Here is a 55,827-nt window from a genome sequence, read left to right as displayed (position 1 = left end):
TGCGTAGCTTGCCTACTTCCTTGCGTGCTTCCTCGGTATTGCGGCAAATATGCGTACCTACCTCAACCACAGCCTGGTGCATTTCGGCCTTTACCTGGTCTTCATGGATCTTTTGGGCACTATCCACAATTTTCTGGTCGTGCGATTGCAGTTCCCTGGTTACAGGGTCAATCACCATAAACTCTTCTTCAACACCTAAGGTAAACTTGTTCATAATTGGTTAGGGGTTTGGGGTTGTTCTTCAAAAATATGTCATTTCGAACGAGGTACGAGGAGAAATCCTGTCAAAGATACAGGTGGTGAACTTTGCATCACAAACAAGATTTCTCGTCGCTACGCTTCCCTCAAAATGACAATCATTATATTATTTCTTTGCGGCTTTTTTAGGTGCTGCTTCTTTCTTTGCGGCCGGTTCCTTTTTTGGTGCGGCCGCTTTCTTTTTCGGTTTCGCTTCATCGGTAATGGCGTGGTCAACCGCGCCTACCGATACATCATCGGCTTTGGCTGCTTTTGCTGCCGCAATAAGTGGCTTGCCGTTTGCGCCTGTTTTAACATACTCACCCCAGGTAAGGTTGTCGCGATCGTCTCTTTGGGCTTTGGCGCGTTCAATTGCATAATTTGCAGCGGTTTCTACCACCCATTCAAAGTTGTCTTGGCCTACGCTGGTAACTTCGGCATCAGGGGCAGGGTTGCAGAAATCAATAGCGTAAGGGATGCCATCCCGAACGGCAAATTCAACCGTATTAAAATCGTAACCTAAATATTGGTTCAATTGCAAAACGTATTTGGTAATAGTATCCAGCATTTGTTTAGATGCCGGTGCCTTGCCATGTTCGTAGCGCAGGTGGTGCGGGTTACGCGGCTCGTACTGCATAATGCGCACATGTTTGCCGCCAATGCAGTAACAGCGGAAGTAATCATCAAAAATGATCTCTTCCTGCAGCAGCATTACCAGTTGCTTGGTTTCGGCAAATTTTGCCCAAAGGTCTTCCTTATCGCTAATTTTATACACATCGCGCCATCCGCCGCCGTCAAAGGGTTTCATGTACGCCGGGAAGCCAACGTAATCAAATATGGCGTCCCAATCCAGCGGGAAAGCCAGGTTGCGGAACGATCTGTCGGTAGTACTGTCCGGATGATCTTTTGAAGGTAACAAAACTGTTTTTGGTACCGGTACGCCCAGCTTAACTGCTAACGCGTTGTTAAAGAATTTCTCGTCGGCGCTCCACCAGAAGGGGTTATTAATAACCGCCGTACCGGTGATGGCCGCATTTTTTAAAGATGCGCGGTAAAACGGAACATCCTGAGAGATCCTGTCGACAATTACCGAGTAGCCTAACGGCTCGCCCTGCATCATCTTGTCTATGCGTACAAATTCCGCGCTGATGTTTTTCTCGCCCTTCTCGTTAATCCTGTCTACAAATGCCTGTGGGAAGGAATTTTCCTGCCCGAATAAGATGCCTATTTTTTTCATGGTAGTATATATTTGGTGGCCTGGCTGTGTTGCCTTTGGCCGGTTAATGTCTTTGTTTGGTGGCCTGTTTTCGGTGGTCTGGATTGTGTTGCCTGTTGCCCGTTCCATCCCTGAAACCCCACTCCTCGCACCCCGCGCCTGAATCCTCATCCCTGAAACCCGGCTCCCTACTTTATCGTACTCAAATAATGCGGGAACATTTCACGCCAAATCGGCCAGTCGTGACTGGCGTAGGGGCGGATGTCCAGCCAGTGGTTAATGCCCTTTGCGTTAAGGATGTTTGACATATTGATGTTATAATCCTTGCACATATCATGTTCTGATGTGCCCAGGATAATGTTCATGCGCCACAGCCACTCGTTATTGCTGCCGGGTACAAAATCAACCGGGTTATTGTAATATATGTTATCATCATGGTGGCCGTCGCTAAACATCTTAATATCGAACGCGCCGCCCATGGTAAAAAGGTGCGCCACCAGCTCGGGGTGTTTAAAGGCGAAATTGGCTGCATGGTAACCGCCAAAACTGCAACCTGCCATGGCTACGCGGCCTACGCCGGTTTCGTGTTGCGCCCAGGGGACTAATTCATCCGTCAGCATTTTATCGTACCAGGTATAGTTATGGGCACGTTCTGCCGGGTGGATGCCCTTATCATACCAGCTGCGGTCGTCAATCGTATCGGGGCAATAGATCTTCACCAGGCCCTCGTCAATGAACCAACGGGCGGTGTCTATCAGCCCAAAATCTTTATTTTGATGAAAGCGACCACGTGTCGTTGGAAAAAGGATCACGGGGTAACCACGGTCGCCAAAAACCAGCATTTCCAGGTCGGTATTTAAATTGGGCGAGTGCCACCGGTGATATTGCTCAGTCAAATTGTTGTGTTTAAGAGGTTAAGATAACTGCTTTGTATGTAAATGTCAACACTGTGCCAAATAATTCTGTTTTAGTTAATTTAATAAAAGCATAGCCGTACTTTTGTTCCCTTAATAATTTTTATACTTGCCATGTACTACAGTACAGATACTGAAATGAAGATAGCAGAACAGGAAATAACTATAACATCAGCCCACTTACAGCGCGACGTTACCTGCACCCTGCTGATGCCCGAAGAGGGCGCGTTTGCCGAACCCCTGAACCTGCTTTTACTGAATGACGGCCAGGAATTGGAAAACCTGAAGCTAATAAATACCCTTGAAAACCTTTACGACCGCAATTGTATTAAGCCGCTGCTGGTAGTTGCCATACACGCCGGCGAGGAGCGCCTGCAGGAATATGGTATCGCTAACAAGCCTGATTTTAAGAAACGCGGCGCAAAGGCCGACTTGTACACCAAATTTATTACTGCCGAATTACTGCCGTTTATTACCGAACATACGGGAATAGAGCATTTTGAAAGTACCGCATTCGCGGGATTTTCGCTGGGTGGCTTAACCGCTATGGATATTGCCTGGAATAACCCGGATTTATTTGACAGGGTAGGCGCGTTCTCGGCCTCGTTTTGGTGGAGGAGTAAAGACCTTACCAAAGGCTACACTGCAGACGACCGCCTGATGCACAGTGTGATCAAAAAAACTGCGGGCAAACCCGATCTGAAATTTTGGCTGCAAACCGGTACCAAAGATGAAACTGCCGACCGCAACAAGAACGGTATCATTGATTCTATTGATGACACTATCGACGTGATAAAAGAGCTGCTGGCCAAAGGTTACGAACGCCCTGCCGACATTCAATACCTGGAAATTTTGGGCGGTACCCATGATCCCGAGACCTGGGGCAAAGCCATGCCTAAGTTTTTGCAGTGGGCGTTTGGGAAGTAGGCTTTTGTAGCGGTATTGTGGTTTGAGGATTCTGGTTTGCGGAGCGGAGTTTGTTCTTATTAACCGAGCGGAATTGGCCGCACCTCCCCATAACCTACTATGTCTTTGCGGGGAGCGGTAGCGACGTGGCGATCTCATCTATGTAATCACCCCTTACGTATAGCAGAATCTCCATCCTCATCCTGTAAATTCTTTAAATCCGTTAATTCAGGTTCAGACAACTTGCTACAGCTGCCGCAGCTATTTCCGTTTGAGAGGGGCAGGGGGTGTTTAACTCCTGTCCGTTTGTACCTTGTCCGAACATGCCGAACGAAGTGAACAAACAATTTATAAAAATATTTTGCTTTATTGAACAATGTTCATTTATTTTGTTGTAAGTAAACAAATGACCACTGCCAACCGTAAAATAAAAGAAAAAGAAGAGCTGAAGACGCTGATACTAAACAGCGCCCGTAAACTTTTTGTGGAGAAGGGTGTCGCGCAGACGACTATCCGCAGTATCGCGCAGGAAATTGACTACAGTGTGGGCACGGTTTACGTTTATTTTAAAGATAAGAACGCCATCCTGAACGAATTGCACATACAGGGATTTGCACAGCTGGGCCTGAAGTTTGATGTGCTGCGCCATGTGGAAGACCCACTGGAAAGGCTTATCGCTATGGGGCGATTATATATCGAATTTGCTATGGCAAACCCGGATATGTACGAACTGATGTTTACCCTAAAGGCCCCGATGGAAGTGCTTAACAGCGCGAATGACGAAGAGTGGAAGGAGGGGATAAGTGCCTTTACTTTTTTGAAGGCAACCGTACAGCAATGCATAGACCAGCATCATTTTAAGGGGCATCTGCCCGAGCCGCTTACCTTTATGATATGGGGTGTGGTGCACGGCATGTGCAGCCTGCACATCAGCAACCGTATAGAAGGTGTGCGCCTTAACAACGCGGCCCAGGTGGTACCGGCGGGTTTCGAAGAATTTGTAAAGATGATAAAACTGTTATAACCTTTTTTTGCCCTTTTAATGAACATTGTTCAAATAATAAACATAGATCAATAAATTAATAAAAACATGATAAATTATTTTATTACCACCCTTAAAATGCGCAACGAGCCTTTATTTTATTTTGGGCTGATGTGCCTGCTTACCGCCGCTGTACTTATCGTTATAGCGCGGGGCAGCCAGTTACAGGTAACGGGCTCCAACGCCTGGTACAAACCCATTAAGTTTGCCCTGTCTATAAGCGTTTTCTGCTTTACCATGGGCTGGTTTTGCTGGTACCTGCAAATGCCCCGGCAGGTTAGCATTTACAGCTGGGCTACCATAATTTTTTTGGCTTTTGAATTAGTGTATATAACCTACCAGGCAGCAAGGGGGCAGCAGTCGCACTTTAACCGCAGTACGCCGTTGTATTCTGTGCTTTATACGGGTATGGCCTTTGCTGCTACTGCAGTTACCCTGCATACGGCTTACATCGGGATTTTATTTTGCAGCCGGAGTTTCCCGCAGTTGCCCGATTATTACTTGTTCAGCATCCGTTTAAGCATTTTTTTGTTTGTGATATTTGCTTTTGAAGGCGCCCTGATGGGCGGCATGAACGCCCATACCATTGGTGGCCCCGACGGCAGCCGCGGCATCCCCTTCCTGAACTGGAGCCGCCAGTTTGGCGACGCCCGAATTGCTCACTTTATTGGTATGCACGCCCTTCAGGTATTGCCGCTGCTGGCCTATTACGTTTTAAAGGATGTTAGGCTCACATTGTTCTCTGCGGTTATTTATACGGCAATGGCTGTAATTGTATTGGCGCAGGCATTGAGCAGGATGCCGTTGGTGAGGGGGTGAAGATGTGGTGACTAGTTTTCTAACAGTGAGATATACCAGTATTAAGATCTTTTAAGAATGCTGTAGGTAAAAAGCAATTACAATAATTCGATTTGTCCAACATTAACATCTTTAACTTACGAACGTGTAATAATTTAATATTGGAATGTCCATTATAATCCAATTTGTTGTTTAAGGGTTTTATAAAGATTTGATTGTCCCCCAGACCCTGGAATAAATCTGGTTCTATTGAAATCTTCATCTCTTAAAGTGGCTAAGTTAAAATAAGTAGTATAACTTCTTGCCTCTATAACAGCGCCAATTGGACCAATTTTTAAATATAAATCATGAAATAGGTTCATTAAGGCAATGAAGCCTGTTGATTTATTTAATATCATTTCTGGTTCAACAACATTCCATGCCGTAGGCCAGCGTTTTTGTACAGCTTCAAAGTATTCTAATATAATTTTTGCTATGGTACTGTCTTGCTTATCAATAAATAAGTTCCTTAAAGGTCGAGTTTGCAAATCTTTATCATCAAATTTAGCTGGTACCTTTCCTCTTTTATAAATGTCACGATCCGTCATTGGATCTTTTGATAATAATTTAATTAACGCATCGGCAAATGTAGCCTGTGTTATTGTTTCCTTTTCCTTATCATTTGCGGTTCCTAAAATTTTTATTTTATTATTAAATGGACTTCCAACTTTTTGATTTAATGCTCTAACGATATTGTGAGCCGTTTTTTGAGGGCTTCGATGTGTAGCAAATTCAAAGAGATCGGCCACTAAAGACTTGTTAACAGCTGTTTGTGTTTTATTGATAGTGGCGAAAACTATCGCCTGGTCCTCCAATTCCATTCCTACGAAGATGGTTACGTTGATTTGAAAAGTTTGGCCGCCTTGACTATAATTTTCTAACCCAGCAATTCTATGTTGACCATCCAAAACTTTGGCAATATTATCCTTAAACGGAAGTCTCATTAAACCCGTTTTTGAGTCATAGCCAATTATGTCTTGCGCATTGATATGTAGAATCACGCTTGTTGGAAATGTTGCATCAACCATATTTACATATTTACCGATCTCTTTAGCACGGTTGGTTGAAAGCTCTCTTTGGATACCTGTGTAAACTTCAACTTCACGCATCTCATTTCCAGTTTCTAACCTTCTTATGTCAGCATAAGAAATTGTAATTAGATCTTCATGGTTCATTACCCCAACATAAAATTCGCCAATAGGTTGAATGCATTTTAAACATGTAAAAACTATTTCCTGTTCCATATTAAATATCATTGACAATGTTATCTACATCCTGCTTACTGATTTTTTCAACATCAACTTGGGGATAAGTTTTTAAGAAGTCGATAAATACGCTTCTATAACTTGCAAGAACAGCTATAAAAAAAATTATCAGGGAATAAATTCGTATAAAAGGCAAATCAATACCGGCATTTAATTTCAATAATTGAACACAATATATAATAGCATATGATGTTGAACAGATTATTAATAACCATATACATAATGCGCTTAAGATTTTATCATGCATTTTTTTAATTGATGCTGTATTTTCTCCAAACAGAAACAGCGCGCCTGTGTATAATCCAGACGCAAAAATCAAAAATTCACCTTCGTCTAAAAAAGACTCTATTTTGTCATACTTTTTTAAAAAAAGTATTGGGATAAGGGAAAGTATAAAAGGGAGAACAACTCCCAATACGTTATAAGAAAAAGCTTTGATCGTCTTTCCTAGATGCTTTCGTTTGTGAAAAGTCATTACTTTAATAGTTTTTTATGATTAATTCTTCAACGACTTTTCTTTCAGATTTACAATTGACATATCTATAAGTGCTTATTTTACTTATGTTCCAGCTTTTATATAAATTTTGAATAGAGTTTATGTTTGCATTTGAGATCATAACTTTAGCACCTCGGTCACTCAGCAATTTCGCATAGGATGCTAATTCTTGTTGCTTAGTAGAAGAAAATTTGTCTATTGTGTAATGTTGAAAAAAAGATGTATCGTTTAATGGGGGATAAGGCGGATCAAGGTAAATAAAATCGTTGTAGTTGATTTTGTCAATAATGTCCTCATACATGCAATTGTGCATGTCACAATTAAGTAGTTTTCGCTGTACTTTCTTAAGATAAGGTAGATCTGGTATAGCTGGGTTTATTTTCCCAAATGGTACATTATATTCCCCTTTTTTGTTAACCCTAAAAATTCCATTAAAAGATGTGTGTACTAAAAAAATGAATGTTGCGGCTTGCTCAGAAGTGAAAATTTCCCTTTCTCTATTAAACTTAGATCGCAGTAAATAATAGTGTTCTTTAGAAATATTTTTTTTGAAAAAGCTAAGGTGGTCGAATATTTCTTCAGGGGAAGTCTTAATTCTTTCATAGGCGTTAATCAAATGTGGATTTATATCGGAAATTACACTTGATCTAAAATTGTTAAAAAAAAATAAAGAGCCTGCGCCAACAAATGGCTCGAAATATTTACCAAATCCATTCTTGGGCAAGTTTTCAGATAAAACTTTAACTAAGTTTTGCTTTCCACCAGCCCACCTAATAAATGGTTTTAAAGGTTCGAAGTTCTCTGTGACTTTTTCTATACTGTTATCCGTAACCTTGTGTAAGTTGAGCATATTATTAAGGAGTTGCAATTCTACGCATTTTGTTTCACGCTAACTATTACGAGGTCATTCATGCTATCTTTAAATCTAAAAAATATTTTACAATTTACAATACGTATTTCTACGCAATCTTAAATTAATTGCAGATTAAATAGTTGCTTCAAATTTTTGATTTATAGCAAATGTTAAATTTATTTAAAGTTAAAAGTATTTAAGTCACATTTTTTAATTAGCGTAATTCCTGTTCTTTGCGTTAGGGATTGCAGCGGATACCGGCTTTGCGCCTAAGGCCTGCAGGCGCATGAGCGGAAAGCCCGGGCCGCAGGTAACGCCACACAACTTTCCTTGCATTTTAAGAATTCATCCCTCCGTTGCTTGCAATCACACGGGTTATCAGTCCCTTTGTTACTCACCATTTCCGGATATGCAAAAGCTGCTATAAATTGCCAATTGTAACAACGCGTAGTCAGCAGCGTCTTACCGGTACAATTCAATTACCATCATGAAAAAATTTCAACTGTCAGCAGTTTGTGTGTTAGTCACCATCATCTTCTTTTCGGGGAGGGTTTCGGCACAAAGTAAGGACGCGTATACCTATCAGATAAGCGATCAGAAGCTGTACAACACCATCCTGCATATGGATAGCGTTTATTTTACAGCTTATAACACCTGCGATATGGCAACCCAGGCGGCGGTATATGCAGATAGTATTGAATTTTACCATGATAAGGGCGGCCTCATGACCTCTAAACAAGCCCTGCTGGATGCGCTCAAAAATAACATTTGCGGCAAGGTAACGCGTGTGCTGGTAAAGGGCAGTGTAGAAGTTTACCCTATTGCAGGCTTTGGCGCGGTAGAGATAGGGCTGCACCAGTTTATTAACCATGCCGAGAGCGAAACGCCATCCAAGCCCGATAAATTTATTGTGATATGGCGCCTGCGCAATGCCAAGTGGCAAATAACAAGGGTGGTAAGTTTGCATTAATAAAGGTTTCCTAAGTTGTTAGTACCAACATACGGACGGACAAAGAACACTAATAAGCTTTTAGAGCCTGATGAACGGGACGATGACCGCTAAAACCGGCATAGCGTAACGCACGGGTGGCACCACAATTGAAGAAGCACTAACTTACAAAGGGCGGAACCAAGCCGGCAGTTTCTTTTGGTTACTTTTTCTTTGCTGCCAAAGAAAAGTAACATCCACAAACGCTTAATTGCTCACTGCCATTCCTAACGGAGCACCAAAAGCAATAATCTTTATCACCAACCTTGTCTGTACTCAAAACCTATCACCATGTTATCCAACAATTAACTCTCCATCAAACAATTGTAAAACGCACGGCAGGTTTCTTTATACCATTTATAAACCGTATCTTTGCGCCAAATTTAGAGGCCGCATTTTATGCAAAAAATAAGAAATATAGCGATCATCGCACACGTTGACCACGGTAAAACCACATTGGTTGACAAAATTTTACACAGTTGCGCTATCTTTCGTGATGGCCAGGAAACTGGTGAACTAATATTAGATAACAACGACCTGGAGCGCGAGCGTGGTATTACCATCGTATCAAAAAACGTTTCGGTTATGTACAAAGATGTTAAGATCAACATCATTGATACCCCGGGTCACGCCGATTTTGGCGGCGAGGTTGAGCGTGTATTGAAAATGGCTGATGGTGTATTGTTATTGTGTGATGCTTTTGAAGGCGCTATGCCTCAAACCCGCTTTGTAACCCAAAAGGCTTTGGCGTTAGGCTTAAAACCTATTGTGGTTGTAAACAAGGTAGATAAAGAAAACTGCCGCCCTGAAGAGGTTTACGAGCAGATTTTTGAATTGTTCTTTAACCTTGAAGCTACCGAAGATCAATTGGATTTCCCGGTTATCTACGGATCAAGCAAACAAGGTTGGATGAGTACTGATTACAAACAACCTACAGAAGATATTTTCCCGTTGATGGATGCTATTTTAGCAAACATACAACCGCCACCAATAAGTGAAGGTACTTTGCAAATGCAGATCACCTCGTTAGATTACTCGTCTTTCGTAGGCCGTATCGCAATTGGCCGCGTGGCTCGTGGTACTATCAAAGAGAACCAGCCGGTATCTTTGGTAAAACGCGATGGCACTATCCAAAAATCACGTATTAAAGAGCTTTACACTTTCGAAGGTTTGGGTAAAGTAAAAGCAACATCTGTTAGCGCAGGTGATATTTGTGCTGTTGTAGGTATAGATGGTTTTGACATTGGCGATACCATTGCCGATTTCGATAAACCGGAGCAACTGGAGGTTATTCATATCGATGAGCCTACCATGAATATGTTGTTCACCATCAACACATCACCTTTCTTTGGTAAAGAGGGTAAGTTTGTAACCTCTCGTCACCTACGTGACCGTTTGTACAAAGAGATGGAGAAAAACCTGGCACTAAAGGTTGTTGAAACCGAGTCGCCGGATTCTTACCTGGTTTACGGTCGTGGTATCCTCCATTTATCGGTATTGATCGAGACCATGCGTCGCGAAGGTTACGAGTTACAGGTAGGCCAGCCGCAGGTTATCGTTAAAGAAATTGACGGTGTTAAATGTGAGCCGGTTGAAACCCTTATTGTTGATGTACCGGGTGATGTTGCAGGTAAAGTTATTGAGCTGGTAACACAGCGTAAAGGCGACCTGTTGGTAATGGAGCCAAAAGGCGATTTACAGAACCTAGAGTTTGATATCCCAGCACGTGGTATCATTGGTCTACGTAATAACGTATTAACTGCAACAGGTGGCGAGGCTATTATGGCCCACCGCTTTAAGGCATACGAGCCTTGGAAAGGTCAGATCCCCGGCAGGTTAAATGGTGTATTGGTTTCTATGGATACCGGTAAGACAACTGCTTTCGCTATTGATAAATTACAAGATCGTGGCAGGTTCCACATCGATCCGGGAGTTGATGTTTACGAAGGTCAGGTATTAGGCGAGCACATCCGCGATAATGATTTGGTTATTAACTTAACCAAAGGCAAGCAGTTAACCAACATGCGTGCATCTGGTAGCGATACCAACGTACGTATTGCGCCGGCTATCAAATTCTCTTTAGAGGAGTCTATGGAGTATATCCAGGCTGATGAGTACATTGAGGTTACGCCTCAAAGCATCCGTTTACGTAAGATCTATCTGAACGAAAACGAGCGCCGCATTAACGCTAAAAAATTCCAGAGTCAGTAAGCTATCCTTATTTGCTTTGATAAACATTAAAAAGGCTGTCATTAATTTGGCAGCCTTTTTTTGTGCCTTAAGTAGCAAACAGGAAAAAGCAACCTGTTCAACAAAACTGTCATTTCGAACGAGCGATAGCGAGGAGAAATCTTCTGCGATAAGTAACTATTGAACAGTTCTTCGTTAGGGATGGTTTAACGGTATCGTCGTCAGTGGATGTTCATTTCTTTTCTCTCAAAAGAAACGAACCAAAGAAAAGTCGCGGCTTGGTTCCGCCCTGTCAATGTCTGTGGGCCATCAGAGCCTATGCCACCCGTGCGTTACCTATCCCGCAGAGGAGCGGTTTCGTTCTGCTACTACGTTTGCGATGCTGATTTTCGGCGTACGACCTCTCGCTCCCTACTTCCCAACCCGCTCTTCTCTCACATCTTAATTCTACTATCTTTGCGCTACAATCATGCGTATTCCCAGCATTCCAGGTTTTGATCAGCAAGCTTTAGAAAAGTATTTTAAAAATACGGGGATGACCTTTATAGGCAAGGTAGGTAGCCTGCTTATAAAAATGCTGGTAGGCATTGCCGTTGCACGTTACCTCAGTAAAGATAAGCTGGGTATTATTACCGGTGGCATTACTTACATCTATCTGTTCTCGGCTTTGGCTACACTTGGGCTGGATCAGTTTGTAGTAAAAGAGCTGCACCAGTTTCCGAGGCATCGGGATCGTATTTTGGGTACTGCCTTTTGGATGAAGGTGATGGCAGGGCTTGCCGTTATTCCGCTGATCTGGCTTTGTTATCAGGTTTACCCCGCCAAGGGCACGCCTTACAATTACGTTTTCATCTTTTCTATCATCGGCATTGTACAGGCTTTTAATGTTATTGATTCGTACTTTCAGTCAGAGGTACAGTCAAGGTACATTATGCAAGTGCAGGTTACGGGCAACTTGTTATCTGCTGCAATTAAGCTGGTGCTTATTTATTTAAAGATGCCACTTATTGCCTTCGTTTATGCCTACGCTTTAGATTTTGTGCTGATAGCCATTGGCTATTATTTTACCTATCAGCGTAAGGGGCGCAATATTTTTAAATGGGGATACAACGGACAGCTGGCAGGTAAACTGCTGCAAAATTCATGGCCGCTCATTATCTCCGGCGTTATGGTATCGCTGTATATGAAAATAGATCAGTTGATGATCCAGAACATAGCGGGTACCAAAGAAGCAGGGGCTTACGCTACGGTGGCATCGCTTAGCGAAGCCTGGAACTTTATACCAACGGTAATTGTAACCACGCTGTTCCCCGCAATTCTTAATGCCCGGCGGGATGATCTGGAGCGGTACAAAAAACGCATCCAAAATCTTTACGACTTAATGGTATACCTAAGCCTGCCTGCCGCGCTTATAATTACCTTTGCATCGCCGTTGATATATAAACTCTACACGCCCGAGTATGCCTATGCTGCGCCGGTACTGTCTGTGCATATCTGGTCGGGTGTGTTTGTGTTTTTAGGGGCGGCAAATAGCCAATACCTTATCGCCGAAGGTTACACCAAACTTACTTTTATACGCACAGGTTTCGGGGCAATAGTAAACATCATACTAAATCTTATACTTATCCCTAAAATGGGTATGATGGGTGCAGCCATTGCTACACTGGTGGCTTATGCCGGCTCGGCATTTTTTGTGCTTTTTATTCCAAAAGTTAACCGGCAGGGCGTGATGATGTTTAAATCATTATTTTTAATTTCACTGTTTCAAAAAATTACAAAGCGTTGAGCACATTTTCATCACTTATGGAGGTAATATCCAACCCGTCGCATTTGCGGTCGTTGCTGTCGTTCAATAAAAAGGGCTACCTGGATGATGTCGGCTGGTTCAAAGCGTTCGATAGCAAGTCGCCGGTAGACCGCGATGGCAATCCCATCCCCTGGGTTACCTACTCGTTCATCGATTTTATTATAAGCCGTTTAGGTAAGCAACATACCGTGTTTGAGTTTGGATCAGGTAACTCTACCTATTTTTACGCTAAATATGCAGGGGTAGTGGTATCGGTAGAGCATGATAAGGAGTGGTTTGACAAAATTGAGAAATCTGACCGCAAACCGGATAATTCGGAGCTGATATTTACCGAACTGGTGCGTGGCGGCGATTACTGCCAGATGCCCATTAAGTTAGAAGAGAAATTCGACATCATTATTGTTGATGGCCGCGACAGGGTAAACTGCTGTAAGCAAGCCGTAGAAGCATTGACTGATAGCGGAGTTGTAGTGCTGGATGATTCGGAAAGGGAAGTGTATAAGGAAGGGGTTGATTTTTTGGTAGCAAAGGGCTTTAAGCACTTGCCATTCAGCGGGATATCGCCAGGTTTATTTTACCGCAAATCTACCTCAGTTTTTTACCGATCAAATAATTGCCTGGGTATTTAATATGGCGGCAGATAAGCTAAGCGGCAATGTAAAAACCGCCTATGATGAATTTTACCAGAAACATGACGAGGCCTGGCGCATGCTGGGTGCCAAATATAAAGCGCAGCACATTGTTGACGTTTGTAAAGGGCAAACTTTTGCCAAAGTGCTTGAAGTAGGCGCCGGCGATGGCAGTATACTGAAATATTTATCGGACTGGAATTTTGCACCTGAATATTATGCGGTAGAGATAAGCGATAGCGGGGTTAAGCACATCCGGTCAAGGCAGATTAAGGGGCTGGTATCCGTACAAGAGTTTGATGGATATAAACTTCCCTTTGAGGATAATAGCTTCGACCTGATCATCCTATCGCACGTGTTAGAGCATGTGGAGCACGAGCGCATGCTGCTGCGCGAGTTAAAGCGCGTAAGCCGTAGTTTTGTTATAGAAGTACCCATCGACTACAAGCATGGGGTAGACAAGCGAATAAAGCACTTCCTGGCTTATGGGCACATCAATGTTTATACCCCTACATCTTTAAGATATTTGTTGCAAACGGAGGGTTTCGAGGTAGTGGCAGACCTTACATCGATGATAGAGCCCGAGGTTACACTGTTTAATACCTATGTAAACCAAAAGAAACCTAAAGGAATAGTAACAGGAATGAAAATAGCGATGGAGTATTTTGCCAAAACAGCCGTTGCTAAGTTAGGCGGGCATAAATGGCACGAGAAATTGGCCAATGCTTATACCGTACTGTGCAATAAAAATGATAAACAGGCTGATATATTTTAACGCTAAAATTTAATTAATCGACAAGGCGTAATAAGGCGTAGTTACTTGGTGCCTCTTGTCTGTGTATTACTAACTCGAATCATTAACTCAATCGATCATTAGTTGGCCCACCTGGCACCCATAGCATTATTTGTTTACAACCGGCCCGATCATACGCGCCGTACCATTAGCTATTTGCAAAAAAACGAGCTTGCATCAGATTCGCGCTTGTTCATTTTTTCCGACGGAGAGCGAACGGAAAAAGACAGGGCTGCTGTAACCGAGGTAAGGGAACTGACCGAGGCGATAGAAGGGTTTAAATTCGTAAAGGTGATTAAGCGCGATAAAAACCTGGGGCTGGCAAACTCGATCATTAGCGGCGTTACCGAACTGGTAAACGAGTACGGCAAGGTTATCGTTTTTGAGGACGATCTGCTGTCATCACCCTATTCCTTACGTTTTTTTAACGATGCGCTAATGCGGTACGCCGATGATGAACAGGTGATGCACATTGGTGCTTATATGTTTGACCTTGCGGATAAAACATTGCCCGAAACCTTCTTTTTTCGTGCCGCATTTAGCTGGGGTTGGGCAACATGGGCACGATCATGGAAGCATTTTGAACCAGATATCGATCAGTTGATGTCGCAGTTTGATGATACCAAGATCAAACAATTCTCGATAGAGGGCACCATGAATTTCTGGAAACAGATGCAGGGTTTCAAGACGGGTAAAAACAACTCCTGGGCTATCCGGTGGTATGCTTCTATATTTCTTAAGGGCGGGCAAACACTTAACCCTTCACACTCACTTATTCACAACATTGGGCATGACGGCTCGGGCGTGCATTCCAATATCGAAAACATGTACCAGGTACAGATAGCCAGAAAGCCGGTTACGCAGTTCCCAACTATGGTGGCCGAAAACCCCGAGGCTTACCGGGCTATCCGGCAGTTCCTGAAAAACCGCAAGGGTACTTTTTTGCAACGGGGCATGCGTTTCATCAAACAGCTAAAAATAAAATACCTGGCAAAGTGAACGGCCTAATAATATGTATGTTAATAATATAAATATTGTTAATAAATAAAAATCTGTTACCTCACTGGTGTAATTTGCCCAGATATTATATTTGGTTAATTATTATTATCTTCCTATACCAATTGTTCTTTATGATATAATGAGATCAGTAAAAACTTAAAAGAGAAGGCCGCCCGGTTTTCTCTTTTTTTGTTTATGAAACATTGGTTCGTTTTTTGGTGTTATGCTTAAAAAAACTAAACCATGATAGACGAGAAAGACACCGCACCAGCTGCAAACGACGGCAAATATGAATTTCAGCTGCACTACTCGGGCCGTGAAGTGCCTTGCACTGTAGTAAAAGAGCAAAATAAAGTAAGTATATGCATTGAAGATAAGATCAATGCCGAAATAACCGTGCAACCTGACGGGGCATGGGTACAGACCGGCGGGAATGACCTGCCCGACTCTGCCGTAGATTATATCAAAAAACGTATCTTAGGATAATAAATCATTTAAAAACAAAACGATATGGCACTATACTAAAAAGTATGGTGCCATATTTTTATATCCGCTGCATGGCCATTAATTACCTTAACCAAACCCTTCGTATCCTTGCTTTATTTGTACTGGTATTTGCTATTCTGTTTTTTGGGCGCACCGTGCTTATTGCGCTTACATTTGGAGCCGTACTTGCCATGTTACTTTTGCCTGTTTGCCAATGGCTGCAGCGTAAAGGCGTTAGCAACGGCCTGGCATCAACCTTAAGCGTAGTAGCATTGCTGGTATTGGTAGGCGCTGTGATTACCTTGCTGCAGTACCAGTTAAGCGGCCTGGTAGAAGATTTGTCGAAGATTGAGGAAAGGGTAGGCGAGCTTGTTGCAGGGCTTAAAAGCTACGTAAAGCAGCATTTTGGCATCTCGCACCAGGAGCAGCAGAAGATCATAAAAGAACAGCAGGGCAGCGGCATGGGTAAAGTTGCCGGCATTGTAACCGGTTTACTGGGCTCAATGGCCGGTATTATGGTAGATGCGATCTTGGTATTGGTTTACACATTCCTGTTCATTTTCTTCCGTGGCCACTTTAAGCAATTCCTGTTGCGACTGTTTAAGCCCGAGAACCGCGAAACTACCCGCGAAGTACTGCAAAATGCAGGGAAGGTAACCCAAAGCTACCTGGGTGGTTTAGGGTTGATGATAGTGATGCTTTGGGTAATGTATGGAATAGGGTTTACCATTGCAGGCGTAAAGAACGCCTTGTTTTTTGCTGTGCTCTGCGGCATACTGGAGCTGGTACCTTTTGCAGGTAATATTACCGGCACATCTATCACGGTACTAATGGCCCTTGCCCAAAGCGGCGATACTAAAGTTGTTATCGGTGTGATAATTACCTATGGGTTGGTGCAGCTTATTCAAACTTACCTACTGGAGCCTTTAGTTGTTGGCGACCGGCTCAACATCAATCCGCTGTTTACCATCCTGATAATTGTTATTGGCGAGGCTGTGTGGGGTATCCCGGGGATGGTACTTGCCGTACCGTTGCTGGGCATATTCAAAATCATTTGCGATAACGCCGAACCCCTGCATGATATTGGTTTCTTAATAGGTCCGCCTAAGGAAAAGAAAGGCGAAGAAGGCAACTTTTTAACCCGGTTATTTAAAAAGAGCAAGTGATCAACCCAGCACTTCTTCCAGTACCTCGTGCGATTTGATGTTGCCGAACCCCTCTATATGCATGGCGTAATATTCAAGTATTTTGCTGATCAGGTAACGGCGCTCATCGTTGTTAAGCTTAATGGCTTCCAGGTGGCCGAACCCGTTGCTCAGCAAATTGTAAAAATTACTGGTATGCGGCGGCGACAGGTACGATGAGCTATCCGGCTTATAGTTGCTGAATACGCCATCCTTCATATCAAAGTAACTGGCGTTTTGCGATTGCGTGCCATGAGGGTAAAAACCCAGATAACGCGTGAGCTGAATGAGGAATACCAGGTGAAAATTAGCCAGCCCTTTATCGGTATGGTCCAGCAGTTCAATGGCATTAAAAATAAAATCAAAACTTTTCTCGTCGGCAACCTGCTGTTTAATTGCTTTGTACAGCACCTCGTTCAGGAACATAGCCAGGCAGCTTTTTATAATATCGTAAGGGATGGTTTGCAATTGGGGCGAGTTTTTCAGCTCAGCAATGCGCTGGATGTTACCGGCGGACTTATGATACACCACCATATCCAGCAGGCTGAGCGGCTGCAGCATATTGCGACTGATCTTGGCCTTTGGCTTGCGCGCGCCATTGATGATGTAGGATTGCAGCCCGAATTTTTCTGTAAATACCTGCACTACTACGCTGCTTTCGCTATAGTCGGTAGTTTTGAAAACGATGCCCCTGGTTTTATGCAGCATTTACAAGCGCTAATAATTTAGGGACGAAAATGATAATGCCGGTAATGAGTGAAAATACCGCCACCACCAGGGCTGCCGCCGCCGCAACATCCTTTACATGCCCGGCCAGTTTGTTATAGCCCGGCGATACCAGGTCGACTAAAGCTTCAATTGCAGTGTTCAGAAGTTCGGCCACCAGCATGAGCATGATGCATAACATTACCCATTGCCATTCATCGCCACTGATGTGCAAAAATAGCCCGAAAGCGATAGCCAGTATTGCCGCAAATACATGGATCCTGAAATTTTGCTGCGTTGTAAATGCATACCTGATCCCTTTAAATGCAAAGCCAAAGCTTAAGAGCAGTTTTTTCATCAGCGGTAAATTTAACAATATTGCCATAAAAAAAGCCTCCCCGGTTAATTGGGAAGGCTTTGAATATTTAAGCGATAAATGGTTCGTTATTCTTCAACCATTTCGCTGTTTGGGCTGGCTTCTTCTATCGTTTCCTGTTTAAAGTAACGGTTTTGATTAAGCAAGATCAAAATTACCCCTACGGAGATGGCCGAATCTGCCAGGTTGAACACCGGGCGGAAGAAGATATAATCTTGTCCTCCCCATATGGGTACCCATTTAGGGAAAATGCCGGATAATAAAGGGAAATAAAACATATCTACCACACGGCCATGAAATAATGGCGCGTAATTATATATAACACCATAAAATGCCGAGTCGATAATATTACCTATTGCACCTGCAAGAATCAACGCTACTACCATAATTAATCCGCGATGATACTTATGTTTGATCAGGTACAACAATGCATAGGTAATACCACATACCGCTACGATACGGAAAAGTGTTAAAACCAGTTTACCCATATCGCCACCTAACTCCATACCAAAAGCCATACCGTTGTTTTCGGTATAATGCAGCATGCCACGGTTGCCCAGCAGGTGAATTTCTTCGCCAAGTTGCATGTGTGTTTTCACCCAGATTTTGATAACCTGGTCAAGCAGAATAATGATTGCAGCAGTTAAAAAAGGTTTAGTGTAAGCTGCCTTCATTTATTGCTTTAATTTAGCTTCCATAGTTAAGGTGGTGTGCGGTACAGCGCGTAAACGTTCCTTAGGGATCAGTTTACCGGTTTCGCGGCAAATACCATAAGTTTTATTTTCAATACGTACCAGCGCAGCCTCTAACTGCTCAATAAACTTTTTCTGACGTGCCGCCAGTTGGTTTATCTGTTCCTTCTCTAAAGTTGCAGATCCGTCCTCCAGTGTTTTGTAAGTGCCGGCTGTATCATCAGTTCCGTTTGCATTTGGCGAGCTAAGTGAGGTAGCCAGTGCATTCAACTCTTCTTTAGAGCTGCGTAACTTTTCTAATAACAGTTCTTTAAATTCAACTAATTCCGAGTCTGAATATCTCGTTTTTTGTGTTTCTGTGCTCATTTAACTTTTACTAATAGCTATTATAATTTCATTTCCATCAATCTCTACTTTGTCGCCATTAACCAGCTGGTTGTCAAGGATTAGTGTATCAGCTAAAATTTCGGCGCAAATGTAGGATAAATTATTTTTAACTGCTTCGGCAATATATTCGTGGTCGCTAACGCGGACGGTAATCCGGTCGGTAACTTCAAATTCTTTAGCCTTACGCAGGTTTTGTATACGGTTTATCAACTCGCGGGATATTCCCTCTTGTTTTAATTCGTTGGTTAGGGTAACATCTAAAGCAACAGTTAGTTTGCCCAGGTTTGCAACTTGCCAGCCCGGTACATCTTCTGCTATGATCTCGACATCACTGGTGAGTAGTGAGTGGTGAGTGGTGAGTAGTTGTAAACTGCCCTCATTCTCTAACTTCGCTATATCATCCTGAGTTAGTTTACCAATCTCTTCTGCAACCACCTTCATATCCTTACCTACTTTGGCACCAAGTGCTTTAAAGTTTGGTTTGATCTTCTTTTTAATGAAGCCTGCAGTATCGGTAATATATTCGATGCCTTTTATGTTGGTTTCAGACAGGATGAGTTCTTTTACCTTTTCAATCTGCTCTTTAAAGTTTGGATCAAGAATAGGTAGCAAGATCTTGCTTAACGGGCGGCGTACCGGAATCTCTATCTTTTTACGCAGCGATAACACTAGCGAGGAAATGTCCTGCGCCATTTGCATACGCTCTTCTAAAGCTGTATCCACTAAATCGTTGTGATACTCCGGATAATAGGCCAGGTGTACCGATTCAAATTCCTCTTTACCGGTTACACTGTTCAAATCGGTATATAAACGCTCTGCAAAGAACGGCGCGATAGGCGACATTAATTTGCTGATAGTGATGAGGCAGGTGTAAAGCGTTTGGTAAGCCGATAGCTTATCGTCTGAATTATCCGACCTCCAGAAACGGCGACGACTCAACCTGATATACCAATTGCTAAAGTGCGCATCCACAAATTCCTGAATAGCCCGTGCAGCTTTGGTAGGTTCAAAATCAGCGTAAAACGCGTCAACTTCTTTACTCAGGGTATTTAATAAGGATATGATCCAGCGGTCCAGCTCGGGGCGCTGATCAATGGCTATCTCCGCCTCTTCGTACTTGAATTTATCAATGTTGGCATACAGTACAAAAAATGAGTAGGTGTTGTAAAGCGTACCGAAGAATTTGCGGCGCACCTCGTCTAAACCTTCAATGTTAAATTTAAGATTGTCCCACGGCGCGGCATTGCTGATCATGTACCATCGGGCGGCATCTGCACCAAACTTGCTGATAGTTTCGAACGGATCGATACCGTTGCCTAAACGTTTAGACATTTTGTTACCGTTCTTATCCAGCACCAAACCGTTACTTACCACGTTTTTAAACGCGACACCCTTGTTGCCTACCAGTTGGTTAACGGCCTTTACCTCGTCACTGGCTTCGCTCAGCATTACCGCAATGGCGTGTAGCGTAAAGAACCAGCCGCGGGTTTGATCAACACCTTCGGCAATAAAGTCGGCAGGGTATGCATTTTGGAATTCCTCTTTGTTTTCGAAAGGGAAATGCCACTGCGCATAAGGCATAGCACCGCTATCAAACCAAACATCTATCAGGTCGGTCTCGCGGATCATTTTGTTGCCTGCGGCCGATGTAAGGATCACATCATCTACATAAGGGCGGTGCATATCCTCTAACTTAAAGCCGGCCGGCATAAAGCCCGCGGCGATAGATTTTTCTATTTCAGCATTCAACTCGGAAATAGAGCCAATACATTTTTCTTCGGTACCATCTTCCTCACGCCAGATAGGCAGCGGGGTACCCCAATAGCGCGAACGCGAAAGGTTCCAATCGACCAGGTTCTCCAGCCAGTTACCAAAGCGGCCTGTGCCGGTACTTTCAGGTTTCCAGTTGATGGTTTTGTTCAGTGCAACCAGTTTATCTTTTACAGCGGTGGTGCGGATAAACCAACTATCCAGCGGATAGTAAAGTATAGGTTCATCACTGCGCCAGGAGTGTGGATAACTGTGTTCGTATTTTTTTACATCGAACGCTTTGTTCTCTGTCTTTAATTTGATAGAAATGAGTACGTCTGTTGGTTTAAAACCTTCCTCTGCGCGCTCCTCGTTGCTGTAATATTCTTCTTTTACATAGCGGCCTGCAAAATCGGTCACTTCATCAACAAAGCGGCCCTGTTTGTTCACCAGCGGAACTTCTTTGCCTGCCTCGTCCTTCACCATTACCGACGGCACATTGTTCTCTTTACATGCCCTAAAGTCATCCGCGCCAAAAACAGAAGCGGTGTGTACTATTCCGGTACCATCTTCGGTAGTAACAAAATCAGCAGGAATAACACGGAAAGCGTTTTCTTCCAGGTCGGCATTGGTTACGTATGGCATTAATTGCTCGTAGTGAATACCTACTAACTCGCTACCTGAAATATATCCTGTTGAAAGCCCCTTTCTATCGAAAGCATAAGGCTGCATTTTATTCTTCGGATCAAATTCTAAACCATCTAAGGTTGGAACAACGTTATTTCCAGCTACCTTTTGAACCAAAGCATCCGCCAGTATTACAGTTACAGGTGTTCCAGTATATTGATTAAAAGTTTTTAATTTGACATATCTAATATTCGGACCAACAGCTAAAGCACAATTTGAAGGCAATGTCCAAGGTGTAGTTGTCCAAGCCAATATATAAATATCGGTATCAACACCATTAAACAGAAACTCAGAATCTTTATCTCTTTTAATCTTAAACTGCCCCGTTACAGTAGTATCCTTCACCATTTTGTAAGTACCCGGTTGGTTCAGCTCATGCGAGCTCAAGCCGGTGCCAGATTTTGGCGAGTAGGGTTGTACGGTGTAACCTTTGTACAAAAGGTCTTTGTTGTAAAGCTCCTTCAGGATCCACCAAAGGCTTTCAATGTATTCGTTCTCGTAAGTAACGTAAGGGTTATCCAGGTCAACCCAGTAGCCCATCTTTTCGGTCAGGTCGTTCCAAACGTCGGTATAGCGCATTACCTCTTTGCGGCAGGCGTCATTATATTCCTTAACGGTAATCTTTTTACCAATATCGTCTTTAGTGATGCCTAACGATTTTTCTACAGCCAATTCTATAGGAAGGCCGTGGGTATCCCAGCCGCCTTTACGCTTTACCTGGTAACCTTTAAGGGTTTTGTAACGGCAAAAAATATCCTTGATGCTGCGGCCCATAACATGATGAATACCGGGCATGCCATTGGCGCTTGGCGGGCCTTCGTAAAACGTGTATGGTTTACTTGCAGGCCTGCTGCTGATACTTTTTTCAAATATGCCGTTCTGCTTCCAGAAATCCAGCACTTCCTTGCCTGTTTCAGATAAGTTTAACTGTTTATATTCCTTGTACATCAATATGTTCGCCTCAATTTTAAAGGTTGCAAAAATACGGAATTTTATATTAAAAAAGGAGTGAATTGCATGGCTGGATTATATTAACAACACACGATGCAGTGATAGGTTACAAAGGTCACAGAGATTTAATGTCTTGTTTAAATTGAGTGAAGTTTTGCTCTGTGATAATTTGTAAACCGGCGATTGGACTCACCCCCGACCCCTCTATGCTGCGCAAAGAGGGGGGGGGTTTTAACCCTCTTTCCGCGAAGCGAAGAGAGGGTCGACGGGCGAAGCCGCGTCGGGGTGAGTTGACGGCAGGCTTTTGCATCAGATTTTTTTATAATTTTAACAATGCCATCTATTACAGAATTATGCCGTGAATTAAGAAAGCGTCAAACGCCTGTAGAATTAGTATTATGGGAGGCTTTGCGGAATAGAAAATTGCAAGGTAAAAAGTTTTTAAGACAGCATCCTATCTGCGCATTATCAAGTTTTAGCAGAAACATTTATTACATTCCGGATTTTTACTGTCATGAAGCTAAATTAGCTATAGAAGCAGACGGGCCGATCCATATTTATAAGCAACAATACGACAGGAATAGAGACGAGGTGTTGAAAGCTTTAGGATCTACCGTATTACGCTTCACCAATAAAGAAATTGAAAGTGATTTACATGAAGTGTTGCGTAAAATAGCAGGGCATTTATAAACCAGAAATTTGACTCACCCCCAACCCCTTTCTGCTGCGCAAAGCGGGGAGTTTTTTTTCACCCTCTTTCCGCGCAGCGAAGAGAGGGTCGACGGGCGGAGCCGCGTCGGGGTGAGTTGTCTTTGATTTTTATATATTTGGTAAACTAACTTTTGCTTCAATGAAATTTACCAACCTTATTGCCGTTGCCGGTCTTGCTGTTTTGGCAAGCTGCTCATCTAACTCTAAAAAAGAAACGGCCACTGCAACCGATACTGCCCTGGCTGCTGATATTAAACAGCACATTGCCGTGTTGGCTAATGATTCGCTTTTAGGCCGCAAGCCTTTTACAGTGGGCGAAGAGAAAACGATTGCCTACATAGCCGCCCAATTCAAAAAGCTTGGTTTGGAGCCCGGCAATAAGGGCAGCTACTACCAGGACGTACCCATGGTAGAGATCAAGTCAACAGCAGCCGATATGCAGCTGACCGGTAAAACGGCCATGACCATAAAACCGGGTGTCGATTTTGTGGCTTCAACCCGACGCGAGGTGCCGGCCATCAATCTCAAAAACTCACCGCTGGTGTTTGCCGGTTACGGCATTGTAGCGCCGGAATACAAGTGGAACGATTACGCCGGGCTGGATGTGAAAGGCAAAACAGTGGTGGTACTGGTTAACGACCCCGGTTTCCAGGCGCCGGAGAAATTTTTTAAGGGCGATACCATGACCTACTATGGCCGTTGGACCTATAAGTATGAAGAAGCTGCCCGTCAGGGTGCCGCCGGGGTACTCATTGTGCATCAAACCGAACCGGCCAGCTACGGCTGGCAGGTAATCCAAAATAGCTTCTCAGGATCAAAACTATACTTACAGCAGGCCGATAAGCACATGAACCGCTGCCAGGTAGAAGGATGGATTAGTGAGGATGTTGCTAAAAAACTTTTGGCCGGTGCAGGCATCACTGAAGACATGCGGGCCTACGCGCGTAAAAAGAATTTCAAAGCGGTACCACTCAATAGCGAGGTATCGCTGGCATTAACCACTAAGTTGAAATATGCTATGTCGCACAATGTTGTGGCTACCTTGAAGGGTACTACAACGCCTAATGAATATGTGCTGTACAGTGCGCATTGGGACCACTTCGGCATTAACAAACCTGTTGGTAACGATAGTATTTACAACGGTGCTGTTGACAATGCCAGCGGGGTAGCCGCGATACTGGCCATTGCCAAAAAGTTTGTAGCTGCAAAAGAAAAGCCAAAACGCTCCATCGTATTTTTAAGCGTTACGGCCGAGGAGCAGGGCCTTTTAGGATCTGAGTATTATGGCACGCACCCTATTTATCCGCTTAACAAAACAGTAGCCGATCTAAACCTGGATGCTTTATCGGACTTTGGCGAAACAACCGACTTTTCTATCACCGGCAAGGGCCAGAACGACCTGGATGATTATGTACTGGAGTTAACCAAACCAATGGGCTGGACGGTTGTTGGCGATACCAAACCAAGCTCCGGCAGTTACTACCGGTCAGATCATTTTAACTTTGCCAAGGTAGGTGTACCGGCTATCGATCTGCATAACGGCGCCACGGCTGTTGGGCACGATGAGGCCTGGGGCAAAGCCAAACTGAAGGAGTATAATGAAAAACGCTATCACCAACCATCAGACAGCTACACATCCGACATGAATACCATGGGGATGGCCCAAACCGCCGACCTGATGTTTAAAATGGGAGTAAAATTGAGCAATGAAACCACCTTCCCTAGTTGGAAAGCCGGATCGGAGTTTAAGGCGATAAGAGATAAAGCTATGAGGAAATAAAGTTATGCAACAGGTGGTCTGGTATATTACCGACCACCTGTTTACTTTATTGAAGTAAACATATCCTTTATCTCAGCGTTAATTAAGTATCAACCAATTTATTCCATCATGCAACCGAAACAAATTTGGGCTAACCTGGGCGTTAAGGACGTAAGCCGTACCCGTGAGTTCTACACAAAATTAGGGATCAAGTCTAACGAAGACCATGACAACGGTGGCGACCAGCTTACCAGCTTTTTATTTGGAAATGATTTTGCCATACACTTTTTTGAAGCCAATTTCCTTAAACAATCGTTTGAGGGCGAACTAACAGATCTGACAAAAAGTAACGAGATCATGTTCAGCCTGTGGGCTGATAGCAAAGAAGAAGCCGACCAATGGGCCGAAGAAGTGCGCAATGCCGGCGGCACCATATTTAGCGAACCTAAAGCTTTTGGCAATAACTACTACGGTTTCGGTTTTGCAGATCCGGATGGGCATAAGTTCAACGTGTTCCACATGTAGTGTGTCGTTGGGTTATTGCACCTAAACTGTAATAAAGGTTAACAAAGGTTTACACTTTTTTCTTTAATGCGCGATAATCAATTGTTAATCAGATGCTTATAAAAGTACAGGGTTAACACTCCTTTTGGGAATAATTACTTTAAGTCAACAGTCATCAGTGATTATTTCACGAGAAATAGCGCGCTCAACTTATTGCTAATTCTGCTAATTTGCAGGCATGAATCCACAAGTAAAGCGCACGGTAATAATGCTGCTGTTAGGGGTAATACTGTTTGCAGCTTCAATGGCGTTCCCGGTCATCAATAATTCTAAAGCACGCGATATTTTCCAGGGCGGCGGTATTGGTTTAATGGTTGCCGGTATAATTAGCATTGTAATGGTTTTGATTAACGATTTTAAAAAGAAAAAAGTGTAACTTCCGCTACAATGTCTCATACAGCAGTAGTCCATACCCATTGCAGTAACTGCGATACATTTCTTACCGGTAAGCATTGCCACGAATGCGGGCAGAAAGCCGGCGTACACCGGTTAACCCTGCATGAATTGTTCCATGAGGTGTGGCACGTTTTTACCCATACCGATAAAGGCATCCTGCGTTTGATCAAAGATCTTTTTTTGCATCCCACCAGTGTTTACCAGGGTTACTTTAACGGTCAGCGCAAAAAGTATTTTAGCCCCGTGCTGTTCTTTTTAGTTACAGCGGGTATTTTGGCTTATCTGTATCCACATGTTTTTGATTACGAGGACAAGGTAACCAACATGCATAACGAATTTGGGCGGGCCATGTACCACATGGTTAAATATCGCGCCCTGATGTTACTTCCTGTCGAAGCTTTATTACTGTGGGCAGTATTTTACAAACGGTTTAACCTGGCAGAAGTGACTGTGTTTATGCTTTTTTGCATTGGCTTTACCTATACCGTCCGCATATTTGTGATCCCGTTCTACTTTTTGTTTATTACCCATAAGAGTTTTATCGATAATGCGCTTATCATCATCACTTACCTGATCATTATGTGGCATGGTAGCCTGGTATTAGCCAAAAGTCGGCCAGGCTATATAGTTGCGGTTATAGTAATGGTAAATATTTTTTACCTGATGGATGGCTTTCTTCAACTTTACTTACTTTTTGATAACAAGATGCTCGATAACCAGAATGTACATGGCTTTGCCAATGCACTAAAGATTATGTATACGTTTTGATATGACGAACAAAACCCGTTTTCTGATCGCCGTTGTCGCGTTGATAGTGGCAGCGATCATGTTTACGCTGTTTACTTTTGTGCCCGTGCTGCACGGAACAAGCAAAGCCGATTTCTTTCAGGGCTTTGCCGGCGGCATAGCCGGCGGCGCCTTTTTAGGGATATTGCACTATAGCCGCGAAATCCGCCGCGGGCGTAGGGTTGCCTGATCACATAATTGCCCGGTTAGCGCCGCCATCAACCTGTATAGTGGTCCCGCTGATGTACGATGCCTGGTCTGATGCCAGGAAGGCAACCAGCGCAGCCAGTTCTTCGGGCTTACCTATCCGCCGTAACGGTATCTTTTGCGCCTTTTCTTCCATCGCCTTTTCCGGGTTAACGTCTGTCGGCAGCGTATGTTTAATCCGCTCGGTCAGGATCAATCCCGGTGCAACATTATTTACGGTGATGTTATAGGGGCCATACTCATCGGCCATTAGTTTTGCCATACCCACTACGCCCATCCGCATAGCGGTAGACAATACTGAATTTTCCAGTACTGCCTTAACCGACCCGCTAATGATATTAATTATCCGGCCGCTGCCCGCTTTTTGCATGTAAGGTAGCACTTGTTTGCTTGTACGTGCAAAGCTTAGCAGGTTCAGTTCAAACGCCTTTTGCCATTGCTCGTCCTCAAAATTCTCGAAGCGGTCAAACGGTGGGCCTCCCGCATTATTCAAAAGAATGTCTATCCCGCCAAATACTTGCGCAGCTTTGGTTATGAAACTGCTCAGTTGGTTAGCATCACTCACATCCACCGTGATGGCTGTCACTTGGTTACCTGTCGCCGCTGTGATCTCGGCGGCAGTTTTTTTCAATTCCTCTTCATCACGCGATCCAATGATTACATTAGCACCTTCTTGCGATAAGGCCATAGCAACCGCCTTGCCCAATCCTTTACTGGCGGCCAGTACAACGGCCACTTTACCGGTCAGTTTTAAATCCATAATCAACTAACAGCCCGGCTTATTGATTGTTGGGTTGCTGGTGCTAAATTAGGCAATAGTGATATTTATTAAAAAATATTATCCGGCTTAAAATGAAGCCTTTAGGCTTATTATCAACATATTAAAAACAGCGGTGTGGTTTAGCGGTTACACATTTGCATTTATGGGCTGTTTCAAATTAAACTATCAGCCCGTAATGTTATCATACTTACATATTAAAATACTTATGAAAAAATTATTCGTTATAGCCGCTTTAGTTGCATCATCATTTGGGGCCTTTGCTCAAAATGCCGATTTGCGCCGTAAAATTGAAGTTACCGGTATTGCCGAGCAAGAGGTGACCCCAGATATTATTAACGTTTCTATCTCATTAAAGGAGTATATGAACGGCAAAACAAAAGTTGCCATCAGCACGCTGGAAAAGCAGCTGGAAAAAGCTGTGGCCGAAGCTGGTATAGCTAAAGAAGATTTTACCGTTAACAGCTTGTCATCATGGAACTATGCTACTGAAAAAAAGAAAAACCCCGACTTTTTGGCCAGTAAGCAATACGGCATCAAGTTTCGTGACCTGAACAAGTTTGACCAGATATTGAGCAAGGTTGATGCAAAGGGAATCCAGTCTACCAATATCGATAGCTACGATTACTCAAAGATCAATTCCGTAAAGAATGATTTAAAATTAAAAGCATTATTGGCAGCACGCGATAAAGCAGCTTTTTTAGTAGCCGGCCTGGGTGATAAGTTGGGTGGCGCATTAAATATTACCGAAAACGATAACAGCAGTTTCCCGTCGCCGCGTAATGTAATGTACATGTCTAAAGCAATGAGTGCCGATGCGGCGCCTGAGTCAGACATCGACTTTAAAAAAATTAAGCTGAGTTTTCAGATTCAGGCTGTGTTTGAAATAAAATAACAAACATTAGCATATTAAAACAGCGGACCTGCCCCTGGGCAGGCCCGCTGTTTTTGTTTTGCCCCAAACTTTACAGGAGCCGCCATGTTATTTATTAAACACTAATAAAACTGGCCATGAAAGCTTTTAAATATTTTGCAGCCATTGTGCTGATAACCGGATCACTTGCCGCCTGCAAAGGCCGCGAAAATGCAACCCTTGGTGGCTCTACCGATACCAGCGCTAAAGCAGGTACCGGCGTCCCTGCAGAAACGATGAGTGCCGACTCGGCAAAGGATACTACCTATAAGGGTAACGCCGACCCAACCGGTCGCGATACTACTAAAACCAAACCTGTTCAGTAACAGGTAAATAAATGCTATTTACTAATTTGGGGTATTGACGAAATAAAATTTACTTTTTATTTTTACGTCCCCAAATTAGTTAAGCATGATACGTACGCGTTCCAAAAAAGTGCTTTTGTTAGCACCCGAGGTTTTTCCCGGTCAGTTATTGGCCGGCTATGATAATGTAAAACACGTATCGGCAACAAGTACCATATTTCCCAATATACATGAATTAAAGCCCGATGTGATCTTTTTTGATCATGCGCACATGGGCGATAATCTGGAAAAAACGCTTCGTCGTTGCAAACCAATACCTTTTATAAGAACATCAAAATTTGCCTTTACAAAAAAGCAGAGAATGTTAAAGCCGATAGCCTTTTAAAAGTGCTGGGGGTAGATCATATTGTTTACAGCCATGATCTGCAAAAGTCGCCTAAAACAAGTACAACCCTGCATATCATCAACAGTATGTTAGATGCATCGTTAATTAAGCTGCTGGCGGGCGCGAACTAATAGGCTGTTATCGGGCTGCTATTCTTAAAAGCCGATTTAACCCCGTCATTTGCCTGCCGCATCTCCTCCGTCGGCACAACAATCATTTTACATAGGGCTAACACATTTGCAATAAATTGCTGTTAAACTTGCATGCTTTTACAGGCGTTGAATAAGTTAACACGGTAAGAGCCTTAACACGTATCACACTGTAATGAAAATAGGAATAGTTTGTTATCCTACCTTTGGCGGAAGCGGGGTTGTTGCCACCGAATTAGGTAAAGCCCTTGCAGACCGCGGGCACCAGGTTCACTTTGTGACCTATAACCAGCCCGCCCGGTTGGATTTTTTTTCGGAGAACCTTTTTTATCACGAGGTTGCCGTATCTAACTATCCTTTATTTGATTATCCGCCTTATGAGCTTGCCCTGGCAAGCCGCCTGGTTGATGTAGTGCGTTTTGAAAAACTGGATGTACTGCATGTGCATTACGCTATCCCGCACGCCTCTGCCGCTTTTATGGCAAAACAGATCCTGCTTACTTATGGTATCAGCATCCCGGTAATTACAACACTACACGGTACCGATATTACCCTTGTTGGGCAGGATAGTACCTATAAACCGGTGGTTACATTCTCCATCAACAAATCCGACGGGGTAACCGCTGTTTCTGAACATTTAAAGCGCGATACCTACAAATATTTTAAGATAGAGAAGGATATCAAGGTGATCCCCAACTTTATCGACCTGAACCGTTTTAGCCTGAAGCCCAAAGATCACTTTAAAAAAGCGATTGCCCCAAATGGCGAGCGGGTACTGGCGCATACCTCCAACTTCCGTAAGGTAAAAAATACGGACGATGTGGTGCGCATATTCGCTAAGGTTTTGGAAAAGATCCCGGCGAAATTACTGATGGTGGGCGACGGACCCGAACGATCTGGCTGTGAAAAGCTGAGCCGGGAGCTGGGCATAGCCGAGCATGTGCGCTTTTTAGGCAAGCAGGACGCGATAGAAGAGATCCTGTCTGTATCTGATCTGTTCCTGATGCCTTCACAATCAGAAAGTTTCGGTTTGGCTGCTTTAGAGGCTATGGCTTGCAAGGTGCCTGTTGTAAGCACAAACACCGGCGGGCTGCCTGAACTGAACGTAGAAGGAGTTACCGGATTTTTAAAAGATGTTGGCGATGTTGACGGTATGGCCGAGCGTGCCGTATATATTTTAGAGGATGAAGAACGGTTGCAAACTTTTAAAGAAGCTGCGCTGGCACATGCTAAAAACTTTGAACTGTCTAACATTATGCCTGAGTATGAAAACTATTATAAAGAGATAATAGAACAAAGCAAACAGGAACAGCTAGGCGCATAAATATTATTGTAACAATTTGGCGTGGTTTGTGTTATTACAACTCAAAATAATACACAACAAACCATGAAAAAAATATTTCAAACTACCCTTGCAATTTTAGCCGTTACTTTCGTTTTATCGGCTTGTTCAACTACTAAAAACGCATCATCGGGCTCATCGGCCATGACGGTATCCCGCGGTAAATTTGTTGGTACCTGGAACCTTACCAACGTTAGTTATGACGGCCTGGTGCCAAACGCTGTACAAAACGTATTTGATCAGGCTGCACCAAGCGCATTTGTGGGCAGCGTATGGAAACTGACCAACAGTGGTAACGGTGTCTATACCTTAAACAGCGGCGCGTCACAAACCATCTTTTGGTCGGTATTCAACGAGGCGGGCGCGAACACCCAGTTTCAATTCAAAAAATTATACGAGGGTGATAAAGCTAAAAATGTACAGGAAGGTTACCGTTTAGTGGTGACCAACGTTAGCGATGCCACTATGACCTTACAATCGCCGGTTGCAGTAGGTAACGGTACAGGCTATGTGGTTTACAACTTTACCAAAGCACAATAAGGTAAATTTAAAATAAAGACGTAAAAGTAAAAGTCCTTATAAGTACATCTTATAAGGACTTTTACTTTATAGCTAACTCGGCTTTGAGTTTACTCCTCTCTATTGCGCCGGTACAAACTTTAAGCAAACCGGGTTGCCAATCTCTATCTTGTAATAAGCATCGGTAAGTTTGCCGGTATTTTTGTCAATGCGGTAAGTATGTATGGTGTCGCTGCGTTGGTTGGCAACTAACAGGAAACTGCCTGTTGGGTCAATGGCGAAGTTGCGCGGCCCTAAACCCTGACTTGGCTTGCGTTCAATAAAGGTGAGCATACCGCTTTCTGGCGAGATAGCAAAAACCGAAATGTCGTTGGCGTCGCCACGGTTACTGGCATATAAAAATTTGCCGTTTGGCGCCACATGTATGTCAGCTGCACCTGTTGTACCAGTAAAACCATCCGGCAATAAACTTACCGATTGCTTTTGCTTTAATTTACCGTCGTTATAATCATAAGCGATAACGCTGCTGCCCATTTCGGTGATCAGGTACATGGTTTTTTTATCTGCCGAAAAATCTATGTGGCGGGGGCCTGCACCCGGTGCAACACTTACAAATGCAGGGTTGGCAGGTGTAAGCGGGCTTGCTTTGCCTGCTTTGTACCTGGTAATGTTTAGTTTATCGGTACCCAGATCTGTGTACATTACGTACTTTTCATCGGGCGATAACACGGTTGTATGCACGTGTGCCTTTTCCTGGCGCTCCTTATTTGGGGCATGGCCGCTATCGCGAATGGTTTGCACCGCCGGTGCTATAGAACCATCCTTATTGATGGGCAGCACACAAATGTTGCCGCCGCTGTAGTTGGCAACAAACAAACTTTTTTGAGCTTTATCTATCGATATAAAGCACGGATCGGCGCCAAGGGTAGATACCTTGTTGATAAAAGTTAAGGCGCCGGATTTAGCATCAAATTTAAAAGCGCTTACTTCGCCTTGCGTACCCTCGTTAACGGCATAAACAAATTTATTATCGGCAGACACACACAGGTACGATGGATTACTTACGTCGTCAATCTTGTTAAGGTAAGCAGTTTTGCCGGTCTCGGCATAAAAACGGTATACAGAAATACCTTTACTGCTGCCACTGGTGTAAGTGCCCACAACAAGGTCGAAAGTTTTCGGGGTCATATCTTTTTTCTGGGCAAATAACATACCCGGAATTAGCAACGATGCAGCTAACAGTAAGTTTTTCATTATTTAAGCGTTGGTTTACAAGTGCAAGGTAGTAAAATGATTAAAAAGGTGAAGCTACTTTTTAAATGAGTGTATTACGTGGAGTAAGCTTTAAGGTTTACAGATGATATTAAAGGTAAATAGCGCAATAGTTGCTGTAGATTGTTAGTAACTCTTATAACTGAGTCAGGATCGATTAGCTACCGTCAAACCACTGTAAGCATTTTGCAGCCTGTAAGTTTTATAACAATTTTAACTAATTTTGTAATATGATCGAATTGCCTGTAGTGCCAGTGAGTAACCAGCCGCAACGCAAGCCTGATTGGCTTAGGGTGAGGTTGCCTGTAGGGAAAGAATATGCCCACGTTCGCGGGTTGGTTGATGAGCACAAGCTGCATACCATTTGCGAAAGCGGTAATTGCCCAAACATGGGCGAGTGCTGGGGTGCAGGTACGGCAACTTTCATGATACTGGGCAATATCTGTACCCGTTCCTGCTCTTTTTGCGCAGTTGCCACGGGCAGGCCACTGGCTGTTGATATGGACGAGCCCAACCGTGTAGCAAACTCGGTGAAGCTTATGCAGGTAAAGCATTGCGTAATCACCTCGGTAGATCGTGATGACCTTAAGGATGGCGGCTCCATCATCTGGGCCGAAACGATTAACGCCATCCGCAGAGAAAGCCCGCAAACTACTTTAGAAACCCTGCTGCCCGATTTCCGCGGCATTTGGCCTAATTTGGAGCGCGTGCTGGAAACCCGCCCCGAAGTAGTATCTCACAACCTTGAAACCGTACGCCGCTTAACCAAAGAAGTGCGCATCCAGGCAAAATACGATAGAAGTCTAGAAGCGTTAAGAATAACATCTAACGCCGGTGTGCGCACAAAATCGGGCATAATGCTTGGCTTAGGCGAGCGTGAGCAGGATGTGCTGGAAGCCATGGACGACCTGCTTGAAGCCGGCGTACATATTTTAACGCTTGGCCAGTACTTACAGCCAACACGCAACCATCACCCGGTAGTAGACTGGATCCACCCGGATCAGTTTGCCAGCTACAAAGAATGGGGTTTAAATAAAGGGTTCAGATATGTAGAAAGCGGCCCGCTGGTACGCTCGTCTTACCATGCCGAAAAGCATTTGTTTGAAATGTAATTAATCCTTTCTATCTTTCACCCCGGTGAGCAAAAAACGTAAAATATCATTATCAGAAGAAGAGTTAGTGCTGGCGTTGCGCAACCGCGAGAAAATTGCGGTTGAAGCGCTTTACGATATGTACTCTGCTTCGTTATTTGGTGTTATATCCCGCATTATTACCGAAACAGCCGTTGCCGAAGACGTTTTACAAGAGACCTTTGTAAAAATTTGGCATTCCTTTTCGGGGTACAGCAGCGAAAAAGGCCGTCTATTCACCTGGATGGTCAATATTGCGCGTAACCTCGCTATAGATAAGGTACGTTCTAAAGATTTTAAGAACCAAAACAAAAACCAGGAGCTTGAAAATAACGTAACTTTCATAGACGAACAAAGGAACACAGTTTATAAACCTGAGTTGCTGGGCATTAAGGAATTAGTATCTACCCTAAAACCTGAGCAAAAGTCTATCCTCGACCTTGTGTATTTTAAAGGCTATACCCACGTTGAAGCCGCCGATGAACTCGGCGTTCCGCTGGGTACCATTAAAACGCGGTTAAGAATGGCAATACAGCAACTGAGAAAACATTTTAATTAAAAAAGTGGAAAACGTACAGGCATATATCGAATCGGGAATTTTGGAGCTTTACGTTCTGGGGGAAGTTACTCCGGATGAAAGGCTGCAGGTGGAGGAGATGGCCGCCAGAAACGTTGAGATAAAGAACGAAATTGCAGAGATAGAGCTTTCAATGGAAGCGTTTGCGCAGGAGCATTCTGTTGAACCGTCTGAAGAATTACGTGGCAAGGTCATCAACAGCCTGATTGTTAACCTGGGCGATGACCGCATCTTTACCAAGCCCCGCAAACATAGCGGCGATGAGGTATTTGAGGATGATGTTGATAATGTTGTTGCTATGCCAAAACGCAATACTACATTCTATAAATACGCTTTTGCAGCCTGCTTAACCCTTTTGCTGGTCAGCATTTATGGTATAGTTAACCTATACAGCAAATTGCAGGATACCAATACACAGTTAACGGCGATGCAGCTGGATAAACAGAAAATCGCCAATCAGGTAAACGTAATGGATGACGAACTGGACATCTATCGCGATACATCTTACAAGATATTACGCCTTAAGGGTGTTGCCAGGTCGCCGCAATCGGCCCTTACGCTTGCCTGGAGCCCGGTAACCAAAAAAGTGGTGCTGGATATGAAGAGCCTTAAACTTCCCGATCATGATAAAGACCATCAGTACCAGTTGTGGGCGCTTGTAGGCGGTAAGCCGGTTGATATGGGTGTGTTTGATGGAGCAAATCCGGATACGCTATCTGTTAAAGAGATGAAGTCTATCGCAGCAGCCGATGCATTTGCGGTGACCTTAGAACCTACAGGTGGCAGCAAAGGCCCAACACTTGATCAGATGGTGGTAATGGGCGGTACTAAATAACAATCAGCTATTTACAAATAAAGCGAGAGGCGATATGCAAATGCATATCGCCTCTTTTGTTATCACTGCATTTTTAGTTATCGGGTAAAACCAAAATTAAAAAACGTTGTTGATGTAACTATTATATGTATGACACGTCATATATGTACTTAGTTAGAAGTATTTAGTTCTTTATAAGATCAGTTAATAGTTAATCAGGAAAGACGGATGTTTGATACTTACAGCCGTTTTTTTATGCCTTTAATTTTGCCATGGTATGTGGCAGCTGATTGATGATTTTGCCAGGCAACACTACATTCAACCGGTTGGTTAACGCCAGTTCATCGCCGGCTTTTCCATGCAGGTAAACGCCCAATATACAGGCGTCCTGCGGTGAATATTTTTGTGCCAGTAATGATGCAATGATACCGGTCAATACATCGCCCATACCACCCGTAGCCATTGCTGGGTTACTTGTCGAATTAAAATAAAGTTTCCCTTCTGGAGTGGCCGTTATGGTGTAATCGTTTTTTAAAACAATACATACACTTAATTCAGCTGCTTTAGCTTTAGCAGTTTGGAGGCGCCCCCACCAACTGGTATGCGCTCCAAATAACCTGTCAAATTCTTTCATGTGCGGCGTCAGGATGCTACCCTTCGGGAGTTGAACAACCAAATGGGGATTTTCTGCCAATAAATTGAGTGCATCGGCATCAACTACTATGGGCTTTTGAAAGTTATTGATTACTGATTCCAACAATTTTAAAACAGCCGCCTCTTTGCCCAAACCAGGGCCGATGCCAACGCTGTTAAATTTATCCCATTGAATTTCGGGAACTTCATCATTATTCCTAACAACGGCCATTACCTCCGGCATGGAGCTATTTAGTGCAACCAGTCCGCTTTTTGGAATGCATGCTGTAGTTAAGCCTGCCCCGGCGTGCGCACATGCCGAAGCGGATAACAAGGCAGCGCCCATAGTTTCGTCCTTACCGGCAATTATCAGGGCATGGCCGTAGGTGCCTTTGTTGCTAAATTTATGCCTCGGCTTAAAAATCCGGGTAATATCTTTGGGTTCAACAAAGTAATATGGTGTCGTAACGGTATCTAAAAAATCTTTACTTAAGCCGATATCAACCGCTTCCCAACAATCAACATATGGTGCCGATTCCGGCAACAGCAAATTAAGCTTAGCCTGTTGGAATGTTATGACCAGATCGGCCCGTAAAACAGTAGCATCCTTGGCAATTTCGCCATCGGTTAAAAAACCGGTTGGCACATCAACAGCTACAACTGTTTTTTTAAGATCATTTAGATGGTTTACGAGTGCTTTATAGTCGCCGGCCAAGGGTTTGTTCAGCCCGCTGCCCAGCATGGCATCGATAATGATATCCGCTGTTTCTGCCGGTGGTTTGCTGTCTTGAGTTAATTCGATGATCGGGATACCTGTGTTTGTTAGCCGGGAAAGATTGACTGTGAAATCGTTTGTGGCCTTATTGCTAAAGCGGATGATCTTAACGGTTAAGTTGCAGTAACCATGATCGGACAGGATACGGGCAATTGCCAGCCCGTCGCCACCATTGTTGCCCGTTCCGCAGTATACCGAGATCGATTGGTTTTTATCCGGGTAGTGGTTGATGAACCAGCCCACAAACGCCTTGCTGGCGCGTTCCATCAAATCAACAGAACTTATGGGCTCGTTGGCAATTGTGTATGCATCCGCTTCGCGGATTTGTTGGGCAATCAATAAAGGCAGCATATAGTGCTAAAGGTAGGATATTGAACAATTGTTTTGTTATTAATAGTGATAACGGCACTGCAGAATTACAATTGCATCGTTATCTATCTTGTAAACTATTCTGTGTTCTAAATTTATCCGGCGCGACCACCAACCTGCAAGATTATGTTTAAGAGGTTCTGGTTTACCGCTACCTTCAAAAGGCACTCTCTCAATCTCTTTAACCAAGGCATTAATTTTTTTTAAGGTAGATTTGTCTACAGATTGCCAGTACAAATAGTCTTCCCAGGCCTGGTCCAAAAGAACTATTTTCATTCTTTTGTCAGGCTTCTTTCTTTAGCCAACCCTTTTTCATAATCTTCTATTCCCTGCAATAAGCGAGCTGCGTTTTTTGGACTTTTTAATAAATAAAAGGTCTCTTCCATGCTTTCGTAATCAGCTTTAGAAAGTACTACAACATCATCTCCATTTGCGCTTGTCACGAAAAGAGGGGTATGACTGTTGCGTACCTGATCAAGATATAACTTAAGCCGCTGACGGAAATCTGTGTAGGTAGTTATCATAAATATGAAGATAAGTACTTTAAATTACATGTACAACTTTCTGTACATGTAATTTATTTTATCCCCATTTCCTTTTTCAAAAACTGGCCCGTAAAACTTTCCTTTACTTTGCATAAACCTTCGGGTGTCCCACTGTAAAGGATCTTGCCACCACCAGTTCCACCCTCAACGCCCAGGTCTATCACGTGGTCTACCACCTTAATTACATCAAGGTTGTGCTCAATAACCAATACGGTATTACCTTTGTCCACCAGTTGATTGATCACGCCCAGAAGCACGTTAATATCTTCGAAATGTAGGCCTGTTGTAGGCTCATCCAGTATGTAAAAGGTGTTGCCGGTGTCTTTTTTAGAGAGCTCTGTAGCCAGTTTAACACGCTGCGCCTCGCCACCTGACAGGGTGGTTGACGACTGCCCCAGGGTAATGTAACCAAGCCCCACATCAAACAAGGTTTTCACCTTACGGTAGATAGCCGGAATGTGCTCAAAAAACGGTGTAGCATCTTCAATGCTCATATCCAGCACATCGCTGATGGATTTGCCACGGTAGCGCACTTCCAGCGTTTCGCGATTGTACCTGCGGCCCCCGCATTCTTCACAAGGTACTTGTACATCCGGTAAAAAGTTCATCTCTATCACCTTTTGACCGGCACCCTGGCAGGTTTCGCACCGGCCGCCTTTTACGTTGAATGAAAAGCGGCCCGGTTTGTATCCGCGAATACGCGACTCCGGCAAAGCCACAAACAGGTTACGGATATCAGAAAATACACCTGTGTAAGTAGCTGGGTTAGAACGGGGTGTACGGCCAATAGGTGTCTGATCGATCTCGATCACTTTATCGATATGTTCCAGCCCAACAATTTTATCATAAGGCAGCGGGTGTTTTTTAGCCCGGAAGAAGTGATGGTTCAGTATAGGGTACAAGGTCTCGGTGATCAGGCTTGATTTACCGCTGCCCGATACCCCGGTTACACCGATCAGTTTTCCAAGCGGGAAATCTACAGAAACCTTCTTTAAATTATGGCCGGTAGCTTTTTTTAGCGACAAAGTTTTGCCATTGCCTTCACGGCGCTTTTTAGGTATGGCTATTTCGCGCTCGCCATTGATGTAAGATGTAGTAAGGGTATGGTAAGCCATTAATTCTGCAGGGGTGCCCTGGGCTACCACCTGGCCGCCATGTACACCTGCAGCCGGGCCCATATCTATGACATGGTCGGCTTCCAGTATCATATCCTTATCGTGCTCAACAACCAGTACGGTGTTACCCAGATCGCGCAGGTTTTTAAGCGCGTTAATTAAACGCTCGTTATCTCGCTGGTGCAGGCCGATGCTGGGTTCATCTAAAATGTACATTACATTCATCAACTGCGAGCCTATCTGCGTAGCTAAACGGATCCGCTGTGCCTCGCCGCCGGACAGGGTTTTTGCCGTACGGTCCAGGGTTAAATAACTTAACCCCACATCCAGCAAAAAGCCGATGCGCGCACGGATCTCTTTTAAGATCTCTTTCGCAATAACATTTTGGCGCTCATTTAACCGGTTTTCCAATCCATCGTACCACGTATTAAGTGAGGTGATATCCATGGTGGCCAGTTCAAAGATGTTTTTGCCGTCTACCTTGAAATGCAGCGACTCCTTTTTTAAACGGGCGCCGTTACAAACAGGGCAGGTGCGCAAAACACGATAGTTTTCCATATCGTCCATCCCCTCATCATTACGGCGCTCCTGCTGCTCTTCCAGCATACGGATAATACCGTCGAATGTGATCTGGTAACTTTGCACATTCCATTTATTGTACTCCACCGCCACGCTGATCATATCCGGCGAGCCGTTCAAGATCATGTCTAAATGCTCCCGTGTCAGCTTTTCTACTGGGGTGCTTAAGCTGAAATCATATTTTTTAGCCAGTGCTTTTAACACCTGGAAGATCCATGTTTCGCGATACTCGCCGATAGGGGCAAGTCCGCCGTTCATGATACTTAATTTTGGGTTAGGGATAACCGAAGCCTCGTCTACTTCAAAAATATAACCCAGGCCGTTGCACTTTTCGCAGGCACCATAAGGCGAGTTGAAAGAGAAGGTGTTGGGCTGCGGCTCGTCATAAGATATACCCGATACCGGGTCCATCAAAAACTTGCTGAAGTACGCTACGTTGTTGTCTTTATCGGCAATACGGATAATACCTTTAGAGATTTTTAATGCAGATTGCAGCGATGTGTAAAGCCTTTTGCTGTCCGCCTCGCTTACCACCAAACGGTCAACCACAATATCAATATCATGGATCTTGTAGCGGTCTACCTGCATTTTTGGTTCTACATCAGCAATAGCACCGTCTATGTACACCTTCAGGTAACCCTGCTTACGGATCTGCTCAAACAGCTCGCGGTAGTGGCCTTTACGGGCTTTTACAACCGGGGCCAATATGTTTACGGGTTGCCCGTCAAACTTTTCAAAAATAGTACGCAGGATCTGATCCTCACTCATGCGCTCCATTTTCTCGCCGGTAGTGTAGCTGTAGGCATCGCCTGCGCGGGCAAAAAGTAAACGCATAAAATCGTAGATCTCGGTAATGGTACCTACCGTACTGCGTGGATTTTTACTGGTAGTTTTTTGCTCAATAGCGATAACCGGGCTCAGGCCCGATACCTTATCAACATCCGGCCGTTCCATGCCGCCCATAAACTGGCGCGAGTAAGCCGAAAAAGTTTCCATGTATCGGCGCTGCCCCTCGGCGTAGATGGTGTCAAACGCCAGTGACGATTTCCCGCTGCCGCTTAGCCCGGTTATAACAACCAGCTTATTGCGCGGAAAAGAGACATCGATATTTTTTAAATTATGTACCCGGGCACCGTACACTTCAACTTCACTTTGCTCGCCCAGGTCTAATGGTTTTTCAATCATATATTCTGCAAAAAACAAGTAAAATGCAGCTTGGTTTTACCCGGCTGCATTAATACTAAAAAAGTTCGCAAATATACGCAAAACCAACGGGCATTCATACAGTTAGCTGGCTTACAGATTCAGCCTTTAATATAAATTTTCTAACGCATGTTAACGAAGTTGCCGGCAGTACGCTTAATTAGCAAAGCGGCTAAGCAATCCGTTGGCAGTAGCCGGCAATTTTATTTTATACCGGTACCCACCCGGAAAACTGTCTTCTTCCTTTAAAAATTCGTGATTTTTTTTACTGATCCAGAACGTTTGATATGCCTTTTGGCCCCTGAACTCGCTTTCGTTAGCGAGTTTCCAGCAATCTATCTTTTGGTTATCATAGGTGGTGATCACCTCGCTGCCACTCACCTTGTAAATTATATAATCTGGTTTGCCTATCCCGGCATCGTAAAAATTGATGGCAAATATTTTGCCCGCCGCCAGCGGCAGCATTTCAAAGGTTTCTATATCAAGGTTCCAGTTATAATTAGGCGTGGTAAAATCCAGCGTAAAATTTTTGAGCGAGTTGTTGCTTACTGTATCGGCGCTTATAATTTTGGTTGCGCCCCAGTTATAAGCTTTGTTTTTGCCGGCCACAGTTTCAGAGTGGTATACCGGGCTAAAATCGGCCTGGCGGTTAACAGAGTAGGCCGACCGGTAACTGATAGTATCGCTGCCATACCAATGTTGTGTGGTGACAAATAGCTTTTCGCCGTTGCGGTTTTCTACCTTGGTATCGCGCAGCCAAAGCCAAAATCGTAAAGTTTTGGGGCTTTTGGGCATCTGGAAATACACCAGGTATTGGCGCAACCCCGGCTTTAAGGTAGCTGTGTTTAAGCCTTTATCCTTTAACCGGATAGTGTCCGTCTGGGCCGTTGCTATGTTGCTGCCTGTTAGTAAAAGTAAACCGGTAAGCGCTATGCTTATCAGCCAGTTGGTTGTACAAAATGTTTTCATGATGATTTGAGTTTATGTTTAATACTCAAATCTGGTACGATATGGCCGGAGGTTAAAAATGTTTAAACAGCTTGGTAAATGTTTTTAACTCATGGCTTGTTTTACTTAATAACCGCCATAAATTGCCGCTGATTGAAAATTCCGGTCAATCGGTTTAGAAAATTACGGTTGGTATTGAAAGGAACCCGATTGTAGTAAAAACCTTTGTACTTTTAAGTATGCAAATGTCTTTCAAACCCGGCATCAACCAACTGCAGTGGCTGGTATGGGTTTTCGTTTTACTGGCGGTTATGCTGTCGCTGTTGCCAATGGACGGATTTGCCCAAGCATTTGTTTACGCCCTGCTCAATACCTTGTTTTATGTGGCTATTGTTTACGGAAACATTTTGTTGCTTTTCCCGAGATTATATCAAAAGAGCAAATACGGCTGGTACGTTCTGTCGGTGATTGTTTTCCTGGCTGCGGTAGGGGTTATAAGGGGATTTATTACCATGTACGCCTACAACCTTTGGTTTGCCATGCACCCCGAACCGATGACCACTAAAGCCATTGCCAGTTTTATTATAGGCGGTATAATGGTATTCCTGCTAAGCTTTGTTTTCCGCATAGCGATAGAATATTTCAAGCTTAAGCAACGGTCGGACGAGATCATGGCCCAACGCACGCAGGCTGAGTTAAACCTGCTGAAATCGCAGGTGCAGCCTCATTTTTTGTTCAATACCTTAAACAATATCTACTACGAAGCTTACCTCGAATCGCCCCGGACTGCCAGCCTGATAGAGCGCCTGAGCGACATTATGCGATACTTTGTAGATGAAGCGCCCAAACAGTTGGTGCCTTTGGCAACAGAATTGCAGTTCCTTGAAAATTATATAGCGCTGGAGAAAATCCGCATCCGCCATAGTATCCAGCTGGAATTCACGAAAGATTTTGACCAGGGCATTAGCCTGCCTCCGATGCTATTGATGACCTTTGTTGAAAATGTATTTAAGCACGGTATTGATAAAACCAGCACAAATAATAAAGTCGCCATCAAATTAGTGCAAGAGGGCAACCGGCTTGTTTTCTTGGCAGAAAACCTGGTGCTTGCCGGGGCCGGGGTACACCAGTCTGCCGGGTTTGGCATTGTCAATCTGCGTAAACGTTTAGTATTATTGTATGGCGATGATCTTATACTGGCCGTGCAAAATAATGGTACCGTTTACCGTGCATCACTTAACATCCCGTTGGCATGAACCTAAAATGCATTATTATAGATGACGAGCCGAATGCCGTTAACCTGCTGGAAGTGCTGATTGCCCAAACAACCAGCTGGCAGTTAACAGGTAAGTGCTACAACGCCTTAGAAGCGATCGCCTTTCTTAAGACCCATAAAGTTGATTTTATATTTTTGGACATCAACATGCCCCATCTTACCGGCATCGAACTGGCCGGGCTGCTGCCTAAGGATACCAGGATTGTGTTCACTACCGCCTACGCCGAGCACGCTGCAGATAGCTACGCCTTCCAAACGATAGATTACCTGCTAAAGCCGGTAACACTTAAACGTTTCCTGGCGGCAGTTCAAAAGATAGAAGCTAATTTTAGCAGTCAGCTCCAAATTCATCCAACCGATACGACTACAAGCGACGAATACTTTTTTGTAAAATCGGGCAAGGTTTTGCGTAAGATCGCTCTGAACGACATCCTTTATTTTGCTGGCGAGAAAGAGTATGTGCGATTAGCAACAGTTGCCGGAGAAATACTGATATACCGACGGTTAAAGGAAGTAGAAGAGCAGCTTTCGGCACCTTTTGTAAGGGTGCATAATTCGTTTATCGTAAACACTAAAATGCTGGATAAGGTGCAGGATAACCACATCTACATCGGTCAAAAACAGATCCCGGTGAGTGACAAATTCAGGGATGCGTTTATGGCGGTGATCAGGCAAAGACTGTTTTAAACAATCACGACTCTGTAAGTTCGCCGCGCAGGTCTTTCTCCAGGCAGCGTTTTACTTCTTTAGGGTCGTCAATTTCGCCAAGCAGGTACATCATTTTGGTAACGGCGGCTTCAAAGGTCATGTCGAAACCGTTGGCAACGCCCATATCTTTAAGCTCTTTGCTGGTTTCGTAACGGCCCAGTTCAACCGTACCCACCTTACATTGAGAAATATCCAGTACCACTTTACCGGCATTTATGGCATTCTTAAGCAGGTCTATAAACCATTGATCTGTAGTGGTGTTGCCCGCTCCAAAGGTTTCCATTACTATGCCGCGCACGTCTGAATTCAGTATCGTTTCTACTACCTTAGGGCTAATGCCGGGGTACAGTTTTAATACCGCAACATCGCTTACCAATTGGTTATGGACTTTTAGCGGCCCGGTACCTGGCTCGCGGATATCATTTACGCTAAACCGCAAATGCACGCCCGACTCGGCAAGGATTGGGTAATTAGGCGACCGGAACGCCTCGAATTTGGATGAGTTGTATTTGAATGCACGGTTACCACGGAAAAGCTTGTAATCAAAGTAAATACAAACCTCCGGCACGCGGGATCTTTCGTTCTTTTTGGCTTTGGCTATTTCAATGGCCGTCATCAGGTTTTCCTTAGCATCGGTACGTACCGCGCTTATAGGTAACTGCGACCCTGTAAAAATAACCGGCTTATCCAGGTTTTGCAGCATAAAACTTAGGGCCGATGCGGTGAATGCCATCGTATCCGATCCGTGGAGTATCACAAAGCCGTCTACCTTGTCGTAGTTGGCTTCAATAAGCGCCGCCAGTTCGCTCCATACTGCCGGGTTCATGTTCGATGAATCAATGATCTGATCGAACGAATGAACCTTAATTTTGCAATTAAGCTTCTCCAATTCGGGCACATTGTCCATTATCTGCTCAAAATTTATGGGTACTAATACCTTGGTTACAGGATCGCTCATCATACCTATTGTCCCACCGGTATAGATGATCAGTATCTGGCTCATGAAATCAGGTTTATACGATAAACATTCGGTTTAATTTATACACCAAATACCTTTTTCGAATTTTGTGTGGTAATGTCTGCCACGGCTTCGATAGATATTTGGTGCAGTTCTGCAACCTTTTGGGCTATGTACGGCAAATAAGAGCTTTCATTTGGTTTGCCCCGGTACGGAACGGGTGTAAGGTACGGAGAATCCGTTTCTAATACGATATGCCGCAGATCAATTTGCGGTAAAATTTTGTCAAGGCCGCCGTTTTTGTACGTTACTACGCCGCCTATACCTAAATAAAAGCCTAAAGCGATTATTTTTTTGGCCTGGTCAAGCGTTCCGGTAAAACAATGGAAAATGCCGCGCAGTTTTTCGTCCTGTTCATCCAGTAACACCTGGTAAACTTCGTCAAAGGCATCGCGGCAATGTATAACTATCGGCAAATTCATTTGCTTTGCCCACTTTATCTGCAGCTTAAAAGCCTGTATTTGTTCCGTTAGAAAGGTTTTGTCCCAATACAGGTCAATGCCTATCTCACCAATAGCATACATTGTATATTTATGGATCGCGGGTTGCATCAGCATTAGTTCATGCTCCCAATCGGCCTTAACCGAGCAGGGGTGCAGGCCCATCATAGGGTAGCAGTTAGCCGGGTAAGCATCAAGCAAATCAAACATCAGCGGGATAGAAGCCGTGTCTACATTAGGCAAAAACAGGCGTTCTACCTTGTTGTCCAGGCAGCGCTGCATTAAACCGGCCCGTAAAACATTATCGGTTTGGTAATATAAATGGGTATGCGTATCTGTTAACACCATGGTGCAAAAATAAAAAAGCCTTCTGTTGTGCAGAAGGCTTTAGGGTATTATTTAATTTTCTTTTTAGCTGCGGTTCGCTTTTTAAGTGGTGCTTTCGCCCCTTTCTTAACAACCGGCGCTGTATGTTTGGCGCGGTTAACCTTAACCAGCTCTACATCAAATACCAGCGTGCTGAACGGTGGTATCGCTTCGCCGCTGCCACGGTCGCCGTACCCTAAGTTAGACGGGATGATAAAGGTTGCCTTCGATCCTTCGTTCAATAGCTGCAAACCCTCGTCCCAGCCGGCAATAACTGCCTGCGCACCCAGCGGGAACTTAATAGGCTCGTAGTTACGGCCCGGTTGCTGCAGGCCTGCAGCTTTGGCATTGGCTTCTACACTGCTGTCAAACACTTTGCCATCCAGCGTTTTACCGGTGTAGTTAACCTGCACGGTATCGCCGGGCATTGGTTTAGCTTTCGCACCTGTTTTAGTAACAATGTACCTTAAACCGCTGGCAGTGGTTTTTACCGCCAGATTGTTGCTTTTGATATAAGCATCAGCACCTGTTTTTTCGGCTATCTTTAGTTTTTCCAGTCCGGCGTTTCTTTCGGCAATAGCATCGGCAAGTGACTGCACTTTTAGAATCTTGATATTGAAGATGAGGTTACCGCCTTTTGCTAAAAATGGCGGGCGGGCCTCTTCGTGTCCTTTAAATATCGAATCGACAGGAACCTTTACAACAGCGCTGTCATTAACGCTCATCATCGGGAAAACATCCATCAGGTCGCCGATATTGGCAGATGGGTGCACCTGTGCCTTAACGGGCTGGCCCTGTGTATAGGTGCTGAACAGAATAGAATCTTTATCCGTACGCTGTACAGCCTGGAAGGTGATCACATCATTCTGTTTGATCTTCTCGCCCGCATTCGTGCTGATGATCTGGCAAAGCGCGCCTTTGGCAGTGCGTTGCATACCCGCCTGTGCGACTGCGCTAAATACAGCAAGTACAATAAGAGCGATGGTGAAAAAAGTGTTCTTCATATTTCATAAAAAAGCCTTCCGGATATGATCCGGAAGGCTGCTATAATAAATTTTATTATCTGATCGCTGGCGCTACCGGTGGTTTTGGAGCGTTAGGGTTTGGTTTAACAATCTCAACCATTTCAACCTCAAACCATACCGGTGTGTAAGGGCCAATTGCAGGCGGGAAACCTTGCTCGCCCCAGCCTAAGTTAGATGGGATAACAAATGTTGCCTTAGCGCCTTTGTTCAATAGCAGTAAACCTTCGTCCCAGCCTTTAATTACTTTGCCTTCGCCAATAGCAATGCGTATCGGTGCAAACTGGCGGCGCGGATCCATCGGTTGTTTAGCTTTTACCGCTTCTTCTTTAAGGCTGCTGTCAAAGAATTTGCCGTTTAATAATTTACCAGTGTAATTTACAACAGCAGTATCGCCGTTAACAGGTAGCGGTCCGCTGCCCGGTTTGTTAATTACATATTGCAGGCCAGATGCTGTGGTAGTGGTTTTTAAACCTTTATCAGCAATGAATTTTTTGATCTTGGCAGGTTCTGCCTTCTTAATCTTCTCTGCCTGTACTTTAAAGTAATCGGCAACTTTAGCCTGGAAAACAGCATCAGTAAGCGTTCCTTTAGGTATTACCTTTTCAACCTTAACTTCATAAATAAGGTATTTACCTTTCATGCCCGGCGGGCGTGGCGCGCCTTTTTTAAACATGGTATCGATAGCCAGTTTCAAGGTTGCGCTGTCACCTTCGCTCAGCATTAGCAATCCTGATGATACATCACCTTTTTGCTGTGCTTTTTGCATGATATTGTTGATTGGGTTGCCCATATCATAGGTACTGCCCAATACAGAATCTGCCTCGTTTTTTAAGGTTAAGTTAAGGCTGATAAAATCTCCTGGCTGCAGGTTTGCGCCCGGTTTATCTACGTGAATGTTGTAAAGCAATCCTCCGTCGCCCGTTTTAAAGCCACCTTTGCAGCTTGCCAGCCCAATGGCTGCAATTGCAATAAACATTAAGTTTTTTCTCATTTTGTTTCTTTACTGTATTAAAAGTTTTTTGTACTCGGGTAATATTGATTTGAATTTATTAATAGTTTCATCAAGCGATAGGGTTGATTGCCCGCCGGCCGCATTGCGGTGGCCGCCGCCTTCAAAATAGCGTTTGCAAATATCATTCGCCGGGAATTCGCCCTTAGAGCGTAGTGACAATTTTACTTTATCCTTCCTGTCAACAATGAACGCCGCAAGGCGGATGCTGGCAATTGACAACGCATAATTTACAATCCCCTCGGTGTCGCCGGTGTTAGAGTCGTACTCGTCCAGGTCGGCTTTAGTTACCCAGATAATAGCCGTATTAAATTCCGGCAGTATCTCTAACCGGTTAGCCAAACAGTGCCCCAGAAAGCGTAAACGGTTTTCTGACGAACTATTGTATATCAGCTCATGAATTCTCCAGTTTACTGCACCCGCGTCAATCAGGTCGGCAACAATGCGGTGTACAGCAGATGTAGTGTTAGGCAGCCTGAACGAAGCAGAGTCGGTTAGGATGCCTGTATAAAGGCAAGTGGCCACATCCTTATTTACCAACTCTTTTTTGTGCAGCACATTGGCAATAAAATCATAAACCAATTGCGCGGTAGCACATGCATGGATATCCCAGTGGCGATAATCATCAAAATCCTGCGGATCCAGGTGATGGTCTATCATTACTTTATATGCGCTGCTTTGACCCACCAGTTCGCCCATTTCGTTTATGCGCCCAAGAGCGTTAAAATCAAGGCAAAATATCAGTTCGGCATCGGCTATCAGTTGGGCGGATTGTTGCTGATTCTCGGTGTAAATGATCACCTCTTCGTTACCGGGCAACCATGCCAAAAATTCGGGATAATCTGTCGGAGCGATCACTTTAGCGTGATGGCCAAGCTGTACCAGGTAGTGGTATAACCCTAACGACGAGCCCATAGCATCGCCATCGGGTTTATGATGGGTAGTTATAACTATTTTCCTGGGCTGATCTAAAAGTTCAGTAAGCGAGGCTAAATCCAACATCAAATTTTAAAAGAGCCGCAAAGCTAAATAAATTAATTAAATACGTGTAGCATATTTGTGCCGATAGCTTTAATAATCAACTAAAAAACGCTATTTTTGCGCCAAAATTAAAAAATCCGGCAGGAGATAAAGGGCTTGTAAGCCCGGCAAAAACCGCTGTAAAAAATAACAATCATGAAAACTAACAGAACATTTACAATGATAAAGCCTGATGCTGTTGCAAACGGGCACATTGGTGCAATTTTAGACCAAATAAGCAAAGCGGGCTATAAGTTCATAGCTTTTAAGTACACCGCGTTAACTCCTGAAAAAGCCGGCGAATTTTACGCAGTACACAGCGAGCGCCCTTTTTACAAGGACCTGGTTAACTTTATGTCATCCGGCCCTATTGTTGCGGCTATTTTAGAAAAAGATAACGCTATCGAAGATTTCCGCAAACTGATTGGTGCTACTGACCCGGCTAAGGCTGATGCAGGCACTATCCGTAATCTGTTTGCAAAGTCTATCGACGCAAATGCTGTTCACGGATCGGATTCTGATGAGAATGCAGAGATAGAAGGTAACTTCTTTTTCTCGGCTTTCGAGCGTTTCTAATATCAGTAAAATTTAATAGAAAGGCGGATGCAGCTTACGTGCTGTATCCGCCTTTTTTATTATAATACCACTTATAGTTGTATTATAAGATATTTGTTGTTAGCTTTACGTTAGATGTTCATCATCAATAAATTACGCTTTTATGAGAACACTAATCAAATATCTTATTTACTCCCTGGTCATAGTTACTATAATCCTGGTATCGCTGAGTATTTTTAGGGACCATCCCGAAGCGCAGTTCGCCTTTATCTTCCCGGGAATATTTTTGGTGGTGTTTTCAGAAATTATGGATGATGCTTTCCGCAACATCAGCAAGCGTGTACGTGTTTCCCGTTTCAGGTAAGCTTATAAAAAAACAATATCTGCCACCAGTTCGGTCTTTGCATCCTTGTTTATCTTTTCAATGATCTGGCTGCGCATCAGCACCAACTCATTCTTTATCACCGACGATTCTATCCGCAGGAACAACTTCTTATCACGGATAAAGATCTCTTTAGTACGGTTAGCTACAGATTTACCTACAATATCCGGCCATAACAACACAATACCTGTCTCATCATACTTGCGTTTAATTTTGTAAACGTTTAGCATCTGCTCAATAGCTTCCTTAAGTGATTTGTCGTTCGTTTTACGCATCTATACTACCTTCCTTCACTTTAAAGATCTTCAGGTTTACGTTAAGTTTATCAAAAATGCCCTTAACCCGGCTAAGGCTGGTATCGGTAATAAATACCTGCCCAAAATCATTGTTAGATACCATTTGCATCAGCTTGGTAACACGGCCGTCATCCAGCTTATCAAATATATCATCCAGCAGCAACAGTGGCTTAAATCCTTTTTTTTGCGTTAAAAAAGTGTACTGGGCCAATTTTAAAGCGATCAGAAATGATTTTTGCTGCCCCTGCGATCCAAACTTTTTCATGGCCATACCGTGGATGTTAAACTGCAGGTCGTCTTTGTGGATACCGGCAGTGGTACGCTCCAGTATGCGGTCGCGTTCCAGGTTTTTGCGCAGCAGGTCGGCCAGGTTATTTTGCAGCAGCTGCGACTCATACATGAGCTCTACCTGTTCGGCATCTTCGGTAATGTACTGGTAATGTAGGTTGAATATGCCGGTGAATGCATCCATAAATGCCCGGCGCTTCCCAAAAATGCGGCTGCCGCTTGCTACCAGTTGCTCATCATAAATAGATAGCAGATCGGGGTCATAGCGGCCGGTATCGGCAATTTGTTTAAGTAGTGCATTGCGGTTGGCCAGTACCTTATTATAAGCAATGAGTTCGTCCAGGTAATGGGTATCTGTTTGCGAGATAACATTATCTATAAATTTACGGCGCTCTTCGCTGCCTTCGATGATAATACTGATATCATACGGCGAAACCATTACCAGGGGCAACAGGCCAATATGATCGGCAAGGCGCTGATAATCCTTTTTATTGCGTTTAAACTGTTTTTTTTGATTGCGCTTAACCCCGCAGGCAACTACCTCTTTGCTGCCATTTTTTTCGAACACGCCGTTGATCATAAAAAAATCGGCACCCTGCTTTATCTGCTGGCTATCAATAGGGTTAAAGTAGCTTTTGCAAAGTGAAAGGTAATGCACCGCATCCAGCAGGTTGGTTTTGCCTGCACCGTTGTTGCCTACAAAAGCATTTACCCCTTCGCTTAGCGTAAGCTCGGCCTCGGGATAGTTCTTAAAGTTGATAAACGAGAGTTGCTGCAGGTACATAAGGGAGGGCAAATTTACTGATTTTTAACTCGGTTTGAACAGATCAAATACCGGTTTTTAAAATCAATCTTAATCAACATCATCAAAATGAGGTGCAGATTTTTAAGAGCCGGGCTGCTTAACCGTGGTGTTGCGGCCTTTTTGCAAAGGGCAGTTTGCGCGGGTTAACCCGCCTATTGCTCAATTGAATAAACGCAATATTTTAATTTGTTAAAAGTTTTGAAAACCGTATTTTTGCAAACTTAATTTTTAAATAAAGATGTCGGCAACCGAGATTAAAGCAAACACCACAGAAGAGACTAAGCCAGTTGTGAGAAGTGGTAGCTTTGTACAAGAAAACCAAAAAAGCCTGTTATTTATAGCTGCAGCCATTGTTGTTATGGTGTTAGGATATATTGCCTACCTAAAACTTTACCTGGCACCAAGGGAAGTTAGCGCAGCAAGCCAGTTCTACGTAGCGCAGGATTTTTGGGCTAAAAAAGATTGGGACAAAGCAATTAAAGGTGATGCCGGTTACCCTGGTTTAGAAAAGATCATCAGCGATTATAGCAATACAAAGGTTGCCAACCTTGCTTACTTTTACCTGGGCACCGCTTATTTGAACAAAGGCGAGTATCGCAAAGCCATCGATAACCTAAACAGCTACCGTGGCGACGATGCTATGGTTGCAGCAGAAGCTTTAGGCAGCGTGGGCGATGCTTACGTAGAGCTGAAAGACATGGATAAGGCTGAAACTTATTTCAAAAAAGCAGCTGATAAAGCAGGCAATAAGTTTTTATCGCCATTGTATTTAAAGAAACTGGGTTTAGTTTACGAAGCTAAGAACGATAACAAAGCTGCTGCCGAAGCTTACAAGAAAATAAAAACGGAATATCCGGAAAGTGCTGAAGCACAAAATATTGATGAATATATTGCCCGCGCCGAAGCGAAGTAATAATTGATCACGAATTTCGAATGTTCGATCTGGGATGTAGTGGCAGGATTAATTTTCGCCGTTGATCCGGGATCGGACATTTTTTGTTTAATAGCATTCACAAACTTCTGATTATATTCGAAATTGAAAATTCGAATTCCGAAATAACAAATTCATGGCCACTCAACTAAAAAACCTATCTGATTTTTCAACCGCGGGCGACATACCTGATGCAGCCGGCTTTAACTTTGGCATTGTAGTGGCCGAGTGGAATGCCGAAATTACCAACGCTTTGTACCAGGGCGCTTACAATACCCTGATTAAGTATGGTGCGCAGGAGGCTAATATACACTCTTACCCCGTGCCGGGCACTTTTGAATTATCTACCGCTGCCGAACTGCTTTTAAAGACCGCTAAGTTTGATGCTGTTATTTGCCTGGGCTGTGTGATACAAGGCGAAACCCGCCACTTTGATTTTATTTGCGATGCTGTTGCAAACGGCATTACAAATGTTGCCATTAAATACGCAAAACCTGTTATATTTGGTGTACTTACCACTGATAATCAGCAGCAGGCTATTGACAGGGCAGGGGGCAAGCACGGCAACAAAGGCGACGAAGCAGCCGTTACCGCTATTAAAATGGCAAAGTTGGCCGAAACATTGGGCACCAAATAACGTATAACTATAAAGTTGATCAGCACCTATTATGAAGAAGATCTTATACATAGCAATTTTAGCCTTAGCACTGGGCAGCATGGCATCATGCTCTAACAAATTGTGCCCTGCCTACGGATCGTACCCGCGCAGCCGATAAGCGAATTGCCGCCGTTTTAACTCTCCTAAAACCTAAAGCAGTTTTACATTGTATTTACTTTAGATTAAGTTTATACACTTACCTTTGTTTTATGGAATGGATACAGTTGGAAACGGCCAATCAGATAGATAATATCAAGCAGCAACAAGGCTACAGCCTTATTTTTAAACATAGCACACGCTGCTCTATCAGTATGATGGCTAAAAGGCGTTTCGAGCTTGACTGGGACAACCTGCCACAGGATATGCCCCTTTACTTTTTAGACCTTATTAAACACCGCGACCTATCGGCCAAGGTAGCGGCTGATTTCCAGGTGCACCACGAGTCGCCGCAGGTATTGCTGATAAAAGGCGGCGAGTGTATCTTAGATCAGTCGCATGGTGCTATTTCTGTTGATGAAACGCTGAGCGTTTTAGCGTAACAGAATCAAATCAGGATCATTATTATTTTTACATAAAACAACAAAGGCCCGTTAACGGGCCTTTGTTGTTTTATGTAATGGCATCCTCAATTATTACCGGCATCAGCCTTATGGATAGCTTTTGAAAGGCTGATAGCGGCAAGCAGGTAGTAAAAGGCACCAAATGCCGAGTATCCGGCCAGGTTAACAATCCCCATATTTGGCGATTTGGCCTGGGCGATAAAGGCAATACCCGCAATTATAGATTGCCCACCGCTTAATATCATTGGCCACTGACCACCCAATGAGCGACGACGGCGTAAGCCTAGAATCAACTGGATAGCCCCGGTTAGCCCCGCCCAAACACCAAATACAATCAGTACTGCCGGGATACCTTTACTTAACGCAATGGCAACCGCAACGGTAGCGATAATGCTTATGTTAAGGTTGATATATTGCGGTATCAGGTTGCCGTTGTTACGGTTGGCGCGGATATCTAAAATTGTACCTATTACATCCCAGGCTGGGTAAATAACTACCAGCACTCCCGCTAATGTAGGTGATGATTTTGCAAAAAGCGCTATTAAAATAACCCATATTACCGAAAATGTAACACGTGTGAAATACAGTGTACGCAATGGGCGCGCGCTGCTAATTGTTTGATTTTGAATTTGATTGGCTGACATGGCTTTGATTATTTTGATTGATAGTACAAAGGTGCGGATCGATAAATCAACTATTTTTCACTTAAGTGAAAACCAGCGCGGCTTTTGTCACTACACGTTACTTTTACGGGTGATAACTGGCTAGCGCTGCTCTTCTTGCTGCTGAACCCGTTTTTTGATACGTGTTAACGATGGATTTTTTATCCCCAGGTAAGAGGAGATATGATAGGCCGGCACCCGGTTGATGATATTGGGATGTTCGCGGATCATTTTCAGATAACGTTCTTCGGGCGTGTTGAACAGAAACTCCTCTGTTCGGGATTGCGAGTAATTAAAAAACAGCTCGGCTATCAACCTGCCAAATTTTTCCCAGCCGGTAGGCGTGCCGTATAAGTACTGAAGATTGCTATAGCTGATTGATAACAACTCGGCATCTTCCATTGCCTGGATAAAGTAGTAACAGGGGTATTGCGTTATAAAGCTGCGGAATGATACCAGGAACTGGCCTTCCGAGAAAAAGTACATGTTGCGCTCGTCGTGCGTTTTTGGATGAATAAAGTAAACCCTGAAAACCCCCTTGATGATCAGTGCCAGATCGGTACATACAAAGCTTTGCATGTTAAAAAAATCGCCTTTTTTAATATGTCTTGTTTGCCAGAATGTTAAGCTAACAGCGACATCGGTTTTGTTCAAGTCTGCAAAATTGCCTAATACTTTATTCAAAAATTCCTGTTTGTCGTTCATGCCAGGGATGGTAAGTTACAGGTAAAGCTATCGATAATCTCTGATAAGCGGGATGGTCAATTGTCATGATGAGTGAAGCAATCCTGATATCAGTTCCACCCCAGCACTTCATCGTGAGGTATGAAGCAAATCCCCCTCTGGGCAAGTAGAAAGTTAGTTCTTTGTTAGGAAAGCCAGTTAATTATGAATCATCAGTGGATGTTCATTTTTTTTTTGTCGCAAAAAAGAAACGAACCAAAGAAACGGAGCGCAGCACCTCTTGAACACTTGTAAAAAACAAATAACTGTGAAAACACACGCGGCTTGGTTCCGCCCTATGTAAATTAGTGGTGTTTCAGAGCCTGTGCCGCCCGGGCGTTACCTATGCCGCAGAGGAGCGGTTATTGTTAAGCCTGCATTATATATTCCACCTCACGTGTCATCGCGAGGTATGAAGCAATCCCTGTCTGGGCAAGTAGAAAATTAGTTCTTCGTTAAGGATGGCAGTAACTTAAGGGCCGGTCAACATTACCAGGCATTTAAAATCGCTTTGATCTGGTAAATCTGCTTAATCCCGGTTTAACAGAAAAGGCGACAATCACTTGCCGCCTTCATTATATTGTAAAAGATCCTTCTATTCTTTAAATCCCTTATCCCTGTTATGATTGTATCAGGTGCTTCAGTTGGATCACCTCTTTCTCATCCAGGTATCTCCAGCGTCCGCGGGGAAGGTCTTTCTTGGTCAGGTTGGCGTAAACCGAACGGTCCAACTTGATCACGTCATAGCCCAACGACTCAAATATGCGCCTTACGATACGGTTTTTACCGCTGTGTATCTGTATGCCTACCTCTTTTTTGGTTCCGCCGGTAACGTACGATATGCTGTCGGGTTTTATAAAGCCGTCTTCCAGCTCCAGACCGAAGCCGATCTTGTTCATATCACCTTGTGTAAGCGCCTTACTCAACTCTACAAGGTAAAGCTTGGTAACGCTGTTGCGCGGGTGCGATAACTTATCGGCCAGGTCGCCATCGTTGGTCATTAATAACAAACCGGTAGTGTTGCGGTCTAAACGGCCAACCGGGTAAATGCGCTCGCGGCTGGCTTTCTCAACCAGGTGCATTACAGTACGGCGCTCCTGTGGGTCGTCGGTAGTGGTAATGTAGTCCTTAGGTTTATTTAGTAGCACGTAAACGTTCTTTTCGCGTTTAAGGGCCTCGCCGTTGTAACGTACCAGGTCTTTTAGCGGGTCAACCTTATAGCCCAGTTCGCTTATTACCTCGCCGTTAACCGATACCACGCCTGCAATGATCAGTTCATCGGCCTTGCGGCGGCTGCAGATACCTGCGTTAGCGATATAACGGTTCAGCCTGATCAAGCCATCGTCTTTAGTTTTTGCTACCGGATTTTTACGGCCGCGCATAGTGGTTTTAGGCTTATCGCTAAAACCGCCTTCGCCATCCTCGCGCTTTTTAAAGCCCGATGTAGTATTGGCAAAATCTTTTTTACCGGTACCGCTGCCCGGTTTAGGCGTGCGGTTATAAGGTTTGCGCTCGCCGCTGGTATCGCCAAAGGCACGTTTAGGCCTTTCGCTATCGCCTGTGGTGGGGCGGCTGCCATACGGCTTATCTTTTGGTGTAAATGTTTTCTTATTGGGGAATGATGACGGGCCTAAACCGCGTTTAGGGCGGTCATCGCCTTCGCCGCCGCCAGAGCGGGTGCCGTAAGGCCTGCTGTTGGTGCGTTCGCTGCCGGCATCTGTAGGCCTGCCGCTGTAAGGGCGTCCTTTGGGCGCAAAGGTTTTCTTTTCGCCGCCGCTAAATGACGATGTCGAACCGCCGCCGTAGCTTTTCTTTGGGCGCTCGTTATCACCCTCAGGCTTGGCATAGCCTGCCGATGACGACCTTTTATCTACCGAGAAACTTTTTTTATTATCTGACGGGCGGCTGCCCTGCCCGAATGATTTTCCTGCTGATGAGGATG

The 55,827-nt window shown here is 44.0% G+C and carries 61 protein-coding genes (1 of these 61 only partly in view); 32 read left to right on the top strand and 29 right to left on the bottom strand.

Annotation, left to right across the window (positions count from 1 at the left end; all coding sequences use genetic code 11):
• The 3 genes from ACE5CV_RS19290 to ACE5CV_RS19280 form a co-directional block, all read right to left on the bottom strand.
• Positions 1-214, bottom strand: partial view of a carboxylate-amine ligase gene (locus tag ACE5CV_RS19290; RefSeq protein WP_374951839.1) — the start only. 884 nt of this gene lie to the left of the window's left edge; only the first 214 of its 1,098 coding nucleotides appear in the window; the start codon lies at positions 212-214; the stop codon falls past the left edge of the window.
• A gap of 150 nt (positions 215-364) precedes the next feature.
• Positions 365-1,474: a RimK family alpha-L-glutamate ligase gene (locus tag ACE5CV_RS19285; RefSeq protein ID WP_374951838.1), complete on the bottom strand. Its 1,110-nt coding sequence runs from the start codon at positions 1,472-1,474 to the stop codon at positions 365-367.
• Between the two features lie 167 nt (positions 1,475-1,641).
• On the bottom strand, positions 1,642-2,349 hold the full coding sequence (locus tag ACE5CV_RS19280; RefSeq protein WP_374951837.1) for an esterase family protein: 708 nt from the start codon (positions 2,347-2,349) through the stop codon (positions 1,642-1,644).
• A gap of 156 nt (positions 2,350-2,505) precedes the next feature.
• Between ACE5CV_RS19280 and ACE5CV_RS19275 the strand changes: the two genes are divergently transcribed.
• The 3 genes from ACE5CV_RS19275 to ACE5CV_RS19265 all read left to right on the top strand — a co-directional run bounded on the left by ACE5CV_RS19275 (position 2,506) and on the right by ACE5CV_RS19265 (position 5,134).
• A complete protein-coding gene (locus ACE5CV_RS19275) occupies positions 2,506-3,294 on the top strand; it encodes an alpha/beta hydrolase (protein WP_374951836.1) in 789 nt (262 codons plus the stop codon).
• Positions 3,295-3,649: 355 nt separating this feature from the next.
• A complete protein-coding gene (locus tag ACE5CV_RS19270; RefSeq protein ID WP_374951835.1) occupies positions 3,650-4,297 on the top strand; it encodes a TetR/AcrR family transcriptional regulator in 648 nt (215 codons plus the stop codon).
• 66 nt (positions 4,298-4,363) lie between these two features.
• Positions 4,364-5,134 (top strand): hypothetical protein, encoded by a 771-nt coding sequence (locus tag ACE5CV_RS19265; RefSeq protein WP_374951834.1) that lies wholly within the window; start codon positions 4,364-4,366, stop codon positions 5,132-5,134.
• Between the two features lie 152 nt (positions 5,135-5,286).
• On the opposite strand, the gene ACE5CV_RS19260 is transcribed toward ACE5CV_RS19265, so the two are convergent.
• The 4 genes from ACE5CV_RS19260 to ACE5CV_RS19245 form a co-directional block, all read right to left on the bottom strand.
• Positions 5,287-6,396 carry a DGQHR domain-containing protein gene (locus ACE5CV_RS19260; protein ID WP_374951833.1) on the bottom strand — a complete coding sequence of 370 codons (1,110 nt, stop codon included), beginning with the start codon at positions 6,394-6,396 and terminating at the stop codon, positions 5,287-5,289.
• Between the two features lies 1 nt (position 6,397).
• Positions 6,398-6,892 (bottom strand): hypothetical protein, encoded by a 495-nt coding sequence (locus ACE5CV_RS19255; RefSeq protein ID WP_374951832.1) that lies wholly within the window; start codon positions 6,890-6,892, stop codon positions 6,398-6,400.
• A gap of 4 nt (positions 6,893-6,896) precedes the next feature.
• A complete protein-coding gene (locus ACE5CV_RS19250; RefSeq protein WP_374951831.1) occupies positions 6,897-7,763 on the bottom strand; it encodes a DNA adenine methylase in 867 nt (288 codons plus the stop codon).
• 213 nt (positions 7,764-7,976) lie between these two features.
• Entirely contained in the window at positions 7,977-8,102 is a 126-nt protein-coding gene (locus ACE5CV_RS19245; RefSeq protein ID WP_374951830.1) for a hypothetical protein, read from the bottom strand.
• 151 nt (positions 8,103-8,253) lie between these two features.
• Between ACE5CV_RS19245 and ACE5CV_RS19240 the strand changes: the two genes are divergently transcribed.
• The 8 genes from ACE5CV_RS19240 to ACE5CV_RS19205 all read left to right on the top strand — a co-directional run bounded on the left by ACE5CV_RS19240 (position 8,254) and on the right by ACE5CV_RS19205 (position 16,824).
• Entirely contained in the window at positions 8,254-8,736 is a 483-nt protein-coding gene (locus ACE5CV_RS19240) for a nuclear transport factor 2 family protein (RefSeq protein WP_374951829.1), read from the top strand.
• Between the two features lie 417 nt (positions 8,737-9,153).
• Complete coding sequence (gene typA, locus ACE5CV_RS19235; RefSeq protein ID WP_374951828.1) at positions 9,154-10,965, top strand: translational GTPase TypA; 1,812 nt, start codon at positions 9,154-9,156, stop codon at positions 10,963-10,965.
• A gap of 448 nt (positions 10,966-11,413) precedes the next feature.
• Positions 11,414-12,730 carry a flippase gene (locus tag ACE5CV_RS19230; protein ID WP_374951827.1) on the top strand — a complete coding sequence of 439 codons (1,317 nt, stop codon included), beginning with the start codon at positions 11,414-11,416 and terminating at the stop codon, positions 12,728-12,730.
• Between the two features lie 17 nt (positions 12,731-12,747).
• A complete protein-coding gene (locus ACE5CV_RS19225; RefSeq protein ID WP_374951826.1) occupies positions 12,748-13,380 on the top strand; it encodes an FkbM family methyltransferase in 633 nt (210 codons plus the stop codon).
• Position 13,381: 1 nt separating this feature from the next.
• Positions 13,382-14,155 (top strand): class I SAM-dependent methyltransferase, encoded by a 774-nt coding sequence (locus tag ACE5CV_RS19220; RefSeq protein ID WP_374951825.1) that lies wholly within the window; start codon positions 13,382-13,384, stop codon positions 14,153-14,155.
• Between the two features lie 102 nt (positions 14,156-14,257).
• Positions 14,258-15,172, top strand: coding sequence for a sugar transferase (locus ACE5CV_RS19215; protein ID WP_374951824.1), 915 nt, complete (start codon positions 14,258-14,260; stop codon positions 15,170-15,172).
• A gap of 243 nt (positions 15,173-15,415) precedes the next feature.
• Positions 15,416-15,658, top strand: a complete 243-nt coding sequence (locus ACE5CV_RS19210; protein WP_374951823.1) for a hypothetical protein — start codon at positions 15,416-15,418, stop codon at positions 15,656-15,658.
• A 44-nt stretch (positions 15,659-15,702) separates the two neighbouring features.
• Complete coding sequence (locus ACE5CV_RS19205) at positions 15,703-16,824, top strand: AI-2E family transporter (protein ID WP_374951822.1); 1,122 nt, start codon at positions 15,703-15,705, stop codon at positions 16,822-16,824.
• Here the strand turns inward: ACE5CV_RS19205 and recO are convergent, their stop codons facing one another.
• The 5 genes from recO to ileS all read right to left on the bottom strand — a co-directional run bounded on the left by recO (position 16,825) and on the right by ileS (position 22,386).
• A complete protein-coding gene (gene recO, locus ACE5CV_RS19200; RefSeq protein ID WP_374951821.1) occupies positions 16,825-17,550 on the bottom strand; it encodes a DNA repair protein RecO in 726 nt (241 codons plus the stop codon).
• Positions 17,540-17,905 carry a diacylglycerol kinase family protein gene (locus ACE5CV_RS19195; protein ID WP_374951820.1) on the bottom strand — a complete coding sequence of 122 codons (366 nt, stop codon included), beginning with the start codon at positions 17,903-17,905 and terminating at the stop codon, positions 17,540-17,542. The genes recO and ACE5CV_RS19195 overlap by 11 nt, the downstream gene beginning before the upstream one ends.
• Positions 17,906-17,991: 86 nt before the next feature.
• Entirely contained in the window at positions 17,992-18,597 is a 606-nt protein-coding gene (locus tag ACE5CV_RS19190; protein WP_374951819.1) for a lipoprotein signal peptidase, read from the bottom strand.
• Entirely contained in the window at positions 18,598-18,981 is a 384-nt protein-coding gene (locus tag ACE5CV_RS19185; protein ID WP_374951818.1) for a TraR/DksA family transcriptional regulator, read from the bottom strand.
• Positions 18,982-22,386: an isoleucine--tRNA ligase gene (ileS, locus tag ACE5CV_RS19180; protein ID WP_374951817.1), complete on the bottom strand. Its 3,405-nt coding sequence runs from the start codon at positions 22,384-22,386 to the stop codon at positions 18,982-18,984.
• Positions 22,387-22,722: 336 nt separating this feature from the next.
• Between ileS and ACE5CV_RS19175 the strand changes: the two genes are divergently transcribed.
• From ACE5CV_RS19175 to ACE5CV_RS19150, 6 genes are all read left to right on the top strand, one after another.
• Entirely contained in the window at positions 22,723-23,079 is a 357-nt protein-coding gene (locus ACE5CV_RS19175; RefSeq protein WP_374951816.1) for an endonuclease domain-containing protein, read from the top strand.
• Positions 23,080-23,239: 160 nt separating this feature from the next.
• The gene (locus ACE5CV_RS19170; protein ID WP_374951815.1) at positions 23,240-24,880 is read left to right on the top strand and encodes a M28 family metallopeptidase; all 1,641 of its coding nucleotides are present in this window, start codon (positions 23,240-23,242) and stop codon (positions 24,878-24,880) included.
• A gap of 108 nt (positions 24,881-24,988) precedes the next feature.
• The gene (locus ACE5CV_RS19165) at positions 24,989-25,384 is read left to right on the top strand and encodes a VOC family protein (protein ID WP_374951814.1); all 396 of its coding nucleotides are present in this window, start codon (positions 24,989-24,991) and stop codon (positions 25,382-25,384) included.
• Between the two features lie 217 nt (positions 25,385-25,601).
• Complete coding sequence (locus ACE5CV_RS19160) at positions 25,602-25,799, top strand: hypothetical protein (protein ID WP_374951813.1); 198 nt, start codon at positions 25,602-25,604, stop codon at positions 25,797-25,799.
• 11 nt (positions 25,800-25,810) lie between these two features.
• Positions 25,811-26,587 carry a DUF3667 domain-containing protein gene (locus ACE5CV_RS19155; RefSeq protein ID WP_374951812.1) on the top strand — a complete coding sequence of 259 codons (777 nt, stop codon included), beginning with the start codon at positions 25,811-25,813 and terminating at the stop codon, positions 26,585-26,587.
• A 1-nt stretch (position 26,588) separates the two neighbouring features.
• Positions 26,589-26,795: a hypothetical protein gene (locus ACE5CV_RS19150; RefSeq protein ID WP_374951811.1), complete on the top strand. Its 207-nt coding sequence runs from the start codon at positions 26,589-26,591 to the stop codon at positions 26,793-26,795.
• Here the strand turns inward: ACE5CV_RS19150 and ACE5CV_RS19145 are convergent, their stop codons facing one another.
• Positions 26,796-27,572, bottom strand: coding sequence for an SDR family oxidoreductase (locus ACE5CV_RS19145; protein WP_374951810.1), 777 nt, complete (start codon positions 27,570-27,572; stop codon positions 26,796-26,798).
• 226 nt (positions 27,573-27,798) lie between these two features.
• Between ACE5CV_RS19145 and ACE5CV_RS19140 the strand changes: the two genes are divergently transcribed.
• From ACE5CV_RS19140 to ACE5CV_RS19120, 5 genes are all read left to right on the top strand, one after another.
• On the top strand, positions 27,799-28,485 hold the full coding sequence (locus tag ACE5CV_RS19140) for an SIMPL domain-containing protein (protein WP_374951809.1): 687 nt from the start codon (positions 27,799-27,801) through the stop codon (positions 28,483-28,485).
• Positions 28,486-28,601: 116 nt separating this feature from the next.
• On the top strand, positions 28,602-28,829 hold the full coding sequence (locus ACE5CV_RS19135) for a hypothetical protein (RefSeq protein ID WP_374951808.1): 228 nt from the start codon (positions 28,602-28,604) through the stop codon (positions 28,827-28,829).
• A 282-nt stretch (positions 28,830-29,111) separates the two neighbouring features.
• The gene (locus tag ACE5CV_RS19130; RefSeq protein WP_374951807.1) at positions 29,112-29,324 is read left to right on the top strand and encodes a hypothetical protein; all 213 of its coding nucleotides are present in this window, start codon (positions 29,112-29,114) and stop codon (positions 29,322-29,324) included.
• Between the two features lie 193 nt (positions 29,325-29,517).
• Positions 29,518-30,666: an N-acetyl-alpha-D-glucosaminyl L-malate synthase BshA gene (bshA, locus tag ACE5CV_RS19125; protein ID WP_374951806.1), complete on the top strand. Its 1,149-nt coding sequence runs from the start codon at positions 29,518-29,520 to the stop codon at positions 30,664-30,666.
• Between the two features lie 63 nt (positions 30,667-30,729).
• Positions 30,730-31,224, top strand: coding sequence for a hypothetical protein (locus ACE5CV_RS19120; protein ID WP_374951805.1), 495 nt, complete (start codon positions 30,730-30,732; stop codon positions 31,222-31,224).
• 99 nt (positions 31,225-31,323) lie between these two features.
• Here ACE5CV_RS19120 and ACE5CV_RS19115 read toward each other — a convergent pair whose 3' ends face one another.
• A complete protein-coding gene (locus ACE5CV_RS19115; RefSeq protein WP_374951804.1) occupies positions 31,324-32,457 on the bottom strand; it encodes a lactonase family protein in 1,134 nt (377 codons plus the stop codon).
• Between the two features lie 248 nt (positions 32,458-32,705).
• On the opposite strand from ACE5CV_RS19115, the gene lipA reads away from it, so the two are divergent.
• Genes lipA through ACE5CV_RS19100 form a run of 3 tightly spaced genes read left to right on the top strand, consistent with a single transcriptional unit; the run spans position 32,706 to position 35,017 of the window.
• Positions 32,706-33,587 (top strand): lipoyl synthase, encoded by an 882-nt coding sequence (gene lipA / locus ACE5CV_RS19110; protein ID WP_374951803.1) that lies wholly within the window; start codon positions 32,706-32,708, stop codon positions 33,585-33,587.
• A gap of 25 nt (positions 33,588-33,612) precedes the next feature.
• Positions 33,613-34,164 (top strand): RNA polymerase sigma factor, encoded by a 552-nt coding sequence (locus ACE5CV_RS19105; RefSeq protein ID WP_374951802.1) that lies wholly within the window; start codon positions 33,613-33,615, stop codon positions 34,162-34,164.
• Positions 34,165-34,168: 4 nt separating this feature from the next.
• On the top strand, positions 34,169-35,017 hold the full coding sequence (locus tag ACE5CV_RS19100) for an anti-sigma factor domain-containing protein (RefSeq protein WP_374951801.1): 849 nt from the start codon (positions 34,169-34,171) through the stop codon (positions 35,015-35,017).
• A gap of 232 nt (positions 35,018-35,249) precedes the next feature.
• On the opposite strand, the gene ACE5CV_RS19095 is transcribed toward ACE5CV_RS19100, so the two are convergent.
• The 5 genes from ACE5CV_RS19095 to ACE5CV_RS19075 form a co-directional block, all read right to left on the bottom strand.
• Positions 35,250-36,755, bottom strand: a complete 1,506-nt coding sequence (locus ACE5CV_RS19095; protein WP_374951800.1) for an NAD(P)H-hydrate dehydratase — start codon at positions 36,753-36,755, stop codon at positions 35,250-35,252.
• A gap of 39 nt (positions 36,756-36,794) precedes the next feature.
• Positions 36,795-37,049: a Txe/YoeB family addiction module toxin gene (locus tag ACE5CV_RS19090; protein WP_374951799.1), complete on the bottom strand. Its 255-nt coding sequence runs from the start codon at positions 37,047-37,049 to the stop codon at positions 36,795-36,797.
• Positions 37,046-37,297 carry a type II toxin-antitoxin system Phd/YefM family antitoxin gene (locus ACE5CV_RS19085; RefSeq protein WP_374951798.1) on the bottom strand — a complete coding sequence of 84 codons (252 nt, stop codon included), beginning with the start codon at positions 37,295-37,297 and terminating at the stop codon, positions 37,046-37,048. Before ACE5CV_RS19085 ends, ACE5CV_RS19090 begins: the two co-directional genes overlap by 4 nt.
• A 53-nt stretch (positions 37,298-37,350) precedes the next feature.
• Positions 37,351-40,197 carry an excinuclease ABC subunit UvrA gene (gene uvrA, locus ACE5CV_RS19080; RefSeq protein ID WP_374951797.1) on the bottom strand — a complete coding sequence of 949 codons (2,847 nt, stop codon included), beginning with the start codon at positions 40,195-40,197 and terminating at the stop codon, positions 37,351-37,353.
• A 174-nt stretch (positions 40,198-40,371) separates the two neighbouring features.
• On the bottom strand, positions 40,372-41,184 hold the full coding sequence (locus ACE5CV_RS19075; RefSeq protein WP_374951796.1) for a hypothetical protein: 813 nt from the start codon (positions 41,182-41,184) through the stop codon (positions 40,372-40,374).
• Positions 41,185-41,402: 218 nt separating this feature from the next.
• On the opposite strand from ACE5CV_RS19075, the gene ACE5CV_RS19070 reads away from it, so the two are divergent.
• Both ACE5CV_RS19070 and ACE5CV_RS19065 read left to right on the top strand, forming a co-directional pair.
• Positions 41,403-42,419 (top strand): sensor histidine kinase, encoded by a 1,017-nt coding sequence (locus ACE5CV_RS19070; protein WP_374951795.1) that lies wholly within the window; start codon positions 41,403-41,405, stop codon positions 42,417-42,419.
• Positions 42,416-43,126, top strand: a complete 711-nt coding sequence (locus ACE5CV_RS19065) for a LytR/AlgR family response regulator transcription factor (RefSeq protein WP_374951794.1) — start codon at positions 42,416-42,418, stop codon at positions 43,124-43,126. Before ACE5CV_RS19070 ends, ACE5CV_RS19065 begins: the two co-directional genes overlap by 4 nt.
• A 4-nt stretch (positions 43,127-43,130) precedes the next feature.
• Here the strand turns inward: ACE5CV_RS19065 and ACE5CV_RS19060 are convergent, their stop codons facing one another.
• Genes ACE5CV_RS19060 through ACE5CV_RS19040 form a run of 5 tightly spaced genes read right to left on the bottom strand, consistent with a single transcriptional unit; the run spans position 43,131 to position 48,007 of the window.
• Complete coding sequence (locus tag ACE5CV_RS19060; protein WP_374951793.1) at positions 43,131-44,150, bottom strand: asparaginase; 1,020 nt, start codon at positions 44,148-44,150, stop codon at positions 43,131-43,133.
• Positions 44,151-44,185: 35 nt separating this feature from the next.
• Entirely contained in the window at positions 44,186-44,953 is a 768-nt protein-coding gene (locus ACE5CV_RS19055) for a TatD family hydrolase (RefSeq protein ID WP_374951792.1), read from the bottom strand.
• 47 nt (positions 44,954-45,000) lie between these two features.
• The gene (locus tag ACE5CV_RS19050) at positions 45,001-45,975 is read right to left on the bottom strand and encodes an FKBP-type peptidyl-prolyl cis-trans isomerase (RefSeq protein WP_374951791.1); all 975 of its coding nucleotides are present in this window, start codon (positions 45,973-45,975) and stop codon (positions 45,001-45,003) included.
• A gap of 55 nt (positions 45,976-46,030) precedes the next feature.
• Complete coding sequence (locus tag ACE5CV_RS19045) at positions 46,031-46,987, bottom strand: FKBP-type peptidyl-prolyl cis-trans isomerase (RefSeq protein WP_374951790.1); 957 nt, start codon at positions 46,985-46,987, stop codon at positions 46,031-46,033.
• Positions 46,988-46,996: 9 nt separating this feature from the next.
• Entirely contained in the window at positions 46,997-48,007 is a 1,011-nt protein-coding gene (locus tag ACE5CV_RS19040; protein WP_374951789.1) for a bifunctional oligoribonuclease/PAP phosphatase NrnA, read from the bottom strand.
• Between the two features lie 174 nt (positions 48,008-48,181).
• Between ACE5CV_RS19040 and ACE5CV_RS19035 the strand changes: the two genes are divergently transcribed.
• Both ACE5CV_RS19035 and ACE5CV_RS19030 read left to right on the top strand, forming a co-directional pair.
• Positions 48,182-48,601: a nucleoside-diphosphate kinase gene (locus ACE5CV_RS19035; RefSeq protein ID WP_374951788.1), complete on the top strand. Its 420-nt coding sequence runs from the start codon at positions 48,182-48,184 to the stop codon at positions 48,599-48,601.
• Between the two features lie 142 nt (positions 48,602-48,743).
• A complete protein-coding gene (locus tag ACE5CV_RS19030) occupies positions 48,744-48,944 on the top strand; it encodes a hypothetical protein (protein WP_374951787.1) in 201 nt (66 codons plus the stop codon).
• A gap of 2 nt (positions 48,945-48,946) precedes the next feature.
• On the opposite strand, the gene ACE5CV_RS19025 is transcribed toward ACE5CV_RS19030, so the two are convergent.
• Positions 48,947-49,237: a DUF721 domain-containing protein gene (locus ACE5CV_RS19025; protein ID WP_374951786.1), complete on the bottom strand. Its 291-nt coding sequence runs from the start codon at positions 49,235-49,237 to the stop codon at positions 48,947-48,949.
• Positions 49,230-50,330: a DNA replication/repair protein RecF gene (recF, locus tag ACE5CV_RS19020; protein WP_374951785.1), complete on the bottom strand. Its 1,101-nt coding sequence runs from the start codon at positions 50,328-50,330 to the stop codon at positions 49,230-49,232. Before recF ends, ACE5CV_RS19025 begins: the two co-directional genes overlap by 8 nt.
• Before the next feature lie 259 nt (positions 50,331-50,589).
• On the opposite strand from recF, the gene ACE5CV_RS19015 reads away from it, so the two are divergent.
• The 3 genes from ACE5CV_RS19015 to ytxJ all read left to right on the top strand — a co-directional run bounded on the left by ACE5CV_RS19015 (position 50,590) and on the right by ytxJ (position 52,479).
• Positions 50,590-51,264, top strand: coding sequence for a tol-pal system YbgF family protein (locus ACE5CV_RS19015; RefSeq protein ID WP_374951784.1), 675 nt, complete (start codon positions 50,590-50,592; stop codon positions 51,262-51,264).
• A gap of 154 nt (positions 51,265-51,418) precedes the next feature.
• Complete coding sequence (gene ribH, locus ACE5CV_RS19010) at positions 51,419-51,919, top strand: 6,7-dimethyl-8-ribityllumazine synthase (RefSeq protein ID WP_374951783.1); 501 nt, start codon at positions 51,419-51,421, stop codon at positions 51,917-51,919.
• A 230-nt stretch (positions 51,920-52,149) separates the two neighbouring features.
• Positions 52,150-52,479, top strand: a complete 330-nt coding sequence (gene ytxJ, locus ACE5CV_RS19005) for a bacillithiol system redox-active protein YtxJ (RefSeq protein ID WP_374951782.1) — start codon at positions 52,150-52,152, stop codon at positions 52,477-52,479.
• An 86-nt stretch (positions 52,480-52,565) separates the two neighbouring features.
• On the opposite strand, the gene ACE5CV_RS19000 is transcribed toward ytxJ, so the two are convergent.
• The 3 genes from ACE5CV_RS19000 to ACE5CV_RS18990 all read right to left on the bottom strand — a co-directional run.
• Positions 52,566-53,144: a DUF308 domain-containing protein gene (locus ACE5CV_RS19000; RefSeq protein ID WP_374951781.1), complete on the bottom strand. Its 579-nt coding sequence runs from the start codon at positions 53,142-53,144 to the stop codon at positions 52,566-52,568.
• A 120-nt stretch (positions 53,145-53,264) separates the two neighbouring features.
• The gene (locus tag ACE5CV_RS18995) at positions 53,265-53,867 is read right to left on the bottom strand and encodes a Crp/Fnr family transcriptional regulator (RefSeq protein WP_374951780.1); all 603 of its coding nucleotides are present in this window, start codon (positions 53,865-53,867) and stop codon (positions 53,265-53,267) included.
• Positions 53,868-54,505: 638 nt separating this feature from the next.
• On the bottom strand, positions 54,506-55,827 hold a 1,322-nt coding region (locus ACE5CV_RS18990; protein ID WP_374951779.1), incomplete at its 5' end, for a pseudouridine synthase.

Origin of the sequence: Mucilaginibacter sp. (genome assembly GCF_964263795.1) — a bacterium.
Taxonomy (GTDB): Bacteria; Bacteroidota; Bacteroidia; order Sphingobacteriales; family Sphingobacteriaceae; genus Mucilaginibacter.
The sequence above is the reverse complement of the archived record's forward strand: the minus strand, read 5'-3'. Positions and strand labels throughout refer to the sequence as shown.

What these genes read in the sequence shown, in the direction of transcription:
- ACE5CV_RS19075 (WP_374951796.1), bottom strand. Translation starts at nt 41,184, where the DNA reads ATGAAAACATTTTGTACAACCAACTGGCTGATAAGCATAGCGCTTACC.
- ACE5CV_RS19260 (WP_374951833.1), bottom strand. Translation starts at nt 6,396, where the DNA reads ATGGAACAGGAAATAGTTTTTACATGTTTAAAATGCATTCAACCTATT.
- ACE5CV_RS19040 (WP_374951789.1), bottom strand. Translation starts at nt 48,007, where the DNA reads ATGTTGGATTTAGCCTCGCTTACTGAACTTTTAGATCAGCCCAGGAAA.
- ACE5CV_RS19055 (WP_374951792.1), bottom strand. Translation starts at nt 44,953, where the DNA reads ATGGTGTTAACAGATACGCATACCCATTTATATTACCAAACCGATAAT.
- ACE5CV_RS19090 (WP_374951799.1), bottom strand. Translation starts at nt 37,049, where the DNA reads ATGAAAATAGTTCTTTTGGACCAGGCCTGGGAAGACTATTTGTACTGG.
- ACE5CV_RS19205 (WP_374951822.1), top strand. Translation starts at nt 15,703, where the DNA reads ATGGTGCCATATTTTTATATCCGCTGCATGGCCATTAATTACCTTAAC.
- ACE5CV_RS19145 (WP_374951810.1), bottom strand. Translation starts at nt 27,572, where the DNA reads ATGGATTTAAAACTGACCGGTAAAGTGGCCGTTGTACTGGCCGCCAGT.
- ACE5CV_RS19250 (WP_374951831.1), bottom strand. Translation starts at nt 7,763, where the DNA reads ATGCTCAACTTACACAAGGTTACGGATAACAGTATAGAAAAAGTCACA.
- ACE5CV_RS19095 (WP_374951800.1), bottom strand. Translation starts at nt 36,755, where the DNA reads ATGCTGCCTTTATTGATTGCCCAACAAATCCGCGAAGCGGATGCATAC.
- ACE5CV_RS19060 (WP_374951793.1), bottom strand. Translation starts at nt 44,150, where the DNA reads ATGAGCCAGATACTGATCATCTATACCGGTGGGACAATAGGTATGATG.
- ACE5CV_RS19275 (WP_374951836.1), top strand. Translation starts at nt 2,506, where the DNA reads ATGAAGATAGCAGAACAGGAAATAACTATAACATCAGCCCACTTACAG.
- ileS (WP_374951817.1), bottom strand. Translation starts at nt 22,386, where the DNA reads ATGTACAAGGAATATAAACAGTTAAACTTATCTGAAACAGGCAAGGAA.
- ACE5CV_RS19155 (WP_374951812.1), top strand. Translation starts at nt 25,811, where the DNA reads ATGTCTCATACAGCAGTAGTCCATACCCATTGCAGTAACTGCGATACA.
- ACE5CV_RS19160 (WP_374951813.1), top strand. Translation starts at nt 25,602, where the DNA reads ATGAATCCACAAGTAAAGCGCACGGTAATAATGCTGCTGTTAGGGGTA.
- ACE5CV_RS19185 (WP_374951818.1), bottom strand. Translation starts at nt 18,981, where the DNA reads ATGAGCACAGAAACACAAAAAACGAGATATTCAGACTCGGAATTAGTT.
- ACE5CV_RS19265 (WP_374951834.1), top strand. Translation starts at nt 4,364, where the DNA reads ATGATAAATTATTTTATTACCACCCTTAAAATGCGCAACGAGCCTTTA.
- ACE5CV_RS19170 (WP_374951815.1), top strand. Translation starts at nt 23,240, where the DNA reads ATGAAATTTACCAACCTTATTGCCGTTGCCGGTCTTGCTGTTTTGGCA.
- ACE5CV_RS19270 (WP_374951835.1), top strand. Translation starts at nt 3,650, where the DNA reads ATGTTCATTTATTTTGTTGTAAGTAAACAAATGACCACTGCCAACCGT.
- ACE5CV_RS19210 (WP_374951823.1), top strand. Translation starts at nt 15,416, where the DNA reads ATGATAGACGAGAAAGACACCGCACCAGCTGCAAACGACGGCAAATAT.
- recO (WP_374951821.1), bottom strand. Translation starts at nt 17,550, where the DNA reads ATGCTGCATAAAACCAGGGGCATCGTTTTCAAAACTACCGACTATAGC.
- ACE5CV_RS19175 (WP_374951816.1), top strand. Translation starts at nt 22,723, where the DNA reads ATGCCATCTATTACAGAATTATGCCGTGAATTAAGAAAGCGTCAAACG.
- uvrA (WP_374951797.1), bottom strand. Translation starts at nt 40,197, where the DNA reads ATGATTGAAAAACCATTAGACCTGGGCGAGCAAAGTGAAGTTGAAGTG.
- ACE5CV_RS19045 (WP_374951790.1), bottom strand. Translation starts at nt 46,987, where the DNA reads ATGAGAAAAAACTTAATGTTTATTGCAATTGCAGCCATTGGGCTGGCA.
- ACE5CV_RS19255 (WP_374951832.1), bottom strand. Translation starts at nt 6,892, where the DNA reads ATGACTTTTCACAAACGAAAGCATCTAGGAAAGACGATCAAAGCTTTT.
- ACE5CV_RS19140 (WP_374951809.1), top strand. Translation starts at nt 27,799, where the DNA reads ATGAAAAAATTATTCGTTATAGCCGCTTTAGTTGCATCATCATTTGGG.
- ACE5CV_RS19000 (WP_374951781.1), bottom strand. Translation starts at nt 53,144, where the DNA reads ATGTCAGCCAATCAAATTCAAAATCAAACAATTAGCAGCGCGCGCCCA.
- ACE5CV_RS18995 (WP_374951780.1), bottom strand. Translation starts at nt 53,867, where the DNA reads ATGAACGACAAACAGGAATTTTTGAATAAAGTATTAGGCAATTTTGCA.
- ACE5CV_RS19030 (WP_374951787.1), top strand. Translation starts at nt 48,744, where the DNA reads ATGAGAACACTAATCAAATATCTTATTTACTCCCTGGTCATAGTTACT.
- ACE5CV_RS19085 (WP_374951798.1), bottom strand. Translation starts at nt 37,297, where the DNA reads ATGATAACTACCTACACAGATTTCCGTCAGCGGCTTAAGTTATATCTT.
- ACE5CV_RS19230 (WP_374951827.1), top strand. Translation starts at nt 11,414, where the DNA reads ATGCGTATTCCCAGCATTCCAGGTTTTGATCAGCAAGCTTTAGAAAAG.
- lipA (WP_374951803.1), top strand. Translation starts at nt 32,706, where the DNA reads ATGATCGAATTGCCTGTAGTGCCAGTGAGTAACCAGCCGCAACGCAAG.
- ACE5CV_RS19015 (WP_374951784.1), top strand. Translation starts at nt 50,590, where the DNA reads ATGTCGGCAACCGAGATTAAAGCAAACACCACAGAAGAGACTAAGCCA.
- bshA (WP_374951806.1), top strand. Translation starts at nt 29,518, where the DNA reads ATGAAAATAGGAATAGTTTGTTATCCTACCTTTGGCGGAAGCGGGGTT.
- ACE5CV_RS19190 (WP_374951819.1), bottom strand. Translation starts at nt 18,597, where the DNA reads ATGAAGGCAGCTTACACTAAACCTTTTTTAACTGCTGCAATCATTATT.
- ACE5CV_RS19120 (WP_374951805.1), top strand. Translation starts at nt 30,730, where the DNA reads ATGAAAAAAATATTTCAAACTACCCTTGCAATTTTAGCCGTTACTTTC.
- recF (WP_374951785.1), bottom strand. Translation starts at nt 50,330, where the DNA reads ATGTACCTGCAGCAACTCTCGTTTATCAACTTTAAGAACTATCCCGAG.
- ACE5CV_RS19065 (WP_374951794.1), top strand. Translation starts at nt 42,416, where the DNA reads ATGAACCTAAAATGCATTATTATAGATGACGAGCCGAATGCCGTTAAC.
- ACE5CV_RS19225 (WP_374951826.1), top strand. Translation starts at nt 12,748, where the DNA reads ATGGAGGTAATATCCAACCCGTCGCATTTGCGGTCGTTGCTGTCGTTC.
- ACE5CV_RS19135 (WP_374951808.1), top strand. Translation starts at nt 28,602, where the DNA reads ATGAAAGCTTTTAAATATTTTGCAGCCATTGTGCTGATAACCGGATCA.
- ACE5CV_RS19025 (WP_374951786.1), bottom strand. Translation starts at nt 49,237, where the DNA reads ATGCGTAAAACGAACGACAAATCACTTAAGGAAGCTATTGAGCAGATG.
- ACE5CV_RS19220 (WP_374951825.1), top strand. Translation starts at nt 13,382, where the DNA reads ATGGCGGCAGATAAGCTAAGCGGCAATGTAAAAACCGCCTATGATGAA.
- ACE5CV_RS19240 (WP_374951829.1), top strand. Translation starts at nt 8,254, where the DNA reads ATGAAAAAATTTCAACTGTCAGCAGTTTGTGTGTTAGTCACCATCATC.
- ACE5CV_RS19115 (WP_374951804.1), bottom strand. Translation starts at nt 32,457, where the DNA reads ATGAAAAACTTACTGTTAGCTGCATCGTTGCTAATTCCGGGTATGTTA.
- ACE5CV_RS19245 (WP_374951830.1), bottom strand. Translation starts at nt 8,102, where the DNA reads ATGCAAGGAAAGTTGTGTGGCGTTACCTGCGGCCCGGGCTTTCCGCTC.
- ACE5CV_RS19195 (WP_374951820.1), bottom strand. Translation starts at nt 17,905, where the DNA reads ATGAAAAAACTGCTCTTAAGCTTTGGCTTTGCATTTAAAGGGATCAGG.
- ribH (WP_374951783.1), top strand. Translation starts at nt 51,419, where the DNA reads ATGGCCACTCAACTAAAAAACCTATCTGATTTTTCAACCGCGGGCGAC.
- ACE5CV_RS19165 (WP_374951814.1), top strand. Translation starts at nt 24,989, where the DNA reads ATGCAACCGAAACAAATTTGGGCTAACCTGGGCGTTAAGGACGTAAGC.
- typA (WP_374951828.1), top strand. Translation starts at nt 9,154, where the DNA reads ATGCAAAAAATAAGAAATATAGCGATCATCGCACACGTTGACCACGGT.
- ACE5CV_RS19150 (WP_374951811.1), top strand. Translation starts at nt 26,589, where the DNA reads ATGACGAACAAAACCCGTTTTCTGATCGCCGTTGTCGCGTTGATAGTG.
- ACE5CV_RS19035 (WP_374951788.1), top strand. Translation starts at nt 48,182, where the DNA reads ATGAAAACTAACAGAACATTTACAATGATAAAGCCTGATGCTGTTGCA.
- ACE5CV_RS19050 (WP_374951791.1), bottom strand. Translation starts at nt 45,975, where the DNA reads ATGAAGAACACTTTTTTCACCATCGCTCTTATTGTACTTGCTGTATTT.
- ytxJ (WP_374951782.1), top strand. Translation starts at nt 52,150, where the DNA reads ATGGAATGGATACAGTTGGAAACGGCCAATCAGATAGATAATATCAAG.
- ACE5CV_RS19070 (WP_374951795.1), top strand. Translation starts at nt 41,403, where the DNA reads ATGCAAATGTCTTTCAAACCCGGCATCAACCAACTGCAGTGGCTGGTA.
- ACE5CV_RS19285 (WP_374951838.1), bottom strand. Translation starts at nt 1,474, where the DNA reads ATGAAAAAAATAGGCATCTTATTCGGGCAGGAAAATTCCTTCCCACAG.